The sequence below is a fragment of the Sphingobium sp. ba1 genome, from assembly GCF_000743655.1.
Taxonomy (GTDB): Bacteria; Pseudomonadota; Alphaproteobacteria; order Sphingomonadales; family Sphingomonadaceae; genus Sphingobium.
The window spans coordinates 2,045,764-2,094,853 of the sequence record NZ_JPPQ01000069.1 but is presented as its reverse complement, the minus strand read 5'-3'; the positions used below and the strand labels follow the sequence as shown (position 1 = coordinate 2,094,853).

The 49,090-nt window shown below is 64.0% G+C and carries 52 protein-coding genes, 1 tRNA gene and 1 pseudogene; 22 read left to right on the top strand and 32 right to left on the bottom strand.

Annotated features, from left to right (window positions below; translation table 11 throughout):
* Positions 1-10: 10 nt before the first annotated feature.
* The 3 genes from IL54_RS13225 to pabB form a co-directional block, all read right to left on the bottom strand.
* On the bottom strand, positions 11-1,213 hold the full coding sequence (locus IL54_RS13225) for a pyridoxal phosphate-dependent aminotransferase (protein WP_037476285.1): 1,203 nt from the start codon (positions 1,211-1,213) through the stop codon (positions 11-13).
* 186 nt (positions 1,214-1,399) lie between these two features.
* Entirely contained in the window at positions 1,400-2,023 is a 624-nt protein-coding gene (locus tag IL54_RS13220; protein ID WP_037476283.1) for an aminotransferase class IV, read from the bottom strand.
* 47 nt (positions 2,024-2,070) lie between these two features.
* A complete protein-coding gene (gene pabB / locus IL54_RS13215; protein WP_037476281.1) occupies positions 2,071-3,246 on the bottom strand; it encodes an aminodeoxychorismate synthase component I in 1,176 nt (391 codons plus the stop codon).
* 94 nt (positions 3,247-3,340) lie between these two features.
* Between pabB and IL54_RS13210 the strand changes: the two genes are divergently transcribed.
* Positions 3,341-3,736 carry a DUF983 domain-containing protein gene (locus tag IL54_RS13210; protein WP_037476277.1) on the top strand — a complete coding sequence of 132 codons (396 nt, stop codon included), beginning with the start codon at positions 3,341-3,343 and terminating at the stop codon, positions 3,734-3,736.
* A gap of 87 nt (positions 3,737-3,823) precedes the next feature.
* On the opposite strand, the gene IL54_RS13205 is transcribed toward IL54_RS13210, so the two are convergent.
* Positions 3,824-4,261: an acyl-CoA thioesterase gene (locus tag IL54_RS13205; protein ID WP_037476275.1), complete on the bottom strand. Its 438-nt coding sequence runs from the start codon at positions 4,259-4,261 to the stop codon at positions 3,824-3,826.
* A gap of 258 nt (positions 4,262-4,519) precedes the next feature.
* On the opposite strand from IL54_RS13205, the gene IL54_RS13200 reads away from it, so the two are divergent.
* The 3 genes from IL54_RS13200 (at position 4,520) to IL54_RS13190 (ending at position 9,754) form a co-directional block, all read left to right on the top strand.
* The gene (locus IL54_RS13200) at positions 4,520-6,826 is read left to right on the top strand and encodes a TonB-dependent receptor (RefSeq protein ID WP_037476274.1); all 2,307 of its coding nucleotides are present in this window, start codon (positions 4,520-4,522) and stop codon (positions 6,824-6,826) included.
* A gap of 271 nt (positions 6,827-7,097) precedes the next feature.
* Positions 7,098-8,441: an alkaline phosphatase family protein gene (locus tag IL54_RS13195; RefSeq protein WP_443211318.1), complete on the top strand. Its 1,344-nt coding sequence runs from the start codon at positions 7,098-7,100 to the stop codon at positions 8,439-8,441.
* Between the two features lie 86 nt (positions 8,442-8,527).
* A complete protein-coding gene (locus IL54_RS13190) occupies positions 8,528-9,754 on the top strand; it encodes a YceI family protein (protein ID WP_037476268.1) in 1,227 nt (408 codons plus the stop codon).
* A 120-nt stretch (positions 9,755-9,874) separates the two neighbouring features.
* On the opposite strand, the gene IL54_RS13185 is transcribed toward IL54_RS13190, so the two are convergent.
* Positions 9,875-10,537: an OmpW/AlkL family protein gene (locus IL54_RS13185; protein ID WP_037476267.1), complete on the bottom strand. Its 663-nt coding sequence runs from the start codon at positions 10,535-10,537 to the stop codon at positions 9,875-9,877.
* A gap of 126 nt (positions 10,538-10,663) precedes the next feature.
* On the opposite strand from IL54_RS13185, the gene hemN reads away from it, so the two are divergent.
* The 5 genes from hemN (at position 10,664) to IL54_RS13160 (ending at position 14,808) form a co-directional block, all read left to right on the top strand.
* The gene (gene hemN, locus IL54_RS13180; protein ID WP_037478640.1) at positions 10,664-11,971 is read left to right on the top strand and encodes an oxygen-independent coproporphyrinogen III oxidase; all 1,308 of its coding nucleotides are present in this window, start codon (positions 10,664-10,666) and stop codon (positions 11,969-11,971) included.
* Positions 11,961-12,176, top strand: coding sequence for a hypothetical protein (locus IL54_RS13175; RefSeq protein WP_037476261.1), 216 nt, complete (start codon positions 11,961-11,963; stop codon positions 12,174-12,176). The genes hemN and IL54_RS13175 overlap by 11 nt, the downstream gene beginning before the upstream one ends.
* Positions 12,177-12,276: 100 nt before the next feature.
* On the top strand, positions 12,277-12,639 hold the full coding sequence (locus tag IL54_RS13170) for a Rap1a/Tai family immunity protein (RefSeq protein WP_037476260.1): 363 nt from the start codon (positions 12,277-12,279) through the stop codon (positions 12,637-12,639).
* A 127-nt stretch (positions 12,640-12,766) separates the two neighbouring features.
* The gene (locus IL54_RS13165; protein WP_037476258.1) at positions 12,767-14,137 is read left to right on the top strand and encodes a class II 3-deoxy-7-phosphoheptulonate synthase; all 1,371 of its coding nucleotides are present in this window, start codon (positions 12,767-12,769) and stop codon (positions 14,135-14,137) included.
* Between the two features lie 422 nt (positions 14,138-14,559).
* Complete coding sequence (locus tag IL54_RS13160; protein WP_037478638.1) at positions 14,560-14,808, top strand: hypothetical protein; 249 nt, start codon at positions 14,560-14,562, stop codon at positions 14,806-14,808.
* A 97-nt stretch (positions 14,809-14,905) separates the two neighbouring features.
* Here the strand turns inward: IL54_RS13160 and IL54_RS13155 are convergent.
* Together IL54_RS13155 and IL54_RS13150 are read right to left on the bottom strand one after the other, a co-directional pair.
* Positions 14,906-16,344, bottom strand: a pseudogene (locus IL54_RS13155) (IS1182 family transposase).
* A 363-nt stretch (positions 16,345-16,707) separates the two neighbouring features.
* Positions 16,708-17,493, bottom strand: coding sequence for a TerC family protein (locus IL54_RS13150; RefSeq protein ID WP_076605509.1), 786 nt, complete (start codon positions 17,491-17,493; stop codon positions 16,708-16,710).
* 142 nt (positions 17,494-17,635) lie between these two features.
* Between IL54_RS13150 and IL54_RS13145 the strand changes: the two genes are divergently transcribed.
* The 3 genes from IL54_RS13145 to IL54_RS13135 all read left to right on the top strand — a co-directional run bounded on the left by IL54_RS13145 (position 17,636) and on the right by IL54_RS13135 (position 21,900).
* The gene (locus tag IL54_RS13145; RefSeq protein WP_156106211.1) at positions 17,636-18,562 is read left to right on the top strand and encodes a hypothetical protein; all 927 of its coding nucleotides are present in this window, start codon (positions 17,636-17,638) and stop codon (positions 18,560-18,562) included.
* A 106-nt stretch (positions 18,563-18,668) separates the two neighbouring features.
* On the top strand, positions 18,669-19,685 hold the full coding sequence (locus IL54_RS13140; protein ID WP_037476253.1) for a class 1 fructose-bisphosphatase: 1,017 nt from the start codon (positions 18,669-18,671) through the stop codon (positions 19,683-19,685).
* Positions 19,686-20,058: 373 nt separating this feature from the next.
* Positions 20,059-21,900 carry an acyltransferase family protein gene (locus IL54_RS13135; protein ID WP_037478636.1) on the top strand — a complete coding sequence of 614 codons (1,842 nt, stop codon included), beginning with the start codon at positions 20,059-20,061 and terminating at the stop codon, positions 21,898-21,900.
* On the opposite strand, the gene IL54_RS13130 is transcribed toward IL54_RS13135, so the two are convergent.
* The gene (locus IL54_RS13130; protein ID WP_037476252.1) at positions 21,901-22,794 is read right to left on the bottom strand and encodes an N-formylglutamate amidohydrolase; all 894 of its coding nucleotides are present in this window, start codon (positions 22,792-22,794) and stop codon (positions 21,901-21,903) included. It lies immediately after the preceding gene.
* Positions 22,795-22,917: 123 nt separating this feature from the next.
* Here IL54_RS13130 and cpdR point away from each other — a divergent pair, with 123 nt between their 5' ends.
* Positions 22,918-23,295: a cell cycle two-component system response regulator CpdR gene (gene cpdR, locus IL54_RS13125; RefSeq protein WP_037476250.1), complete on the top strand. Its 378-nt coding sequence runs from the start codon at positions 22,918-22,920 to the stop codon at positions 23,293-23,295.
* Positions 23,296-23,299: 4 nt separating this feature from the next.
* Here the strand turns inward: cpdR and IL54_RS13120 are convergent, their stop codons facing one another.
* Positions 23,300-24,631, bottom strand: a complete 1,332-nt coding sequence (locus IL54_RS13120) for a dicarboxylate/amino acid:cation symporter (protein ID WP_037476248.1) — start codon at positions 24,629-24,631, stop codon at positions 23,300-23,302.
* Positions 24,632-24,759: 128 nt separating this feature from the next.
* On the opposite strand from IL54_RS13120, the gene IL54_RS13115 reads away from it, so the two are divergent.
* Together IL54_RS13115 and IL54_RS13110 are read left to right on the top strand one after the other, a co-directional pair.
* A tRNA-Val gene (locus IL54_RS13115) sits at positions 24,760-24,834 on the top strand.
* 102 nt (positions 24,835-24,936) lie between these two features.
* Positions 24,937-25,560 carry a 5'-methylthioadenosine/S-adenosylhomocysteine nucleosidase gene (locus tag IL54_RS13110; RefSeq protein ID WP_037476246.1) on the top strand — a complete coding sequence of 208 codons (624 nt, stop codon included), beginning with the start codon at positions 24,937-24,939 and terminating at the stop codon, positions 25,558-25,560.
* On the opposite strand, the gene IL54_RS13105 is transcribed toward IL54_RS13110, so the two are convergent.
* The 4 genes from IL54_RS13105 to petA form a co-directional block, all read right to left on the bottom strand.
* The gene (locus tag IL54_RS13105) at positions 25,557-26,093 is read right to left on the bottom strand and encodes an adenine phosphoribosyltransferase (protein ID WP_037476244.1); all 537 of its coding nucleotides are present in this window, start codon (positions 26,091-26,093) and stop codon (positions 25,557-25,559) included. The two genes, IL54_RS13110 and IL54_RS13105, sit on opposite strands and share 4 nt — an antisense overlap.
* A gap of 82 nt (positions 26,094-26,175) precedes the next feature.
* Positions 26,176-27,024: a cytochrome c1 gene (locus tag IL54_RS13100; protein WP_037476242.1), complete on the bottom strand. Its 849-nt coding sequence runs from the start codon at positions 27,022-27,024 to the stop codon at positions 26,176-26,178.
* Between the two features lie 14 nt (positions 27,025-27,038).
* A complete protein-coding gene (locus tag IL54_RS13095) occupies positions 27,039-28,331 on the bottom strand; it encodes a cytochrome b (protein ID WP_037476240.1) in 1,293 nt (430 codons plus the stop codon).
* Between the two features lie 11 nt (positions 28,332-28,342).
* Entirely contained in the window at positions 28,343-28,909 is a 567-nt protein-coding gene (petA, locus tag IL54_RS13090; protein ID WP_037476238.1) for a ubiquinol-cytochrome c reductase iron-sulfur subunit, read from the bottom strand.
* A 208-nt stretch (positions 28,910-29,117) separates the two neighbouring features.
* Here petA and IL54_RS13085 point away from each other — a divergent pair, with 208 nt between their 5' ends.
* The 3 genes from IL54_RS13085 to IL54_RS13075 are packed head-to-tail and all read left to right on the top strand — an operon-like array spanning position 29,118 to position 31,064.
* Positions 29,118-29,576, top strand: coding sequence for a tRNA (cytidine(34)-2'-O)-methyltransferase (locus IL54_RS13085; protein WP_037478635.1), 459 nt, complete (start codon positions 29,118-29,120; stop codon positions 29,574-29,576).
* Positions 29,573-30,460, top strand: coding sequence for an oxygen-dependent coproporphyrinogen oxidase (gene hemF, locus IL54_RS13080; protein WP_037476237.1), 888 nt, complete (start codon positions 29,573-29,575; stop codon positions 30,458-30,460). Before IL54_RS13085 ends, hemF begins: the two co-directional genes overlap by 4 nt.
* Before the next feature lie 4 nt (positions 30,461-30,464).
* Complete coding sequence (locus IL54_RS13075) at positions 30,465-31,064, top strand: GNAT family N-acetyltransferase (protein WP_037476236.1); 600 nt, start codon at positions 30,465-30,467, stop codon at positions 31,062-31,064.
* Here IL54_RS13075 and IL54_RS13070 read toward each other — a convergent pair.
* Positions 31,046-31,840, bottom strand: coding sequence for a glycerophosphoryl diester phosphodiesterase membrane domain-containing protein (locus tag IL54_RS13070; RefSeq protein WP_037476235.1), 795 nt, complete (start codon positions 31,838-31,840; stop codon positions 31,046-31,048). The two genes, IL54_RS13075 and IL54_RS13070, sit on opposite strands and share 19 nt — an antisense overlap.
* 77 nt (positions 31,841-31,917) lie before the next feature.
* Here IL54_RS13070 and lipB point away from each other — a divergent pair, with 77 nt between their 5' ends.
* The 3 genes from lipB (at position 31,918) to IL54_RS13055 (ending at position 33,721) form a co-directional block, all read left to right on the top strand.
* Positions 31,918-32,613 carry a lipoyl(octanoyl) transferase LipB gene (lipB, locus tag IL54_RS13065; RefSeq protein ID WP_037476234.1) on the top strand — a complete coding sequence of 232 codons (696 nt, stop codon included), beginning with the start codon at positions 31,918-31,920 and terminating at the stop codon, positions 32,611-32,613.
* 59 nt (positions 32,614-32,672) lie between these two features.
* On the top strand, positions 32,673-32,942 hold the full coding sequence (locus IL54_RS13060; protein WP_037478633.1) for a hypothetical protein: 270 nt from the start codon (positions 32,673-32,675) through the stop codon (positions 32,940-32,942).
* Between the two features lie 95 nt (positions 32,943-33,037).
* Positions 33,038-33,721 (top strand): hypothetical protein, encoded by a 684-nt coding sequence (locus IL54_RS13055; RefSeq protein WP_037476233.1) that lies wholly within the window; start codon positions 33,038-33,040, stop codon positions 33,719-33,721.
* A gap of 6 nt (positions 33,722-33,727) precedes the next feature.
* On the opposite strand, the gene queE is transcribed toward IL54_RS13055, so the two are convergent.
* From queE to IL54_RS24660, 18 genes are all read right to left on the bottom strand, one after another.
* Complete coding sequence (queE, locus tag IL54_RS13050; RefSeq protein ID WP_037476232.1) at positions 33,728-34,375, bottom strand: 7-carboxy-7-deazaguanine synthase; 648 nt, start codon at positions 34,373-34,375, stop codon at positions 33,728-33,730.
* Positions 34,376-34,386: 11 nt separating this feature from the next.
* Positions 34,387-35,079, bottom strand: a complete 693-nt coding sequence (gene queC, locus IL54_RS13045) for a 7-cyano-7-deazaguanine synthase QueC (protein WP_037476229.1) — start codon at positions 35,077-35,079, stop codon at positions 34,387-34,389.
* A gap of 49 nt (positions 35,080-35,128) precedes the next feature.
* Positions 35,129-35,533 (bottom strand): DUF3617 domain-containing protein, encoded by a 405-nt coding sequence (locus IL54_RS13040; protein ID WP_037476227.1) that lies wholly within the window; start codon positions 35,531-35,533, stop codon positions 35,129-35,131.
* A gap of 141 nt (positions 35,534-35,674) precedes the next feature.
* Positions 35,675-36,628 carry an Hsp33 family molecular chaperone HslO gene (hslO, locus tag IL54_RS13035; protein ID WP_052027693.1) on the bottom strand — a complete coding sequence of 318 codons (954 nt, stop codon included), beginning with the start codon at positions 36,626-36,628 and terminating at the stop codon, positions 35,675-35,677.
* A gap of 46 nt (positions 36,629-36,674) precedes the next feature.
* Positions 36,675-37,604, bottom strand: coding sequence for an ornithine carbamoyltransferase (gene argF / locus IL54_RS13030; protein WP_037476225.1), 930 nt, complete (start codon positions 37,602-37,604; stop codon positions 36,675-36,677).
* A 104-nt stretch (positions 37,605-37,708) separates the two neighbouring features.
* On the bottom strand, positions 37,709-38,905 hold the full coding sequence (locus tag IL54_RS13025; RefSeq protein ID WP_037476223.1) for an aspartate aminotransferase family protein: 1,197 nt from the start codon (positions 38,903-38,905) through the stop codon (positions 37,709-37,711).
* A gap of 156 nt (positions 38,906-39,061) precedes the next feature.
* Positions 39,062-39,457, bottom strand: coding sequence for a flagellar export chaperone FliS (locus tag IL54_RS13020; RefSeq protein WP_037476222.1), 396 nt, complete (start codon positions 39,455-39,457; stop codon positions 39,062-39,064).
* 17 nt (positions 39,458-39,474) lie between these two features.
* Positions 39,475-40,878, bottom strand: a complete 1,404-nt coding sequence (gene fliD, locus IL54_RS13015) for a flagellar filament capping protein FliD (RefSeq protein ID WP_037476221.1) — start codon at positions 40,876-40,878, stop codon at positions 39,475-39,477.
* A gap of 71 nt (positions 40,879-40,949) precedes the next feature.
* Positions 40,950-41,402 (bottom strand): hypothetical protein, encoded by a 453-nt coding sequence (locus tag IL54_RS13010; protein ID WP_037476220.1) that lies wholly within the window; start codon positions 41,400-41,402, stop codon positions 40,950-40,952.
* Between the two features lie 77 nt (positions 41,403-41,479).
* Positions 41,480-42,616: a flagellar type III secretion system protein FlhB gene (gene flhB, locus IL54_RS13005; RefSeq protein WP_037476219.1), complete on the bottom strand. Its 1,137-nt coding sequence runs from the start codon at positions 42,614-42,616 to the stop codon at positions 41,480-41,482.
* A gap of 2 nt (positions 42,617-42,618) precedes the next feature.
* Positions 42,619-43,401, bottom strand: a complete 783-nt coding sequence (gene fliR, locus IL54_RS13000) for a flagellar biosynthetic protein FliR (protein ID WP_037476218.1) — start codon at positions 43,399-43,401, stop codon at positions 42,619-42,621.
* Complete coding sequence (gene fliQ, locus IL54_RS12995; RefSeq protein WP_037476216.1) at positions 43,398-43,670, bottom strand: flagellar biosynthesis protein FliQ; 273 nt, start codon at positions 43,668-43,670, stop codon at positions 43,398-43,400. Before fliQ ends, fliR begins: the two co-directional genes overlap by 4 nt.
* 106 nt (positions 43,671-43,776) lie before the next feature.
* A complete protein-coding gene (fliP, locus tag IL54_RS12990) occupies positions 43,777-44,538 on the bottom strand; it encodes a flagellar type III secretion system pore protein FliP (protein WP_037476215.1) in 762 nt (253 codons plus the stop codon).
* A 94-nt stretch (positions 44,539-44,632) separates the two neighbouring features.
* The gene (locus tag IL54_RS12985) at positions 44,633-44,896 is read right to left on the bottom strand and encodes a FliO/MopB family protein (protein ID WP_037476212.1); all 264 of its coding nucleotides are present in this window, start codon (positions 44,894-44,896) and stop codon (positions 44,633-44,635) included.
* An 88-nt stretch (positions 44,897-44,984) separates the two neighbouring features.
* The gene (fliN, locus tag IL54_RS12980) at positions 44,985-45,320 is read right to left on the bottom strand and encodes a flagellar motor switch protein FliN (RefSeq protein ID WP_037476210.1); all 336 of its coding nucleotides are present in this window, start codon (positions 45,318-45,320) and stop codon (positions 44,985-44,987) included.
* A complete protein-coding gene (locus IL54_RS12975; protein ID WP_037476208.1) occupies positions 45,317-46,201 on the bottom strand; it encodes a flagellar motor switch protein FliM in 885 nt (294 codons plus the stop codon). The genes fliN and IL54_RS12975 overlap by 4 nt, the downstream gene beginning before the upstream one ends.
* 51 nt (positions 46,202-46,252) lie before the next feature.
* Positions 46,253-46,873 carry a flagellar basal body-associated FliL family protein gene (locus IL54_RS12970; RefSeq protein WP_037476206.1) on the bottom strand — a complete coding sequence of 207 codons (621 nt, stop codon included), beginning with the start codon at positions 46,871-46,873 and terminating at the stop codon, positions 46,253-46,255.
* A gap of 28 nt (positions 46,874-46,901) precedes the next feature.
* Positions 46,902-47,795, bottom strand: coding sequence for a flagellar hook-length control protein FliK (locus tag IL54_RS24660; protein WP_052027692.1), 894 nt, complete (start codon positions 47,793-47,795; stop codon positions 46,902-46,904).
* Positions 47,796-48,363: 568 nt separating this feature from the next.
* Between IL54_RS24660 and IL54_RS24655 the strand changes: the two genes are divergently transcribed.
* The gene (locus IL54_RS24655; protein WP_162182230.1) at positions 48,364-48,501 is read left to right on the top strand and encodes a hypothetical protein; all 138 of its coding nucleotides are present in this window, start codon (positions 48,364-48,366) and stop codon (positions 48,499-48,501) included.
* The last annotated feature ends 589 nt before the right edge of the window (positions 48,502-49,090 follow it).

The following is a 49,090-nucleotide window of genomic DNA, read 5'->3' as shown; positions in this document are numbered from 1 at the left end:
GCGCCTTCCCTTATTTCAGCGCGGCGCAGGCTTCCTGAATCCGCGTGCAGGCCTTTTTCAGCACATCTTCCGATGTCGCATAGCTGATGCGGAAGGCGGGCGAGAGGCCGAAGGCGGCACCGTGGACGGCCGCAACCTTCGCTTCGTCCAGAAAATAAGCGATCAGCGCTTCATCATTGTCGATGCGCACGCCCTTGGGCGTCATCTTGCCGATCACCCCGCTAGCATCAGGATAGACGTAGAAAGCACCTTCGGGCGTGGGGCAATCGAGGCCCGGCGCATCGTTCAGCATCGCCACCACCATGTCGCGGCGCTTCTTGAACACGGCGTTGCGGTCCTCCAGAAAATCCTGCGGGCCGGTCAGCGCGGCAACAGCGGCGGCCTGACTGATCGAACAGGGGTTGCTGGTCGATTGCGACTGCAACTTGCCCATCGCCTTGATGATCCATTCGGGACCACCGGCAAAGCCGATACGCCAGCCGGTCATCGAGAAGGCCTTGGAGCAGCCATTCACGGTCAGCGTGCGGTCGTACAGTTCCGGGCAGACCTGTGCGATCGTCGCGAACGGCGTCGATGCGTACCAGACATGCTCATACATATCGTCGGTCATGACCAGCACATGGGGATGGCGCAGCAGCACGTCGGCCAGCGCCTTCAATTCCTCCGCCGAATAGGCCGCGCCGCTGGGGTTGGACGGCGAATTGAGCATCACCCATTTGGTGCGCGGGGTGATCGCGGCGTCCAGCTGTGCGGCGGTGATCTTGTAGCCCTGGCTCGCCGGGCCTTCGATGAAGACGGGCGTGCCGCCCGCGAAATTCACGATGTCGGGATAGCTGACCCAATAGGGTGCCGGGATGATAACCTCATCGCCCGCATCCACCGTCGCCAGCAGCGCATTGAATAGCGTATGCTTGCCGCCGGAGTTCACCGTGACCTGGCTGCGCTTGTAGACCAGCCCATTGTCGCGCTTGAACTTGAACATCACCGCTTCCTTGACGTCGGCGGTGCCGTCCACGTCGGTATAGCGGGTCTGGTTGTTGCGGATCGCGGCAATGCCCGCTTCCTTGACGAAATCGGGCGTATCAAAGTCCGGCTCGCCCGCCGACAGGCCAATGACATCCACGCCTTCGGCTTTGAGCGCGTTCACGCGGGCGCTCATGGCGAGCGTGGCGGACGGCTGGATACGGCCCAAGGCGGCGGAAGTCTGGCTCATGGCAACAATCTTTCTTCAAAGCGACGTCCAGGCGCTCGGCACAGCCTGCCATCCTGGAAATCGCGACAAAAAATAGTAGAATCCCCTCATCCGCCCATAGGACGGATGCCGCGTCCCTTAGTGCGCAACGGGCAAAGGGGCAACCGGCCAGATGGCGGACAATGGCTATTCGGCAGGAAAGCTCGGCTATGGTGCCAGCGTCGCCGCGACCATGCCGCGCGCGGCATTGCCGATGAAAAAGCCCCGCTCCAGATCGGACACGCGCAGGTCGCCCTCGACCGCCTCGCCCATGTCGATCAGGCTTTGACGCAATATGCCCGGCAGCAAGCCGCGCGCCAGCGGCGGCGTCACCAGCTTGTCGCCGCGCTCCACGAACAACGAGGAAAAACAGCCCTCGGTCAGATAGCCTTTCGCGTCGATCAGCGCGACCTCATAGGTGCCGCCGCGCATGAGCGCATCGCGATACAGGCTGCGGTCGGTGGTTTTGTGCAACAGGCGCAAATCGTCGGCGGGCGCATGGCGCGGCACCACCTTGACCGGGACGATCGCCTGGGGCCAGCCAATATGATCGCGCACCTCGATCGCCACCGCGCCGCTGCGCGATGCCATCAACCGTACCCGGCTGCGATCGCGCAGGCGGAAGGTCGCGGCCTGCAATTCGTTGCGGACGGCATGGCGATCGAAGGCGAAGCCGAACGCATCCGCGCTCGCCTTGAGCCGCGTCAGATGCAGTTCCAGCAACCTGATCCCGTCGAGCGGGTCGAAGGCCATGGTTTCAATAAGGTCGAAGCGTCGATCAGCCAGTGACATTGCCGTTATTCCAAGCCCTTGCCGGTGCGAGAGTCAAGCTGGAGACATCAAGCCGGGGCAAGAAAGCGCCCCTTGGCCAGGCATTCGGCCCATTCCGAATCCACCTGCGAATCCGCGACGACGCCCGAACCAAGGCCCAGCCGACCGACGCTGCTGCCTTCCGCGACGCATAAGGTGCGGATCGACACATTGAAGGCCGCGTCGCCCTCCGGGTCGATCCAGCCCATTGTGCCGGTATAGACGCCGCGCGGATGGGGTTCGACCGCATCGATGATCTCCATCGCCCGGACCTTCGGTGCGCCGGTGATCGAACCGCAGGGAAAGAGGATGCGCAGCACATCGACCGGCGACAGGCCGGGCAGAATGCGCGCGCGCACGGTCGACACCAGTTGATGCACGGTCGGGAAGCTCTCGACCTTGAACAGATCCGGTACGATCACGCTGCCCGCGCGCGACACCCGCGACAGGTCGTTGCGCAGCAGGTCGACGATCATCAGATTTTCGGCCCGCTGCTTGGGATCGGCGGCAAGCCAGCGCGCAAGGTCCGCATCCCGCTGCGGATCGGCATCACGCACCGCCGTCCCCTTCATCGGCCGGGCGGTCAGTTGCCCTCGCACCTGGGTAAAGAACAGCTCCGGCGAAAAGGATAGCAGCGCATGGTCGCCGGTGCGGATCACCCCGCCATAGCCCGCCGCCGCGCGCGGCCGAACGGCGGCATAGAGCGCCATCGGATCGCCGGTCAGCGGCACATAGCAGGGGAAGGTCAGGTTCGCCTGATAGATGTCGCCCGCGCAGATATAATCCTGCACCGCGTCGAACGCGACGCGATAGTCCGCCGCCTCCACCATCGGCCGCAACGGCCCGACCTGCGCGCCGGTCGGATCGGGCAGCATTGCGGGCAGCGTGCCGGGCGGGATCAGCCGCACCCCTTCGAACAGGCCGAACCACAAGAGCGGCGACCCATCGGATCGCTGGTCGTGGCGACGGCCGATCGGCGCCAGTCGCTCCTCCAGCGCCAGCCCGGCTTCATAGCTCATATAGCCAGCGACATGCAGCCCGGCCTCGCGCGCGTCGGCGATACGATCGAGCGCTGGCTGCACCTCCTCCATCCGGTGGGCGGCGATGACCGACACGGGATCGCGATAGAGCCGCGCAGGCGCGGCGTGGCGCGGGCGGGCATCATCGAACAGGGCAAAGATTTCGGTCGGGCCGGGAAGACGCATGGGCGTGTCTTAACAGGCTTTGCGCGCGGCGAAAGGCCGATCCAAGGTGCAGTGTCCTTGCAGCAGCGCAACGAACGGCCTACCCCATGCGGCCATGACCGATCCCCTCCCCGATCCCGCCCCCGACGCCGTGGCGGCGCGCCCGTTCGGACCAGCGCTCGCTTTGGCGCTGCGGGGCCGCTGCCCGGCCTGTGGCGAGGGCCGTCTGTTCGCGCATTTCCTTAAACCCGTGCCCGCCTGCGCCCAATGCGGCCAGCGTTGGGATCTGCATCAGGCGGATGATTTCCCGTCCTACATCGTCATCCTGTTGCTCGGCCATATATTGGTGCCGCTGATGATCGAAGTGAACAGCGCCTTCGCCATTCCGCTGGGGTGGCAGGCGGCGATCTGGCCGACCTTGGCCTTCCTGCTGGCGGTGGCGATGATCCAGCCGGTCAAGGGCGGCGTCATCGCCTTCCAATGGACGCGACGCATGGCCGGGTTCCGGTAAAGGTCACCGGTTTTAGGGGCCGCCCCCCTCCGTTCGTTTCGAGCGAAGTCGAGAAACGCTCGAACCAAACGAGGATCGGGAATCCAATCAGTCCGGCTGGCGCAGGAAATTCCGCTCCATCGCCTCGCGCAGCGTTTCGTCGATCTCGCGCCGCCCTTCCGCGCCATGGGTGACGACCGTGGTATCGCAGGTCGCGACGCACACGCCCTTCTGGAATCCCGCCGAACTGATCGTCCAGCTAGTCCGGCCGATATGGCCGATCGCGCAATGGACTTCGAACGGATAGGGGAAATGCGATTCCTCGATGAAGTTCAGCTGCACCGCCGCGACCAGCCAGCGCACGCCCTGTTCTTGCGGATGGCGGCCCAGATGGTGATGGAACCGGATGCGCGCGGTTTCAAAGATGCCCGATATCGCCACATTGTTGATGTGGCCCATCGTATCGAGATCCTGAAAGCGGGTGTCGATGCTGGTGACGAAGCGATAGGCTACTGGAGTGAACCGCCAGGATTCGGGTTTGGCCATGTCCTGATTTCCCTCTAACAATGTTGCACTTGCCATAGCCCTGCTGGCCCATGATGCAATCGCACCCGCGAAATTGGGCGCAGTGCGACCTTTATGACACAATGAAAGTCCCGCTTTTGCGTGGGTCGCCCGAAGCATCGCAAAAACGTCATCGTTACGTCACCGTTATGTCAATGCCCGCTCATTGCGGTGCAACATGTCGCGCCTACGGCCCCCGACCAAGCCGGCTACCGGTTTTTCCAAGGGGGAAATTTTCACATGCGTCCTGCCACAGCCTTGCTGCTCGCCTCCACCATGTTGGCCAGCACACCCGCCTTCGCCCAGACGGCCTCGCTCGCCGTCCCCGCCGCTGCGGCGGCCGTGGAAGGCGAAGAGATCATCGTCTTTGGTCGCGGCGAAACCCGCCAGGTGCAGGAAATCAAGGCCCGCGACATCATCGTGCTGACACCCGGCACCAACCCGCTCAAGGCAATCGAAAAGCTGCCCAGCGTCAACTTCCAATCCGCCGACCCGTTCGGCAATTATGAATGGTCGCAGCGCATCACCATCCGCAGCTTCAACCAGAATCAGCTCGGCTTCACCTTCGACGGCATTCCGCTCGGCGATATGAGCTATGGCAACCATAACGGCCTGCACATCACCCGCGCGATCAGCAGCGAAAATATCGGCAGCGTGCGCGTGGCGCAGGGCGCGGGTTCGCTGGGCACGCAGGCAACCGGCAACCTTGGCGGCACTGTCGAAACCTTCTCGATGGACCCGGCCGACAGCCTGGGCGCACAGGGCAATTTCACCTATGGCAGCAACGACACGATGCGCGCCTTCGGCCGCATCAACTTGGGCAGCGCCGACGGCATTCGCGGCTATGTGTCCTATGGCTATGGCTCGACCGACAAATATAAGGGCACTGGCGTCCAGGACCAGCATATGGGCAATGCCAAGGTCATCATTCCCATCGGCGAAGCCAAGATCGACGGTTGGCTGAGCTATTCGGATCGCCGCGAACAGGATTATCAGGACATGTCGATGGGCATGATCCGCCGCCTCGGCTGGGACTGGGACAATACCTTCCCCGATTACACCCGCGCGATCGACTATGCCGACCGGCTGAACGACGTTGACCTCATCAGCAACAGCGGCGGATCGCCCTTCCCCGACGGTCGCTTCGACTATAGCGGCGCCAACGTCGCCACCGGCCAGACCTATCCCGGCAACGTCACCAGCGCCGACGATGCCTATTATGACGCGGCTGGCCTGCGCAAGGACTGGTTGGGCGCAATCGGCTTCACCACCCCGCTCGGCGAGCGGGCCAATCTGAAGCTCAAGGGCTATTATCACAATAATAGCGGCATGGGCCTGTGGGGCACGCCTTATGTCGCCAGCCCCAATGGCGTGCCGATGTCGATGCGCACGACCGAATATGACATGGACCGCATCGGCGCATTCGGCAGCGTCGATTTCGTCATCGGTGCGCAAAATCTGAGCGTCGGTGCATGGTATGAAAATAACAAGTTCAACCAGGCCCGCCGCTTCTATGCCTTTGCCAGCCGCGCCGAACCGGGCCTGTCGTTCCGCGACTATCCCGAAAATCCCTTCTTCACCCAGTGGGAATTCGACTTCACCACCGACACTTTCCAATATCATGTCCAGGACAAGATCGACCTTGGCATGGTGACGATCAACCTCGGCTGGAAGGGCTTCAAGGTCACCAACGAAGCCGAAGCCATCGTGCAGGCAACCTTCCCGCAAGGCAAGATCAGCGCCGAAGACTGGTTCCAGCCCACGGCCGGTTTCGTCGTCGAACTCAGCCCCGAAGCCGAAGTGTTCGGCGGCTTCAGCCAGTCGACCCGCGCCTTTGCCAGCGCCACCACGACCGGCCCCTTCTCGACCAACCAGGTTGGCTTCGACGCGATCAAGGATGATCTGAAACCCGAAGAGTCCGACACCTATGAACTCGGCCTGCGCTACAACACGCCGATGTTCAACGGTACGCTGGGTGCTTATCTCGTCAACTTCCGCAACCGCCTGCTCGCGGTGCAGGTCGGATCGGCGATCCAGGGCAACCCGTCGGCGCTGCAAAATGTCGGCGGCGTCCGCGCCATCGGCGTCGAAGCGGCGGGCGATCTGAAACTGGGCGGCGGCTTTGGTCTCTACGCCAGCTACAGCTACACCGACGCCACCTATCGCGACGATGTCGTGAACGGCAACGGCGTGGTGGTCGCGGCGATCGAAGGCAAGACCGTGGTCGACAGCCCCAAACATATGGCGCGCGGCGAACTCAACTATGACGACGACAAGCGCTTCTTCCGCGTCGGCCTCAACTATATGTCGCGTCGCTTCTACAGCTACACCAACGACGCCTCGGTCCCCGGCCGTCTGATCGTCGACGCCTCGCTCGGCTATCGCTTCACCGACAAGATCGAGGTGCAGCTCAACGCCACCAACCTGTTCGACAAACGCTATGTCGGCACCATCGGGTCGGGCGGCTTCGGCAATAGCGGCGACGCCCAGACCCTGCTGGTCGGCGCCCCCCAGCAATTCTTCGCCACGGTGAAGGCCGGGTTCTGACGTAATATGATCCTCCCCTTTAAGGGGAGGTGGCTGGCCGCAGGCCAGACGGAGGGGTGTCACCCTATCGATAGGGTGACACCCCTCCGTCATCGCTACGCGCTGACACCTCCCCTGCCAGGGGAGGACGACCCGGCAGCCCGAAATCTTGACCGATTTCAACTCCGGACAAAAATGTCCGTTCGTTTCGAGCGAAGTCGAGAAACATATGCGACACGTTATCCGCTTCTCGACACGCTCGAAGCGAACGGCAGCTGGGACAATGATCATGATCAAAGCCGCGCTTCTCCTCGCCACCGCCCTTGCCGCCTGCCTTCCCGGCACGGCGCTGGCGGAGCCGGTGCTGCTGATCTCGATCGACGGGCTGCGGCCCGGCGACGTGATCGAGGCACAGAAGCGCGGCCTTGCCATTCCCAATCTGCGCCGCTTCCTGACCGATGGAGCCCATGCCTCCGGCGTCACCGGGGTCGCGCCGACGCTGACCTATCCCAGCCACACGACGCTGATGACCGGCGTGTCACCCGCGAAACATGGCATCGTCGCCAATAACAGTTTCGACCCCATCGGCATCAACCAGGGCGGCTGGTACTGGTATGCCCCCGACATCAAGGTGCCGACCCTGTGGGAAGCCGCGACCAAGGCGGGCCTGTCCACCGGCAATGTCCACTGGCCGGTCAGCGTCGCGCCCAAGGGCATGACCTGGAACCTACCGCAAATCTGGCACACCGGCCATGGCGACGACGCCAAATTGCTCGACGCGCTGGCGACGCCGGGGCTGTCGGCCGAACTGGCCGCCAAAGTCGGCCAGCCCTATGCGATGGGCATCGACGAAAGCCTGAGCGGCGACCAGCTCCGGGGCAAATTCGCCACCGCGCTCATCGCCACGCACAAGCCGCAATTTCTGACCGTCTATTTCGCCGCGCTCGATCATGAGGAACATGCGAGTGGCCCCGAAAGCCCGGCCGCCAAAGCCGTGCTGGAAAAGATCGACGCCATCGTCGGCGATCTGGTGGCGGCCGAGATGCAGGCCCATCCCGACGCGGTGGTCGCGGTCGTCAGCGACCATGGCTTTGAAGCGACCCACACCGCGATCAACCTCTATCGCCCCTTCATCGACGCCGGACTGATCACGATCGGCCCCGATGGCAAGGTCGCCTCTTGGCTCGCCATGCCCTGGATTTCCGGCGGATCGGCCGCGATCATGCTGGCACGGCCCGACGATGCGGCACTGGCGACGCGGGTGAAAGCGTTGCTCGACAAGCTCGCCGCCAATCCCGCCAATGGGATCGCGCAGGTAGCGGACAAGGCGCAGACCGTCGCGATCGGCGGCAATCCGCAAGCGACCTTCATGCTCAACCTCGCCCCCGGCTTCGTCACCGACATCTATCGCGGCCCGACCGCACCGGTGCGCGCGCATAGCTCGGTCAAGGGCATGCACGGCTATTTTCCCGGCCCCGCCAACCTTCAGGCGAGCTTCCTGCTGATGGGCAAGGGCGTGCCACGCGGCAAGAATCTGGGCACCATCGACATGCGCGCCATCGCACCGACGCTGGCCACCATCATGGGCGCGTCGCTACCCGACGCGGACAAGCCCGCGATCGACCTCCAGCCATAAGGCAACGCAGCGTTTCGCGGCGCGGCAATGGACTTCGTTGCACAGCCGACATAGCTTTGCCCCGGTTCATCGATCCGGGGGTTCCCATGCCGCGCTACAGCCTTGCCGCCATCATCCTGCACTGGGCGATCGCCGCCCTGCTCGCCTTTCAGATCAGCGTCGGCTGGGCGCTGGAGGATTTGGGCGCGCGCGGCTTTGCGCTCTATCAACTGCACAAGTCGGTCGGCATCGCCATCCTCACGCTGACGCTGCTGCGGATCGGCATATGCTATTGGAAACCGCGCCCGGCAAAACTGGAGGGCGGCTGGCAGGGTGCTTTGGCTTCGACCGTGCATGCCGGCCTCTACGCCTTCATGTTGGGCGCGCCGCTGACCGGCTGGGCACTCGTCTCGACCGCCAAGGTCAAGGTGCCGACCCTGATCTTCGGGGTCATCCCCCTGCCCCATCTGCCGCTGCCCGCTTCTGCGCATGGCCTGGCCGAGGGTGGCCATGGCCTGATGGCCTGGCTCGGCATCACGCTCGTCCTGCTCCATGTCGCGGGCGCGCTGCGCCACCATCTGCTGATGCGCGATGGCCTCATCTGGCGGATGATCCCGAACCGCTCGACCGCGCTGCTGGTCGGACTGCCCGCGCTGATCCTGCTCGGCTTTGCGCTGGGCCGGGTGATCCTGCCAGCGACTGCCCCCGTCGAGGCAGCGGCGGCACCCTCGGCCCCCGTGGCGCAACCCGAAGAACTGGTGCCCGTGGCCAATGTAACCGAGCCGGACAATAGCGCCGTCGCCAATGAAACGGTAGCGCAGGAAGAAGAACCCATGGGCCCGCCCCCGGCCTGGACCGTGCAGCCCGGCGGCCGCATCGGCTTTGCCGTCGGCAATGACGGCCAGACGATCAGCGGCAGCTTCGCCAAATGGACCGCCGCGATCGTCATGGACCTCGACCATCCCGAAACCGCCGACATCCGCGTATCGATCGACATGGCCAGCGCCAGCGTCGGCGACGCCTATCAGGACGGGATGCTGCCTGGCGACGAATTTTTCGCCGTCGCCGCCCATCCGACCGCTACCTTCACCGCCAAGGGCGCGGAGAAAACGGGAGCGAACGCCTATCGCGCCAGCGGCACGCTCAGCCTCAAGGGCGTGAGCAAGCCCCAGACCATCCGCTTCACCCTGTCCGGCGAAGGCGCGACCCGCAAGGTCACCGGCACCGCCACCATTGCCCGCGCCGCCTTCGACGTTGGCAATGGCGACAGCAGCGGCAGCCTGGCTCCGAACGTAGCGGTCACCTTCGCCTTCACCGCGAAGCGGAAGCCATAAACCACCCTCCTCCGTTCGCCCTGAGCCTGTCGAAGGGGGCCTTCCTTCTTGAAAGAAAGTGCAGGGCTTCGACAGGCTCAGCCCGATCGGCCCTATGGTGGGAGCGCAGGTTAACAAAGATCAGAACCGCATCCCGACACCCACGCCGAACACCCAGGGGTCCAGGCTCACCTTCACCCGCTGCACGCCTGCCGCCGCCGTGGTCAGGCGTGCCTTCGTGTCGATGTCGATATATTTGACGTCGAAGTTCAGGAACAATTTTTCGTTCAGGTCGATATCGACGCCTGCCTGCCCGGCCCAGCCGACGCTGTCGGACAGATGCACCTTGGTCTTGCCGACCGCGCCTTCCAATGCGCTGGACGCATCATTGTTGAAGAACAACGTATAGTTGACGCCCGCGCCGACATAGGGACGGATATTGCTGCCCGGTGCGAAATGATATTGCACCGTCAGCGTCGGCGGCAGCGCATTGGTCGCCGCCAGCTTGCCCAGCGATCCGGTCGTCCCGGTCTTGCCGCTCACCGTATGGCGGCTGGTCGCGGCGATCAGTTCGAAACCGATATTATCTGTCGCCATATAGGTGATGTCGATTTCCGGCGTGATCGTATTGTTCACCTTCACCTTTTCGCCCGGAAAGCCGGGCAGCACGCTGCCGCTCTTCTCGTTGGGCGCGACCATGATGCCGCGCAGGCGGACAAGCACGTCGCCCTGCGCGGCCTGCGCCGGGGCGGCCATGGCAGCGGCGGCGCAGGCCGTGCCGAGCAGAATGGTCTTGATGGTCATGATAAATCTCCCTGTCTGGTGGGGAGCGCTCTGCCGCATCCGGCACGGCGCGGCATTGACGGTGCGCAAGCTGCAATTTGATCTGGCGCAATGCAGCCGCGACGACTTGCTGCGATCACCCAGCCCATGTGGACCTATCATCCTGACCTGCTCGCCCGGCCAGTGCCGCGCTACACCAGCTATCCCACCGCCGCCCAGTTCAGCGATAGGGTCGGCGCGGCGGAGATGGGCCAGCGGCTGGACGCGCTCGCGCCCGACACGCCGATCTCGCTCTATGTCCACATCCCCTATTGCCACGACATCTGCTGGTATTGCGGCTGCAACACCGGCGCGGCGAACAAGGCGCAACGGCTGACCGCCTATGTCGAGGCGCTGGAGCGCGAAGTCGCGCTGATCGCCGCCCGCCTGAACGGACGCGGCCGGGTGACCCGCATCGCCTTTGGCGGGGGCAGCCCCAATAGTCTGCCGCTCGTCGATTTCATCCGGCTGATGCAGCAATTATTACGCTGTTTCGACGCCCATCATGCCGAGCTTTCGGTCGAACTGGACCCGCGCCGCCTCGACGCGGACTGGATTGATGCGATGGCGGCCATGGGGGTCGATCGCGTCAATCTGGGCGTTCAGACCTTCAGCCCGCATGTCCAGACGCGCATCGGTCGCATCCAGCCGCTCGACATGGTCGAACGCGCGGTGGAGCGGCTGGACAAGGCAGGCGTCGCCACGGGCTTTGACCTCATGTATGGCCTGCCCGGCCAGAGCATGGACGACCTATCCGCCACGCTCGACGCCACCATCCGCCTCGCGCCTGCGCGCATCGCCCTGTTCGGCTATGCCCATATGCCGCGCCTGCTGCCGCGTCAGCGCCGGATCGACGCCAGCGATCTGCCCGATGTGGCCCAGCGGTTCGCGATGGCCGCCATGGGCCATGATGCGCTGACACGGGCAGGCTATCGCGCGATCGGCTTCGACCATTTCGCTTTGCCTGACGACAGCATGGCGCTCTCCGCCGCCAAAGGCCGCCTGCGCCGCAATTTTCAGGGCTTCACCGATGATCCCGCGCAAATATTGATCGGCATGGGGGCCAGTGCGATCAGCCAATTCCCCGACCTGATCGTCCAGAATGCAAAGCAGGCCGGCCCTTGGCGCACGGCGATCGAAGCGGGGCAGCTCGCCACCACGCGCGGCCTCGTCCGCACCGCCGAAGACCAGCGCCGCGGCCGCATCATCGAAGCCTTGCTCTGCCAGGGCGAAGTGCATCTGGACGCCGGCGATCCCCGCCCCGACCTCGACCGCTTCGAACAGCGCGGACTGGTCGAACGGAGCGGAAACCGCCTGCTGCTGCCCCCCGAAGCCCTGCCCTATGCCCGCAGCATCGCCGCCTGCTTCGACGCCTATCTGGAGCCCGTCGAAACGCGGTTCAGTCATGCGGTCTAGCGCGGCGCTCGCCAGCACGCTGGCCTGCCTGTTCCTCAATGCCCCGCTGGCCAGCGCGGATGCCAGCTCCGCCTGGTATTGCGGCGCAGGCCTTGCGGGCCAATGGGTGCCGCCCTGGCTGCCCCAGCCCGGCCCCAGCCGCCACGACATCGCCTGTCACCTCATGACCGGATGCCGCCGCCAGGACCAGCGCGAAGAGGCCTGAGCCGGATAGTGGCTAAGCCGCGCCCGGTCGTCTGGACAGGCCCGGAAGGCTGCGCCATGGTCGCCCCCAACGCCCCTCACCCACAGGATGCCCCGCCATCATGCGCGCGCCCTTCCTTGCCCTGCCATTTGCCCTGCTCGCCGCGTCCCCCGCACCGGCGGCCCAACCCGGCGGCGGCGCATTCATGTTCGAAAGCGGCACCAGCCTGCTTGCCAAATGCCGCAACAAGGTCCCCGAATATGGCCTCGCCTGCACCGCCTATATCGTCGGCGTGGTCGATGGCATCCGCAAGGATCTGTTCATCGGACGCGGTCGGCAAGTCTGCTGGCCCGACAAGATGAGCGCGGACGACGCCCGCCGCACCGTAGTCGCCTATCTCGAACGCTGGCCCGACCAGCGACGCAGCCCAGCCTCCGTGCTGGTCAGCGTTGCGCTAAACGACCGCTATCCTTGCCAAAAATAGCCGATCGATCACACTGATCGAAAGGATCATTGCGCGGCGCGCCCGTGCGGCTGCTATAAACTTGCCTTGAAGGGCGCGGCGGCGTAGGTGCGGCCCCTGTTTTTTTGGTTCATGTAGGAGACTCGTCGTGGCGGCGAAATGGACGCCGGATAGCTGGCGCGCGCACAAGGGCATTCAGATGCCCGCCTATCGTAATGCGGAGGCTCTGGCCGCCGTGGAGGCACAGCTTGGCCAGTTTCCGCCGCTCGTCTTTGCAGGCGAAGCCCGCAACCTGAAGGCGGATCTCGCCAAGGTCGCAGCCGGCGAATCCTTCCTGCTGCAGGGCGGCGATTGCGCGGAAAGTTTCGCGGAATTCCACCCGAACAATATCCGCGACACGTTCCGCGTGCTGCTGCAGATGGCGGTCGTCCTGACCTTCGCGTCGAAACTGCCGGTGGTGAAGGTCGGCCGCATGGCGGGCCAGTTCGCCAAGCCGCGTTCGGCCGATACCGAAGTGATCGATGGCGTCGAACTGCCCAGCTATCGCGGCGACAATGTCAACGACATCGCCTTCACCGCGCAGGGCCGCGAGCCGGACCCGCAGCGGATGGTGCAGGCCTATAACCAGTCGGCGGCCACGCTCAACCTGCTGCGTGCCTTCTCGACCGGCGGCTATGCCAGCCTGGATCGCGTCCACGGCTGGATGCTCGATTTCATGGGCCGCTCGCCCTGGGCCGCGAAGTTCGAACAGATGGCCGACCAGATCGGCCAGGCGCTCGACTTCATGCGCGCCTGCGGCCTGTCGGCGGAAACCGTACCCCAGCTTGGCGGGACCAGCTTCTACACCAGCCATGAAGCGCTGCTGCTGCCGTTCGAACAGGCACTGACGCGGCAGGATTCGCTGACCGGCGACTGGTATGACACGTCCGCCCATATGCTGTGGATCGGCGACCGCACCCGGTTCGAAGGGTCGGCTCATGTCGAATATCTGCGCGGCATCGGCAACCCCATTGGCCTGAAATGCGGTCCCAGCCTGGAGCCGGACGCGCTGCTGCGCCTGCTCGACACGCTGAACCCCGCGCGCGAAGCCGGACGGATCACGCTCATCACCCGCTATGGCCATGACAAGATCGAGGCGGGCCTGCCCAAGCTGGTCCGCGCCGTGCTGCGCGAAGGCCATCCGGTCATCTGGTCCTGCGACCCGATGCACGGCAATGTCGTCAAGGCCGCCAACGGCTATAAGACGCGCCCGTTCGACCGCATCCTGGCCGAAGTGCGCGGCTTCTTCGCCGTCCACCGCGCCGAAGGCAGCTTCGGCGGCGGCATCCACGCCGAAATGACCGGTCAGAATGTCACCGAATGCACCGGCGGCGCCATCGCCATCACCGACGAAGGCCTGGCCGACCGCTACCACACCCATTGCGACCCGCGCCTCAACGCGGCGCAGAGCCTGGAGCTGGCTTTCCTGCTGGCCGAAATGCTCAACGAAGAACTGAAAGAACGCCGCGCAGCGGCGTGAAGGATAGCCGTTGTCTCTTCCCCACCCGCCTGCGGGAGGGGCAGCGAGACTTAGGCGCGCAGCGCCTTAGTCGCAGCGGGGTGGGCCAACGCACCCTCGCGCAAGCCCATCCCCTAACCCCCTCCCGCAAGCCGGGAGGGGGAACGCCCGCCACAAAAACGCACCTTCCAGGGACCATAGTTTCTGGCTGAGTTGGGTAGATTTCGGACACTCATCAACGCCGTCACCCCGGACTTGATCCGGGGTCTATGAGCCTCAGCATGTCAACGACTTGGCACCCGTGAGCTAATGGATGCCGGGTCAAGCCCGGCATGACGGAAAGGGGTGGTTTGCGGACGGGCGGCTTTTCCTGTTCGTCACTCTCATGCTACGTCGATGCAATGAAGCCGAACCACTACGCACAAGCCCACGCGTGGGATGCGATGATCCGCATTGCCGTCTTGGGCTTTTTATTCCTTAGCGCCTTTATGGCTGTTAGTTCAGCCATCGTTATCAGTGTGTTGTATCACTCTGAGGATGCTAATATTTTGCAAGGTGGGCTTCTCTTATTCGGCACGGCGGCATTCGGCGTGGCCTTGGGTTTCCGAAAGTCGGAGCGGCTGACGTGGAAACATTGGCTCATCATCTGTTTACTGGCAGCACCCGGAGCGCTTTACACGTTCGCCCACTAACGTCCGTAAATGGTCCAGCCTGTGTGAAAACGCTGCAGATGTAGCTGCTGGAAGGCGATGTCACGTAGATAGCGGGCAGATTCTGGCGCAATATCCTTCAGGTTGCGATGGCTTTGAGGATTGCCTTGCTACCCCCGATATTGAGGACCCTGGTCAGGTTGTAGGCCAGTACATGCAGCGCCATTTCGGTTGAGACCCTGGGCTTGGTCTTCATGAGGAAGTGTGTGTAGCCCATTCGCGCCTTGAGAGTGGCGAAGGGATGTTCAACCGTTTGCCTTCGTATCCGCATCGCATCAGGGTTCGCATCCAGCCTTTTCTGCATGGCTTCGATTACGTCCTCATGCTCCCACCGGGTGACGCGGCGTTCCTTGGAGGTCGTGCATTGGGCCTTGATGGGGCAACTAGGGCAAGAGCTGGTCCAGTATCGATTGAGCGTCATGCCCCTTTCCACTGTCTGGAACCGATTCTTCAACTGCTCACCGGCCGGGCAGCGATACGCGTCCTGCTCGGGCATGTAGACGAAGTCTTCCTTGCCGAACCGACCGGCCGTCTTTGCTCTTGAGGTCATAGGTTTAGGCATGGTCACCGTCACGCCGACCTGTTCGCTTGCCAGGATTTCCTCGCCTGAGAAGTAACCTCTATCAGCAACCACATCGAGCCGGTCTGTTTCCAGCACCGCTTTTGCCTTCATTGCCATACCGCTGATTTGGGCACGGTCGCTACCAATGTTCGTCACCTCGTGGGTGACGATCAGATGATGCTCTGTATCGACCGCGATCTGGACATTGTAGCCGACCATCCCGGTCCCCCGGCCGCTGGTCGCCATGGAGCGTGCATCCGGATCGGTCAGCGAGATTTGTTGGTCCGGTTGTGCCAGCATCTGAGCTTCCAACCCGTCAAGGCGCCGCATCTCTTGCTCAAGCCTGGCGACCTTCTCCTTGAGCCTTTCCGTTTTGGCGGCCAGTATCTCGGTCGGTTCCTGACGGTCGGCGGTATCGAGCTGCGAGAGATACCGTGCAACGCTCTCCTCGATCTGCTGCCGTCGGCGCTCCAGCTTGGCCTTGGTGAAGTTGCGATCGCGGTTGTTTACCGCCTTAAACTTACTGCCGTCTATGGCGACGCTCCCGCCGGCCAGAAGGCCCATCTGGCGGCACAGAAGGACGAAGCGGCTGCAAACCCCTTGGATCGCAGCGCCATTGTCACGACGGAAGTCCGCGATCGTCTTGTGATCTGGCACCAGCCGACCAACCAACCACATAAGTTCGACGTTGCGATCGGCCTCACGCTCCAGGCGACGGCTCGACTGCACCCGGTTCAGATATCCGTAAATGTACAGCTTGAGCAGCACCGAGGGAGATAGGATGGACGCCCCGTCGCCGCAGGCTCCACGCCGTCAAAGCCAAGCTCTCCAAGATCCAGCGCATCAACAAATGCATCGACCACGCGAACCGGATTATCCTCCCCGATCCAGTCATCTACACACGGTGGGAATAATGTCGTCTGGCTGCGATCAGCGCCAGCAATGAAGCGACCCATATGACCCTCCAAACCGTCAGAGCATCATACCATAATTGTCGCCTTTTCACACAGGCTGGGTCGCTTCAAGACCCCCCGGTCCTCCCCCATCCAACACCCTTCCAATGTAGGATAATCTCTGATCTATCCTGCCAGATGAAGCCCCCGCGCCGCCCTTCTACGTCTCCCACATCAGCCCGCCCCCCGTCGCCGCACTGCCGCGCAACCGTCGCGTCAGCGTCGCATCGCTGTCGCGTCGCTGTGACCCACCAGTTACCCAACCGGCGCGCCGCCGCGTCTTCGCAACCGCTTCTACATTACGATTGCCGCGAAAAACCCGACGACGGTGTGAACTTCGCCGCTGTGACCTTAGCAGGCGTGACCTTAGGCCCCGCCCTTCCGCTTCTGCGCGCGCCGCGCAAAGATGTTCAGGCACTCGACCAGCGTCGAGAAAGCCATCGCCGCATAGATATAGCCCTTGGGCACATGCACGCCAAAGCCATCGGCGATCAGCACCGCGCCGATCATCAGCAGGAAGCCGAGCGCCAGCATCACCACGGTCGGGTTCTTGGCTATGAAATTGGCGAGCGGGTCGGCCGCCAGCACCATCGCCGTCACCGCGACCAGCACCGCGATCACCATGATCGCCAGATTGTCGGTCATGCCAACCGCGGTCAGGATCGAATCGAGCGAGAAGATCATGTCGAGCAGGATGATCTGCACGATCGCGCTGCCGAATGTGATGGTGGCGACGCTTTTTTTGTCCAGCACATCGTCGCCGCCCGCCGGATCGACAGTGTGATGGATTTCCTTGGTCGCCTTCCAGATCAGGAACAGGCCGCCGACGATCAGGATCAGGTCGCGCCAGGAAAATTCGGTTTCAAAGGTCGGGGCGCCATATTCGTTCAGCGGACCGCTGATGCCCAGATCGAACACCGGCGCGGTCAGGCCGACGATCCAGGCGATCATCGACAGCAGCACCAACCGCATGCCGAGCGCCAGGCCGATGCCGATGCGCCGCGCCTTCTGGCGCTGCTCGACCGGCAGTTTGTTGGTCAGGATCGATATGAACACCAGGTTGTCGATGCCCAGCACCACTTCCATGACCACCAGCGCAATCAGCGCGGCAATGGCGGTGGGGTCGGTAAAAGCGGCAATCAGACTGTCCATGATGATCCTTCCACGCTGCCATTTGGCACGCCACCGGAACGGTCGATCGCGCGACCGGTTCCCATCAAGATGCACCGTCATCCGCTTGATCGTATGCAGGCACGAGCTTACAGGAGAGCCGGGCAATAAAGGGGGAAATATCGTGCGGCCAATCGTCGGGTTCACCATCATAGCGGCGGCCATGGCGGCCAGTACGCCGGTTGAGGCGGAGGTCTTTGCGATGACCGGCCATTTCCCGGCCCCCTATCGCGCCGTCAGCCTGCTGCGCAGCATCGGCGTCGATCGCATTGCCGGGCGCGACGGCACCGCGCTGGCGCTGGCGATCGAACAGAAATTAAGCCGCGCCGGGCCGGATGGACGCCCCTATTATGCCGTCATCGCCCTGTCGCGGCGCGGCCCCGACGCCGATGGCATCATCACCGGCCTTGCCGATGCCAGCGTGCGCGAAACCAATGTGAAGCGGCAGGTCGAAGTCTGTGCCGAGGGCACAGAGCAGAAATGCACGAAGAAGGAGAAGGTCGAGGCGCTGTGCCTGCAGGAAACGGTAACCTTCGCCCCGACCTTGCGGATCGCCCGCGTCACAGACGGCCAGATCCTCTATAGCGAAACCCGCACGCAAACCGACACCATCGTCACCTGCCCCCAGGACAAGTCCAAGCGCACCCCGCGCCAGAGCATCGATCGCATGGTCCGCACCGCTGCGGACCGGCTGGCCGACGACATCATCCCGCGCCACGAAAATTACCGCATCCGCCTGCGCGAAGAACGCGACGGGATGGACAAGGCCATGGCCCAGCGCTTCCGCGACAGCATCAAATCGTCGCAGCGCGATCCGGTCGCCGCCTGCGGCGAATGGGCGGCGATGGACGGCGACCGGCCGGGCCATCCCTCGCTCCTGTTCAACCTTGGCCTCTGCGCCGAACGCGATGGCGACTATGCCGGCGCGGAACGCCTCTATGCCCAAGCGGGACAGGCGGCGCGCGGTGGCGCTTTTGCCGAAGGGGTAGAACGGGTCCGCGCCCTTGCGGTGGGCCGCGCCGACGCTGCGGCGCGGGCGCGCGGCGAGTGACGCGGCGGCTGGACTTGACGGGGCGACTCCCGTAGCGAAGGCGCGTTCCGATTTTCAAGCGCCGCGGCGTCCTGTCGCGGCCCCTGCCCTTTACGAAAGGCGGCCCATGGCAAGAACCACCCTCACCCGTTTCCTGATCGAACAACAGCGCTTGGCCGAAGCCCTGCCCGCCGAATTGCGCCTGCTGATCGAAACCGTGGCGCGCGCGTGCAAGACGATCAGCCATGCCGTCAGCAAGGGCGCGCTGGGCGAAGTGCTGGGCAGCCTGGACAGCGAAAATGTGCAGGGCGAGGTCCAGAAGAAGCTGGACGTGATCGCCAATGAAATGCTGCTCGATGCCAATGAATGGGGCGGCCATCTCGCCGCCATGGCGTCGGAAGAGATGGAGACGATCCACCGCATCCCCAATCGCTATCCCAAGGGCGAATATCTGCTGCTGTTCGATCCGATCGACGGGTCCAGCAATATCGACGTCGACCTGTCGGTCGGCACGATCTTCTCCGTTCTCAAAGCGCCCGACGAATGCGCGGGTCGTGAAGTGACGGAGGAGGATTTCCTGCAGGATGGCCGGGCACAGGTCGCGGCGGGCTATGCCATTTACGGGCCGCAAACCTTGCTGGTGCTGAGCGTCGGCACCGGCGTCTATGAATTCACGCTCGACCGCGAAGTCGGCAGCTGGGTGATGACCGACGCCAATATGCAAATGCCGCAGGGCAAGTGCGAATTTGCCATCAACATGTCCAACCGCCGCCAATGGTCGCCCGCCGTGGCCCGCTATGTCGAAGAGCGCGTGATGGGTGGCGCAGGGCCATGCGGCCAGGATTACAATATGCGCTGGACCGCCTCCATGGTGGCGGACGTGCATCGCATCCTCAAGCGCGGCGGGATCTTCCTCTATCCTTATGATCACCGCAATCCGGGCAAGGCCAAGCTGCGGCTGATGTATGAAGCCAATCCCATGAGCTATCTGATCGAGCAGGCGGGCGGCGCGTCGAGCGACGGGTTCCAGCCGATCATGGACGTGCCCGCGACCAGCCTGCACCAGCGCGTCGGCGTCGTGTTGGGCGACCGCGCCGAAGTGGAAGCCGTGGTCGCTTATGGCCGCGAGATGGCAACCGCATAGAAGATAAGAAAATGGGGGAGAGCGCACTCAAGCGCTCGATCCCCCAACTATGCCCCGCCTGCCGGTCTTACCGGCGGCCCCTCTCCAGAAACATGTTATATGGCGCGGCAACAGCGAGGGATGCCTAGCCCAAGCCGCAGACAAAAAAAAGGCTGATCGTGAGACCAGCCTGAAAAGTTTAGGAGAGGATGCCTGAAAGGCACAGTCTTAGTGCCAGCCGGGCGTATTCTTCGCAAATGCGAAGGGTGAAGCTGCAATTGCGTAAACTGCAATCGTGTCCCGCGTCCTCGCCGCGAATCGGGTAAAGCAAATATCAGGGCTTTGGGCGTAGGCCCGCGCCATGCATGGAAAGGCAGAACAGATAGGCGCGCGCATGACCCGGCCCCACCGCCGCGACATTGACGGCCTGCGCGCGCTCGCTATCCTGCCGGTCTTGTTCTTCCACGCCCATGTGCCGGGCTTTTCGGGCGGCTATGTCGGCGTCGACATCTTCTTCGTGATTTCGGGCTATCTGATCACCGGCATCATCGCCCGCGACGTCGATGACGGCCGCTTCTCGCTGCTCCGCTTCTATGAGCGGCGCTTCCGGCGAATCATGCCCGCCCTCGCCCTGATGATCCTCGCCGTGCTGGGCCTGGCAGCCTGGCTCTATCTGCCCGGCGATCTGGAGGGCATACCCAAATCCGCGCTGGCCGCAACGCTGTTTGTCTCCAACCTGTGGTTCTTCACCGACACCGGCTATTTTGCCGGCGGTGCGGACGTGAAGCCCCTGCTCCAGACCTGGTCGCTGGCGGTGGAGGAGCAATATTATATCGGCTTCCCGATCCTGCTGATGCTGCTCGCCCGCTTCGGAACGCGCGCGCGTGCAGGCGTCGTGGCGGCCATCGGGATCGCATCGCTGACCCTGTGCATAGTCATGCAGCGAGACACGACGGGCTTCGCCTTCTACCTGCTCCCCACCCGCGCCTGGGAATTACTCGCGGGCGCGCTCCTGGCACTGGGGGTCGTTCCGGCAATCCGGGCGCGCTGGCTGCGCGAAGCCGTCGCTTGGGCTGGCCTGTTGGCGATCGGCAGTGCGGTCCTCCTCTATGACCGCAACACGCTATTCCCCGGCGTCGCGGCCCTGGCCCCCGTGCTGGGCGCAATGGCGCTGCTCCACAGCGCGCCGGGGACGAGCGCGGGTCGCATCCTCGCCCTGCCCCCGCTGGTCGGCATAGGCCTGATCTCCTACTCGCTCTATCTGTGGCACTGGCCGCTGATCGTCTTCACCGAATATGCGACCGACCTGCCGCTTTCGGGCGGAACCCAGCTCGCCGTCATCGCCGCATCGCTGGCTATCGCCTGCCTGTCCTGGCGCTTCGTCGAACAACCCTTCCGCGATTCGGCCCGCATGCCGCCCCGCACCATCTTCCGCTTCACCGGCGCGGCAATGGCGCTGCTCTGCGCGCTGTCGCTGGCCCTGCTGGCGATGGGACCATGGCCATCGCGATTTTCGTCCACCGTTCTGGCGCAGATCGCCGGGCGCAACGACATCAGCCCGGATCGCAAGCGCTGCCACGACAACTATATGCGTGGCGCCAAACCCTGCGTCCTGGGCGCGCCCGTCCGGCCCGACGCCATGCTGTGGGGCGACAGTCATGGCGTGGAACTGGCGCATGTGCTGGCGCAGGACGCGCGCGCACAGGGCCAATCGCTGATCGAGCGGACGACGTCGAGTTGCCCTCCCTTGTTGGGTTATGAGGCGAAGGATGCCCGTTGCGCCGCCGCCAACCGGGCCGCTTTCGACGCAATCCGCGCCGATCCGGGGCTACGCCGCATCTACCTCGCCGCCTTCTGGGCCAATGGTACATTTGACGATCCTGCTTTCGTGGCGAAACTCGACCGCACCATCGCCGCCATCCGGGCCGAAGGGCGGGAGGTCGTGCTGATCGGCGCAGTTCCGCCTCAACCCTTCGACGTGCCACGCCACCTCGCCCATCTGGCGCGCGCCGACATGCTCGGCAACGCACAGGGGATAGAGCGGGCGCAAGTAGAATCGCGCATCGTCAATCTCCGCGCACTCTTCTCGCGCTGGCAGGCGCAGGGTGTGACGCTGATCGACCCCGTAGCGCGGCTATGCGACGCGCGCGTTTGCGCCATCGAGCGGAACGGCCAGCCCCTCTACTTCGATTCGCACCATCTGAGCGTTGCCGGCGCGCGGGCTGTCATTGGCTGATCATTCCGCCGCCAGCGCATAGTCGGCACGCGGCAGTTCGACCGCCAACGCCTGGGCAATCGCCTGCACCAGCACGCGCATCCGCGCGACCCCCGGCCCCGGCCGGTCCAATGTCGCATCCAGGTAGAGCGTCCGGTCGATCTCGATCTGCAGCGCATGCAGATCGCGCTCCGGTCGCCCATGCCGTTCGATCAGATAATCGCCCGCATAGGGGCTATTGATCGCCACCAGCATGTCGTGCCCCGCCGCCACATCGGCTGCGAGCGTCGTCAAGCGGCTCGATGCGCTGCGCCCGAACCGGTCGCCCAGCACCAGCCCTGGCGCGGGACAGCCCGGCGCGGGCGGCGGCAGCGGGGGCATGGAATGCAGGTCGATCAGAATGGCATGGCCATGGGCATCCCGCGCCGCCGCCATCAATTGCGCGAGTGTCGCATGATAGGGCCGGTGGACCATATCGATCCGCCGCTGCACCTCCGCCCAGCTGATCGGTCCGCGCCACAATTCCGGCGCGCCGGGCAAACGACGCGGCAGCAGGCCAAGCCCGCCACGCAGTTTCGCGCTTGTTTGCAAGGCCACCATATGGGGCAGGTCGGAGAGCATCGCCGGATCGACCTCCCGGTCATGCCGGTTAAGGTCGATCAACGCACGCGGCGCGCGCGCCACCAGCACAGTGAAGCCCTGCGCTATCAGCGGATGCACCAACAGGTCGACCCAGCGATCCTCCAGCCGCCGCAGCATTTCCGGCCGGACGCGCGCCTGCGCCAGCAAGGCCGGCGGATAGAGCCGTCCGGCATGGGGGACGGACAGGATAAGCGGGCGATCGGGAATCGCGGGGCCATAAAGATCGAAGGCCGGGTCGCTGTGCGTCGGCGCGCGCGGCGGGCTGTCGTCCAATGGCGCTCCTTTCAACGATCCGGGCAAAAATCGTGGCTTGGCTGGATAATATTTACACCTTGTCGCATATATCACGGCTTCGCGCCACCCGTGGGGGTCGCGGAGGATATGAGAGTGGGGGCGATGGTTCGCATATTATTGGCCGAAGACGATGAGAGCATGCGCGTCTATCTGGCCCGCGCGCTGGAACGGTCGGGATATGAGGTCGTCGCGGTCTCGACGGGGACAGAGGCGGTGCCGCATATCCGCACCGACCGGTTCGACCTGTTGCTGACCGATATCGTCATGCCGGAAATGGACGGCATCGAACTGGCCCAGCATGCCGCATCAGTGGCACCGGACATGCGAATCATGTTCATCACCGGCTTTGCCGCCGTCACCTTGCGCGCGGGCAAGGCTGTGCCGCAGGCCAAGGTCTTGTCCAAGCCCTTCCACCTGCGCGACCTGGTGCTGGAGGTCGAGCGGATGTTCAGCAGCGAAAGCCTGACCGGACTGACGTGATCCTCTAGTCGGGGACGACTTCTTCCATGTCGGGCGTGGGATCGAGCGCGATCCCGGCCATCGCGGCATTGAACCGCTCGCGGTCCAATCCCTTTTCCCAGGCCGAGACGACCACGGTCGCCACGGCATTGCCGATGAAGTTGGTGAGACTGCGGCATTCGCTCATGAAGCGATCGACGCCCAAAATCAGCGTCATGCCCGCGACCGGCACCGTCGGCACGATCGACAGCGTGGCGGCCAATGTGATGAAGCCCGCCCCTGTCACCCCGGCCGCGCCCTTGGACGAGATCATCGCCACCAACAGCAGCAATATCTGCTGCTCCAGGCTGATATCGACATTGCAGGCCTGCGCGATGAACAGCGCTGCCAGCGTCATGTAGATATTGGTGCCGTCGAGATTGAAGCTGTAACCCGTAGGCACGACCAACCCGACCACGGACTTGCGGCACCCGGCCCGCTCCATTTTCTCGATGAGGCTGGGTAAGGCCGCCTCGGACGAGGATGTCCCAAGGACCAGGAGCAGTTCGGCCTTCAAATAGCGGATCAGATGAAGGATATTGAAACCCACCGCCCAGCAAACACCACCCAGCACGACCAGCACGAACAGCAGCGACGTCAGATAGAAGGTCGCGACCAGCCCGGCTAGGTTGGCGAGCGTCCCGACGCCATATTCGCCGATGGTGAAGGCCATTGCCCCGAACGCCCCGATCGGTGCGGCTTTCATCAGGATGGACACCAGCTTGAACACCGCATGGCTGGCGGATTCGAGCACGGTCATCAGCGGCGCGGCCTTGTCGCCGATCAGAGTTAGCGCGATCCCGAACAGGATCGCCACGAACAGCACCTGCAGGATATTGCCGTCCGCCACCGCCGACACCATGGTCGCCGGAATGATGTTTATCAGGAAGCCGGTCAGGCTGCTCTCATGCGCCTTGCTGGCATAGTCGGCGACTTGATTAGCATCGAGCGTCGCCGGATCGATGTTGAGCCCAGCGCCGGGTTGCACGACATTGGCAACGATTAGGCCCACGATCAGCGCCAGCGTCGAAAAGGTCAGGAAATAGCCAAAGGCCTTGGCAGCGACCCGGCCGATCGCACCCAGTTCCTTCATGCCCGCAATGCCAGTGACGATGGTCAGGAAAATGACCGGCGCGATGATCATCTTCACCAACTTGATGAAGGCCTCGCCCAAGGGCTTGAGCTGGACCCCGGCGTCAGGAAAGAAATGGCCGATCGTCACACCCAGCGCGATGGCGATCAGCACCTGGACATAAAGCTGCCGGTACCAGGGCAGGCGCGGCGTCGTCTGAATTGGCGAGGATGGCGATGGCAGCATAAGTTTTGGCGTCCCCCTGTTTGCGCCGCAGCATATGGGCCGCTCCTGCGCTGTCAAGAAGAATATCAGAGCCGGGCATTTTCCTGCTTGCACCATCCGATTCGCCCGGCTAAAGGCCCAACTCCCGTGGGCGTGTAGCTCAGTGGTAGAGCACTGTGTTGACATCGCAGGGGTCGCAAGTTCAATCCTTGCCACGCCCACCATGACAAAGCCCGTCACCTGTTTTCAGGTGGCGGGCTTTCTCTTTTGCGGTGTCGCTGCCGCCGGGCTATGGGCGTTGCGGCATGGGCAAGGGGCGAACAGAGATGGCAGGCTGCGAGATCGTTTCGGGCAAGCGCCTGCTGTTCGTGATGGCGGCGGAAGCGGAATATGGACCGCATTTGCGTAGCCGGTTCACCCCGCTGATGACGGGCGTGGGGCCGGTCGAAGCAGCGCTGGTGACCGGGATCGCCCTTCAGGATATGGCGCGTGAGAATACGCTTCCCGATCTGGTCGTCTGCCTCGGTTCGGCCGGATCGCGAATCTGCGGCTTGGGCGAAGTGGTGCAGGTCGCCAGTGTCTCCTGGCGTGACATGGATGCTTCGCGCTTGGGCTTTACCAAAGGCGTGACGCCCTTTGTCGATCATCCCGTTGATGTCCCGCTGGCAACGCCGCTCGCGATGCCCACTGTGCGGCTTTCGACCGGCGCGAATATCGTCGGGGGTGAGGAATATGCCGCGATCGACGCCGATATGGTCGATATGGAGACCTTTGCGGTGGCGCGGGCCTGCGCCCACTTCGCCGTGCCACTGATGGGCTTGCGCGGCATTTCCGATGGACCGGGCGAACTCGCCCATATCCACGGCTGGATGGAATTGCTGGAATTGCTGGACGAACGGCTCGCCGCAGCGGTGGACCTGCTGCCGGAGGCCCTGACCAAAGACCTTTAGTCGCCGTCGAACGCGATGATCGCCTGCGCGGCGATGCCGTCGGCTTCCAGCGCCGCCATCCCGCCAAGATCGGGCAGGTCGATCGCGAAAAGCGCCATCAACACGCTCGCCCCCTGCTCACGCAGCAATTGCGCAGCGGCGAGCGCGGTGCCGCCCGTGGCGATCAAATCATCGACCAAGAGAACGCGCGTGTCCGCTGGAACCTGTCCTTCATGCAGTTCCAGCCGATCCGTGCCATATTCCAACACATAGTCGATGCCGACCGTCTTGCCCGGCAGCTTGCCCGCCTTGCGCACCGGCACGAAGCCCTTGCCCAAGGCCAGCGCGAGCGCGGCACCCAGGATGAAGCCGCGCGCTTCGATGCCGACGATCAAGTCAGGATCGAGCGGCCGCGCGATCGACGCCATGCGCTCGACCAGTTCCGCCAGCCCTGCGCCATCCGCCAACAAGGTCGTGACATCACGAAACTGGATGCCGGGTTTGGGAAAATCGGGGATCGTGCGGACGAGGCCCGCCAGCGTGTCGATGCTCATGCCGTCTCCATAAGGAAAGAGGGCGCGGTTCCCAGATGAAACCGCGCCCTCTTCATAATCCTTGCTCTTGCGGACCGACCTGTCAGGCCGCCTTCTTCTTCTCCGCCCAGATATTCTGGTAGGACATATAGGCCAGACCCGTGGCGATCAGCAGGAAGATGATCGTCGCCAGACCCGCACGGCGGCGGTTTTCGAGCTTGGGCTCGGCAGTCCAGGTCAGGAAGGCCGAAACGTCCTTCGCCATCTGGTCCACCGTCGGCTTGGTGCCGTCGCTATAGGTCACCTGGCCTTCGGCCGTCAGCGGCGGCGCCATGGCGAGGTTCAAGTTCGCGAAATAGGGGTTGTAGTGCAGCCCTTCCGGCGTCTTGGAATCCGGGAACTCCTTGAGCAGCGCAGCGGGTTGCGCCTGATAGCCGGTCAGCAGCGAATAGACATAGGCGCTGCCATGATGGCGAGCCTTGGTCATCAGCGACAGGTCTGGCGGGATCGCATTGTTGTTCGCCGCAGCCGCCGCGACATTGTTCGCGAAGGGCTTGGGGAAATAGTCCGCCGGCATCGGCTCACGGGTCGATGCTTCGCCCGTTGCGGGATCGACCGAGGGAGCCTTGATCGCCCACTGCTTGGCGATCGCCTTCACTTCGGCTTCGTTATAGCCAAGCGCTTCGAGATCGCGGAACGCAACGAACTTCAGGCTGTGGCAGGCCGAGCAGACTTCCTTGTAAACCTGGAAGCCGCGCTGCAGCTGCTGCTTGTCATAATGGCCAAGTGGTCCGTCGAACGAGAAGGCCACATGCTTGGGAAGCTCGTGAAAGGCCTTTTCCACAGTGGGGACCGGGGGTTCGGAGACATAGGCCACCGCCCCCATGAGGAAGGAGACCAGCAGCCAGCCCGCGAAGAAGAGGCCGACGAGAAATGCGCCGATGCGTACCATGTTACGTCTACCCCTTATTCGGCCGGGACCGCGACGGTTGCGCCGTCGGTCTTGCCATATTTCGCCAGCACGGCCTCGGTGATCGAACCGGGCAACGGCAGCGGCTTTTCAAAGCGCGAGATCAGCGGAAGGATGATCAGGAAGTGCGCGAAATAATAGGCCGACGCGACCTGCGAGATCATCACGAAAGGCTCTTCAGCCGGCGCGCCGCCGCAATAGCCCAGGATCAACACGTCGAGGATCAGGATCCAGAAGAACTTGTTGAAGGTGGGCCGATACTTGCCCGACCGCACCGGCGAGGTGTCGAGCCAGGGCAGGAAGAAGAGCAGCAGGATCGATGCGAACATCGCCAACACGCCCAGCAGCTTGGCGGGGACGAAGAAGAAGTCCACGGTGAAGGCGCGCAGGATCGCGTAGAAGGGCCAGAAATACCATTCCGGCACGATATGCGCGGGCGTCGAGAGCGGGTTCGCCTCGATATAGTTGTCCGGGTGGCCCAGGAAGTTGGGTGCGAAGAACAGCAGGGTGCAGAAGGCGATCAGGAAGATGCCCGCGCCGAAGCCGTCCTTGGCCGTGTAATAGGGATGGAACGGCACAGTGTCCTGCGGCCCCTTCACTTCCACGCCGGTCGGGTTCGAGGAACCGGGAATATGCAGCGCCCAGATATGCAGGATGATGACCCCGGCAATCACGAACGGCAGCAGGAAGTGCAGCGAGAAGAAACGGTTGAGCGAGGCGTTGCCAGGGGCAAAGCCGCCCAGCAGCCAGGTCTGGATCGGTTCGCCGACGACCGGGATCGCGCCGAACAGGCCGGTGATCACCTTCGCGCCCCAATAGGACATCTGACCCCAGGGCAGCACATAGCCCATGAAAGCGGTCGCCATCATCAGCAGGAAGATGACGAGGCCAAGCAGCCATACCATCTCGCGAGGCGCCTTGTAGGAGCCGAAATAGAGGCCGCGGAAGATGTGGAGATAGACGACGATAAAGAAGAAGCTGGCCCCGTTGGCGTGGGCATAGCGCATCAGCCAGCCCGCATTGACGTCGCGCATCGTCTGTTCGACGGTGCTGAACGCCACCAGGTCATTGGCACCATAATGCATCGCCAGGACGACGCCGGTGATGATCTGGATCATCAAGGCGAGGCCGGCCAGGACGCCGAAGTTCCAGAAATAATTGAGATTGCGCGGAACGGGATAGCCCGCACCCACAGCGTTATAGGCAAGACGCGGAAGCGGCAGCTTCTCGTCGATCCACACCATCACCGGATTTTTCGGCGTATATTGCTCAGCCCAGGGAAAGCTCATCGTTTCTTACCTCAGCCTACGAGAATGGCGGTGTCGGAAGTGAAGCTGAACTTCGGCACTTCCAGGTTGGTCGGCGCGGGGCCTTTACGGATGCGCGCGGCGGTGTCGTAGGACGAACCATGGCAGGGGCAGAAATAGCCGCCATATTCGCCCTTATTCTCACCTTCGCCAGCGCCCAGCGGCACGCAGCCCAGATGCGTGCAGACACCCATGGTCACCAGCCACTGCTTCTTGCCATCGACCGTGCGCTCTTCGAGCGTCTGCGGATCGCGCAGCGTGGAAGGATCGACCTTGTCGGCTTCGGCGATTTCCTTTTCCGTCAGCTGGCGCACGAACAGCGGCTGGCTGCGGAATGTCGTCTTGATCGCCTGCCCCGGCTGGATCGCCGAGAGATCGACTTCCGTCGATGCCAGCGCCAGCACGTCCGCGCTGGGGTTCATCTGGTCGATCAGCGGCAGCACGACGGCAACCGCGCCGACCCCTGCAAAACTCACCGCAGCGATATTGATGAAGTCGCGACGGCGGACCCCATCTTCGCCGGGTAGACCCGTGCTGTCTGTATGTTCAACGCTGGCCATGCACCTCAACCCTTGCAAGAACGTCCCTGGTCCCGCCGCAATGCCGTGAACGGCCCTGTTTATCAAGGGTGATGGGTAACCATATGATATGGCCCCCGCCGTCCCCCCGGCGTGGTTCGCGGGCCTGATAACCCCAGTGCGCGCTCTTTGCCAACAGCAAAGTCACGCAAGCTATGACAATTTGCCGCAGTGCATTATGGGCTCCCTCATGCGTATCGCCCTTTATCAGCCCGAAATCGCCGGCAATGTCGGTGCCATCCTGCGTCTGGCGGCCTGTTTCGCGGTGCCCGTGGACATAATCATGCCGACCGGATTCGCCTTTTCCGATGCCCGCCTGAAACGCGCGGCGATGGACTATGGTGCAGCGGCGGAGGTCGTGCGGCACGCCAATTTCGACGCCTTCGATGCGGATCGGCGCGCCAACGGCCGCCGCCTGCTGCTGCTGAGCAGCCATGCCTCGCAGAGGTTGCCGGACGTTGCATTTCGCGGTGACGATGTGTTGCTGATGGGGTCCGAAAGCGCAGGCGTCCCCGATGCCGTGCGGGATATGGCCGATATCCGGGTGCGGATTCCCATGGCACCGGGCTTTCGATCCTTGAACATCGCCGTTTCCACGGGCATCGCCGTCGCCGAAGCCCTGCGCCAGACCGGAAAGTTCCCGCAATGACCCCCGCTCCCACACCTATCGTTCCCTTCACCCTCGATTCCCGCCAGCAGGCCGCCCGCGCCTGGTTCGAATCGCTCCGGGACCGGATCTGTGCCGCGTTCGAAGCGATCGAGCGGGAGGCAAGCAGCGACGCCAGTTTCGCCTACACCCCCTGGGACCGCGAGGCCGAGGATCAGGCACCGGGCGAAGGCGGCGGTGGCGTGCGCGGGGTGATGAAGGGCAAGGTTTTCGAGAAGGTCGGGGTCAATATCTCGACCGTGGGCGGCGAGTTCGCCCCCGGCTTTGCGCAGAGCATCCATGGCGCGGCAGAGAATCCAGCCTTTTTCGCCACCGGAATCAGCCTGGTCGCGCATATGGCCAATCCGCATGTGCCCGCCGTGCATATGAATACGCGCTATCTGGTGACGACCAAAAGCTGGTTCGGCGGCGGGGCAGACCTCAACCCTCCATTGCCGCGCGAAGAAGATACGGCCTATTTCCATGAAGTGCTCAAGGCCGCATGCGACGCGCATGACCCGGACCATTACCCCCGGTTCAAGGACTGGGCCGACGAGTATTTCTTCATCCCCCATCGCGGCGTCCATCGCGGGGTTGGCGGCATTTTCTATGATCATCTCGAATGTGCGGACGATGCAGCGTTCGACGCGAATTTCGCCTTCACCCGCGCCGTCGGCGACGCCTTTCTCGATGCCTATCCGCCCATCGTGCGGCGGCGCATGGACGAAGCCTGGACCGAAGCGGACTATGCCACGATGCTGGAATGGCGGGGCCGCTATGCCGAATTCAATCTGGTGCATGATCGCGGAACATTGTTCGGCCTCAAGACCGGCGGCAACATCGACGCCATCCTGATGAGCCTGCCGCCGATGGCGAGCTGGAGCTGACGCCATGGCGCTGATCGCGGTCGATCCGGGCATGGTGGCCGCGATCGTCACCCATTTGGAGATGCGCCAAAAGCCGCGCCCTGCGCCGATCCCGCCCTCGCCCCTGCGACTCGTGCGATGGAAGGTGCCAAAGCTCGACAGCTATCGCGCGCTGTTCCGCCGGGTGGGGGAGCCATGGCTTTGGTTTTCGCGGCTGATCATGCCGGACGAATCGCTCGCCGCGATCATCCATGACCCGGCGGTCGAGGTCTATGCCGTCACCGACCCGCGCGGGATCGAGGTCGGATTGCTCGAACTGGATTTCCGCTCGATGCCCGATTGCGAACTGGGCTTTTTCGGGCTGGTGCCGCAACTGAACGGCAAGGGTCACGGACAATGGCTGATGGCGCAGGCCAAGGCGCTCGCCTGGCGCAAGGGCGTCGAGCGTCTATGGGTCCACACCTGCACGCTCGACAGTCCGGCGGCGTTTGGCTTCTATATCAAGGCGGGGTTCGTCGCCTATAAGCGCGAAATCGAGACCTTCGCCGACCCACGCCTCGCCGGGATCTTACCGCGCGACGCAGCGCCCCATGTACCGCTGCTGGATCAGCCAGCGGTCGCCTGACGATAAAGGCGCGCGAGCATCACCAGCATATAGACCTGGATCACCGTGGAGACGATCGCCCCGGCAATCCCGCCAGTCAGCCGCGCGCCGTCAGGCCCTGCAAGCAAGCTGCCCAGCAAACCGAAAATAGACTGCGCCGCCGATGCGACGATGGCGGACAGCAAGGTCAGGATCAGGATGAAGGCCAGCAGCCGCCAGAAATGCCCGCGCGTGAGCGCCCAGGCACGGCGGAGCGATTCCTTGACGCCTGCGCCACTATCCAGAACGACCGGATTGAGCAGCATCAGCCGTACGCTGGCGAAAAGCGCTATGCCGACCATGACGAAGCCGAGCAAAAGCCCAAGCGAGGCACCAGCCGCTTTCGATGCCAGCGAGACGATCACCGCCACCAGGATGATCGTCATCAGCAGGCCGAACAAAGCCCCCAGCACCACCAGCGCGGTACCAAGCAGCACGGGCAGGCGGTTCAGACTGAGCCGAAGCGCCTCCCCCACCGAAATGCCGGGGCGCAGCGCGAGCGCAAACAGGCTGAGCGATCCGAACCAGATCAGGACAATGGCGATCATGAGGGCCACGCCATAGCTGGCCGGGACATCGGGCATCGTGTCCATCTTGGGCGCGAGCGACCATGCGGCCAATTCCGGTGGCGTCATTTCCTGAAGGATGAGGCCAGGCAGCGCCACGAACAGCAGCGCGACGGGAAACAGCAATGTGGCTTCGCGGGCGACGAAGGCCACCGCTTCCTGCCACGCCTTGCCGATCGACATTGTCGCCATATCTTGTAACGCCTGCCCTGTTCCCGGAAATATCGCGGAGACTTGATCGCTCGCAGTCTCCAAGTCAAGGAAGCGTCATGACGGCCCCCCTTCCCTTCCCCGACAGCGTCGAATGGCGCACCGAAACCGCGCCTGTCGATTATCCAACGGCGCTAGCCGAGATGGAGGCGCGCGCTGCCGCGATCTACGTCGGCGGGGCGCGCGAACGGGTGTGGCTGCTGGAACATGCGCCGCTCTACACCGCCGGAACCAGCGCAGACCCGGCAGAACTGATCGACGCGCGCTTCCCGGTCTATGATGCCGGACGCGGCGGCCGCTACACCTATCATGGGCCGGGGCAGCGGATCGGCTATCTCAACATCAACCTCGGCGAACGCGGCAAGGATGTCCGCAATTTCGTGCATCATCTCGAAGGCTGGATGATCGCGGCGCTTGGCGATCTTGACATAGCGGCGCGGCGGGCGGACGGGCGGATCGGCATCTGGACCGATGACCGCGACGGACGGGAGGCCAAGATCGGCGCGCTGGGCATCCGGGTGCGGCGCTGGGTGACGCTCCATGGTTTTGCCATCAATGTCGATCCTGACCTCAGCCATTTTACCGGCATCGTGCCATGCGGGATCAGCGATTATCCCGTGACCAGCATCGCCGCGCTGGGCGGCGACGCCTCCATGGTCGTGCTCGACGCCGCGCTCAAGGCGCATTTCCCTGCCTTTCTCAACCGCTTGTCGCGGTGCGGCACGGGACTTGAGCAATGCGAAGCCGGTCGCTAGGGTCACGCCTTTCGCCGGGCGGGGGATTGCCGGGCATCGATGATCGCAAGGAGACCCGGATGCGCCGCCACATACTTGCCTCCCTGACCCTGTCGCTGCTGCCGCTGGCCGCGTGCGGCGGCGCGGACAAGACCGAGACCAAGGTCGAGATGAAGGACATGGAAGTTGTCGATGGCACCACCAGCGACGCCATGACCGACCTGGACGGAGTGCAGAGCGAAGGCACGGCGATCGCCTCGCCCGGCAACGCGGCCGCCAATACCAGCAGCGCGGCACAACCCGCCGCCGAACCAGCCGGGGCGGAAGCGGAAGTCCTCTCCGACCAATAGGGCTGGCGCAATCATTCAGCCCTGATACAGTCGGCTTAGACACATATTCGGGCGATGCCCATTCATCGCACCCGTTCGTAAAAGGCCCTTATTGCATGACGTTCCGTACCGCGCTGACTGGCCTTGCCCTGGCCGTTGCGCCGATGCTGGCGCAACCCGCCGCCGCCCAATTTTTCTGGTCGCCACCTGACCTGTCCGCCCCGCCCCTGACCGATTCGGCCGCCGCTACCGCGCTTGGCCTGCCGGGGGCTACGGAGGCAGAGATTAAGGCCGGGCTGGTGTGGAACCTGCGCGCGGCGCTCAATGTCGCAGCGCTGCAATGCCAGTTCGAACCCACATTGCTCGCCATCGGCAACTATAACGCGATGATCGCGCATCATGACGCCGAACTGGATGCGGCGCAGGCCGGTATATTGAGCTATTTCCAGCGCACCGTGGGCAAGGGACGGCCGGGGCAGGCCGCGTCCGACCAATATGGTACGCGCATCTATTCGGGCTATTCGACCGTACAGGCGCAAAAGGGCTTTTGCCTGGCGACGGCCGAGGTCGGGCGCAAGGCGATCTTCGCCGATCGGGGCAAGTTGCATGAGGTAGCGCGCAGCGGTCTGGCTTCGATCAAAAAGTCGCTGGTTGCCGCGGGCGAGCAATATTATGGCACGCCGGGCTATGACTATGTGACCGCCCTGCCCTCCTTCGATCCCAAATGCTGGAAAAAGGGCGTGCTGCAACCCGTCTGCCATCAGGCGTGGAACGACAAGATCGGGGTTGCGAAACCTTAAAACGGATCAGCGCAGGCCCAGATATTTATGGGCCTGCACCGTCAAGCGCCAGCGCGGCCGATCCATGACCAGTGCGATACAGGCGCGGGCATTATCCTGGGCCTGGGGATCATCGAGCGGCTGGAGCAGATGATGGGTGAAGGCCCAAAGCTCCATCGCCGCGACATCGGCGACGCTGTGCCCGCCGCCCGGTTGCGGCCAGACGAGCTTCAACTCATCGCCTGACGTCTGCACGACCTCGCTCCCCGCCTTGGGGCTGATACAGACCCAATCGATAGCGGGATGGACGGGCAGCGTGCCATTGCTTTCGATCGCGATCGTGAATCCGCGCGCGTGGAGCGCCTCGACCAGCGCATCATCCACCTGCAACATCGGCTCGCCGCCGGTCAGAACGATATAGTGGCCCGCCTCGGCCGTGCCCCAAAAGGCAAGCGCGGCATCGGCCAGTGCATCGGCATCGGCGAACTTGCTGCCGCCATCGCCATCGGTGCCGACGAAATCCGTATCGCAAAAGCGGCAGATGGCGGTAGCCCGGTCCTGCTCGCGCCCGCTCCACAAATTGCATCCGGCAAAGCGCAGGAACACCGCGCGCCGCCCGGCCTGCACCCCTTCGCCCTGGAGCGTCAGGAACATTTCCTTGACCGCATAGCTCATCGTGCGCGCTTTCAGGGCCGCGCGGCGTAGAGGGTGGGATCGGGAAGGCCCGCTTCCTGATACCCCTTTGACCGCAGGCGGCAACTGTCGCACAGGCCGCAATGCTTGCCGTCCGGCGTCGGGTCATAGCAGGACCAACTGATCCCGGTGTCGAGCCCCAGCCGATCCGCCTCCCGCACGATGTCGGCCTTGCTCATATGCTGGAGCGGAGCGTTGATGCGGATCGGGTGGCCTTCCACCCCCGCCTTAGTCGCCAGCGCCGCCATCGTCTGGAAGGCGTCGATGAACTCAGGGCGGCAATCGGGATAGCCCGAATAATCCAGCGCGTTGACGCCGATGAAGATGTCACTGGCCCCGGCAACTTCGGCCAGCCCCAGGGTCAGCGACAGGAAGATGGTGTTGCGCGCCGGGACATAGGTGATGGGAATGTCGTCGCCGACCCCGCTTTTGGGCACGGCGATGTCGGCGGTCAGCGCCGAACCGCCGAACGCAGTCAGATCAAGCGGCAGGACGATGTGACGCATCGCGTTCAAGGACTTCGCGACGCGCGACGCAGCCTGCAGTTCCACGCGATGCCGCTGATTATAATCGATCGACAAGGCGAGCAGACGATAGCCCGCCTCGCGCGCCAATGCACCCGCGACCATCGAATCCAGTCCGCCCGAAAGCAGGACGACGGCGAATTTTCCTTGATTGGCAACCATGGTTTCGCGCTACTGCCCCAATCGCGCCAGCGCAAGCATGGCGCTGCGCTTAGCGGCAGGCGCCAATGCGGCGCCCCTCCGCCACGAAGACGAAGGGCGCGCCATCGGCCACACCTTGCGAGCTGATCTGTATCAGCCGCGCGGTTTCGACGCGCAGGTCGGTGCGGCCATTGCCCGCCGCCGCGCAATCATAGGTGATGCTGGCGGCCTGGGCTTCATCGCTCACCACGAAGCTGCGGCAGGAGGCGCGGGCATGGCGTATCTGCAGCAATTGGCGCACGTCCGATACGCACAGCTTGCGGGTCTCCGCGCCCTTGCCCCGGCCGCGCAATTCCCATTCGCCCGGTTCCAGCGTCTGGAGCGCCGCGAGTTTTGGCGCATCCGCCGCACCGGCCCAGCTTGCTGCCGTCATCGCTGCCGCTATTGCGAGCGTGCGCCAAACCGCCTTTCCCATGATCTATATTCCCATCAAGGGTCACGCGCCATCTGGGCCGCAACCATCCCTGTCCGCCATGCCGTAGGATTACGGCATTTTGATAGCGCGAACCGGCTGCGCTGCCCAAATTACAAATATCGTTAGCGTAACGACACCGCGTCAGGCGAAGCTGTCGACCCGAAGCGGGAAGAGCCGTGAGCAGAAGGCGCAATCGACGCCGATAATGCCCTGCTCGTCGGCCATTTCGGCGCGATCATCGGGCGAGAAGCGGCCGATGACGTCGCGGATATGCGACAGGTCGCAGCGACATCCCTTGGCCAGCGGCGTGGGATCGGTTGCGCGGACTTCCTCTTCCTCATGGAACAGCCGCCAGACGATGTCGCTCAAGGGGAGCGACGTGTCCGTCAGTTCCTCGTCCTTGAGCGTCACCGCGAGCGCCTGCACATGCTCCCATTCGGGGTGATCATGGCGGACGTGCAGCCGTTCGCGGCCGACTTCGCCTTCGGGCAGATGCTGAAGCAACAATCCGGCGGCATAGCAACCCTCGCCCGGTTCGTGCCGGGTAGCGATGCGGATGACGCTTGGGATCTGCTCGGACTGGAAGAAATAATGTTCGGCCGCCGCACCCAGCGATTCGCCGTCCAGCGGCACGATGCCCTGATAGCGCTCGCCGGTGACGGACTGGTCGAAGGTGATGGCGAGATAGCCCTTGCCAAAGAGGCCGAACAAGGTCGGGTCGGGGCCAAGTTCTGCGAGCCGGTCGGCATCGAATTTGGCATAGCCGCGCAGATCGCCATTCTTGTAATCGGCGACCAGCAGGCGGACGACGCCATGTTCGGTCTGCGCCTGCATCGTCAATTGCCCGTCGGCCTGCTTGAGCGTCGCGCCGAGCAGCGCCGCCAGCACCAGCGCCGACGCCAGCAGCCGCTCGATCGCCGGGGGATAGGCATGGGCGGCCAGCACCTCGTCCAGCACCGGGCCGAGCCGCACGAGACGACCGCGCGCATGGCGCGAGGCTATGGTGAAGCCGATGGCATGGTCGACATGGGGGGCGATAGTCACATCAAGGCTCCGGTGTTCCCGCAGGCGATGGCGCGGGGCGTAAGGCCGCATCGGACGATGCGGGCGAGCCGCCTAGATAGGAAGCCCGCCCGTAAACTCAACCAAGATGCCCCATGGCCCAGAGCAGTACCGATTTCTGGGCATGAATGCGGTTTTCCGCCTCGTCCCAGATCAGCGATTGCGGGCCGTCGATCACGTCGGCGGTCACTTCCTCGCCGCGATGGGCGGGTAGGCAGTGGAGGAATTTGGCCTGCGGCTTCGCGCCGGTCATCAGCGCGGGTGTCACTTGATAGGGCATCATCGCAGCCAGTTTTTCCTCGGCATGGGCCTGCCCCATCGAGATCCAGGTATCGGTGACGACGATGTCCGCGCCTGCGACCGCCTCTGCCGCATCGCGGGTCAGGCTGATGCGCGCACCCAGCGCCTGCGCCGCCGCCGCGAAAGATGCGCCGGGTTCATAGCCCTCCGGCACGGCAACGCGCACGTCGAACTTGAGCAGCCCCGCCGCTTCGATGATCGAGTGCAGCACATTATTGCCATCGCCCAGCCACGCCCATTGGCTGCCGGGCAAGGCCACGCCATGTTCGACCACGGTGAGCAGGTCGGCGACGATCTGGCAGGGGTGAGACAGGTCGGTCAGGCCGTTGATGACGGGGACGGTCGCATGATGCGCCATTTCCTCAATCTTGGCATGATCGTCAGTGCGGATCATGATGGCGTCGCACATGCGCGACAGGACGCGCGCCGTATCGGCGATCGTCTCACCACGGCCAAGCTGCGTCGTGGCCGAATCGAGGATCAGCGACGTGCCGCCCAACTGGCGGATCGCCATGTCGAAGGATACGCGGGTACGGGTCGAATTCTTCTCGAAGATCATCGCCAGTGTATGACCCGCGAGCGGTGCATCGGCATCGACGCGCCCCTTGGGCCAGGACGCTCGCGCAGCCTTCCGGTCGATGGCGTCAGCGATCATGGCGGCAATGGCATCGCCGCCTGCGTCGGAGAGATTCAGAAAATGCTTGGTCATGGTAAACACCCATCAGCCGTTCGGGCTGAGCCTGTCGAAGCCCTGCACTTTCCTAAAAGACAAGTGCAGCCCTTCGACAAGCTCAGGGCGAACGGAGGTCAGTCTTAAGCCGCCTTGGCTTCGACAAATGTCCGCGCACCGGCGGAGATTTTCTCGATGGCTTCGGCGATGTGGCTTTCCTCAATGACGAGGGGCGGCAGGATGCGCAGCACATTTTGCCCCGCCGACACGGTCAGCAGGCCATGATGGTCGCGCAGATGCCCCACGAAGCTGCGGGCGTCATGGCTGTCCTTGAGCTTTACGCCCAGCATCAGCCCCATGCCGCGCACATCCTCGAACATGTCGTCATGATTGGGGATGAGTTGTTCCAGCGCGGCGCGCAGACGTGCCCCCATCGCGGTGACATGGTCCAGAAACCCGTCGGTCAGCACTTCCTCGATCACCGTCAGGCCCACCGCCATGGCGAGCGGATTGCCGCCATAGGTGGTGCCGTGGGTGCCGAACACCATGCCCTTGGCCGCGTCCTCGGTGGCGAGGCAGGCACCCAGCGGGAAGCCCGCGCCAATGCCCTTGGCGACGGCCATGATATCCGGCGTGATGCCGAACTGTTCATGCGCGAAGAAGGTGCCGGTGCGGGCATAGCCGCACTGGACCTCGTCCAGAATCAGCAACAGGCCATGCTCGTCGCACGCCTTGCGCAAGCCGACCAGGAATTCCTTGGTCGCTGGCGTCACGCCGCCTTCGCCCTGCACCGGCTCCAGCAGGAAACCGGCCGTGTTGTCATCGATCTGCGCCAGCGCTGCGTCGAGATCATTGAACGGCACGACGGAAAAGCCGGGCAGCAACGGTTCGAATCCATCGCGCATCTTGGGCTGGCTGGTGGCCGAGATCGTCCCCAGCGTCCGCCCGTGAAAGGCATTGTCGAAGCTAATGATGTTATGCCGATGGGCGTTGCCATTGGCATAATGATAGCGACGCGCGGTCTTGATCGCGCACTCGACCGCTTCCGCACCCGAATTGGTGAAGAAGACGGTGTCGGCGAATGTGTTGTCGACCAGCTTCTGCGCCAGCTTCTCCCCCAGCGGCATGCCGTAGAGGTTCGACACATGCATCAGCGTCGCGGCCTGATCAGCGATCGTCTTGACCAGCTTGGGGTGACCATGGCCCAGCAGGTTGACCGCGATGCCGCTCGCGAAATCGAGATAGCGTTCGCCGCGTTCACCGATCAGATAGCAGCCTTCGCCTCGCACCGGACGGACATCGCACCGGGGGTAAACGGGCATGAGCGGCGTAATCGACATGAGCCTTCCCTTTCTGGCTTGATGCTGCGCGTCCTGGGCGCAGGAGATATAACGCAAAAAGGCGACCCCGCCGGGCCGCCCTCTGCGAGCATCGCCTATACAGGCGGCTTGGAAGGGGTGCAACCCCGCAACCGGGCCACTCCGATCGCGCTGGCCTTAGCCGATCTGGTTCCAGGCGTCGGCAATCTCGGCGATCATGGCGCGGGCCTGATCGACCGGTTCTGCCGTCCGTTCCTTGGCCCCCACCAGCAACAGGCGGCGCGCCTCGCGATAAATTTGCGCGAGGCCCAGCGCGACGTCGCCGCCCTTGTCATGGTCCAGGCTCGATTCGAGCGCGAAGAGGATCGACATGGCACGCGCCTGCTTGTCCGACACCTGCATCCGGTCGGCCTGCCGTTCGGCGAGCGCAGCAGCATCCAGCGCCAACAGCAGTTCGTCGAACAATATCCTGACCAACGCATGCGGCGTTGCCCCTTCGGTCCGGCTGCCCGAATGCACCGCTGCATAGCGGCGCGCGGCGCTGGCCCCTGCATAACCCTGATTGTAGAACATGGTCCCGTTCGTCCCCGTTAACTGTCGCTGTTGTTCCACATCTCGATCTGCTGTTCGAGATAGCTTTGCGTAGCTTTGAGCGCCGTCAGGCGCGTTTCCATCTTGGAATAGACGGTCGTGAGCTGCGCTTCGTAACTGGTCATCTGCGTGTCGAGCTTTTCGAGCTGTTCACTCAAGGATTTGGCCAGCGCCTCATATTTTACCTGCGCCTGCGCCAGCGCACCGTCCTTGACCTGCACCCGGTCGCGCACCGCATCCATCATCCCGGCGAGGCCTGGGTTGGTCGCGGTCGCGACCGCCGGATTGAGCATCTGGGTGATCGCCGACGGATCGGCGGCAATCGCCTTGTCGAGGACGTCAGTGTCGAGCTTGAGCGTGCCATCGCGATTGGTGGCGACGCCGATGTCCGACAAGGTGCGATAGGTGCCGCTGCTGGTCAGCGCGGTGGAGGTCATCTGCGACAATTGCCGCTTCATGTCGCGGATCGACGCTTCGCCGTTCAGGACACCGGACGAGGCGGAATCCGCGCCCGTGCTGGTCGATGTGTTGAGCGCCTTCATGAGCGTATTATAGGCATCGACGAATTCGACCATCAGATCGCGCATGGTCGTCGTCGGTTCGGTCGACGCCAGCGTGACCAGCGTGCCCGGCACAGCCTTGTTCAGGTCGATGCGCAGATGGGCGATCGCCGTGTCGATCGTGTTGCTGGCATAGCGCTGCTCCACGCCATCGAGGCTGATGATCGCATCCTTGGGCGTCGCCATCGACGCCATCGTCGCGCTGTCCGTGCCTTCCCAGGCGAATTTCGCCAAGTCCGTACCGCTGACCGAAGCCAGCGAAAAATCATTGGCCGCGCCGGTGGCGCCCTTCATCACCAGCCGCGTCCCCTGCGTATCGGTGATTACCGATGCGGTAACGCCCAGGCCCGCCTCGTTGATGGCGGCGGCAAGGCCGGAATAGCTGTTATTGGCGGCGGTGATGCTGATCGTCGCGCTCTGGCCGCCCACGGTCAGGGTCATTTCCCCCTCCCCCACGGCCGTTGCAGCGGTAGCGCCCACAACCGGGGTCGATGCCAGCGTGCGGGCCGAGGCAAGTTGCTTGACTTCTAGCTGGGCGGGCAGACCCATCGGCACGCCACCCGGCAGCAAGCCGACCGTAGCGATGCTGGGATCATTGGAGGCGGGCGTCCCGGCATAGCCGGTGCCTGCCAGCAGGCTGTTCAATGCATCGGCGAAGGTGTCGATCGAACTGGAGGCCGAGGCGAGCGCGGAGATGCGCGCGCTGTTCAGGCTCTGCCGGTTGGTGATGACCTCCTGCTTGGGATCACGCGTGGCAGCGACCAGGCTGGAAACCAGCGCCTTGGTGTCGATACCCGATCCGACGCCGAGCGCCGTGGTAATGCTGCTGCTGACCGATGCCATTGCGTCGTCCTTTCAGAGGAGAGAACGGCGCTAGCGCGAAGACCTTTAGGAATGATTTGCGAGGGAACTGATCAGTTGGCCGAAGCGACGATCTGATCGACGACGCCGCGCGAAACATGCGCCTGCGCGGCATGGCTGTAGGCGGCACGATCAACCATGCGACGCGCGATCACGGCGGCATGTTCGATCGCTTCCTTGCTGGCAGGGGGCAGCGGCACCAGGATGATCGGCCGGGCCAGCATCGCGTCGATGGACCGCGCCGCGCCATCGACCGACGTGCCGCTGTCCAGGTCGGCCAATATATCGGCGATGCGGGCGTGGATTTCGACATATTCGGCAGCGCTGGCGACATCCTCGTCCACGCTCGCCACATCGATCTGTGGCATCGACGCACGGGCGTCGCGGTCGGGCGATGGGGCGGATCGCCCTGCTGCAATCGGCTGAACGGCCTGCGCAGACGAGATGGCGCGTGGCGCGGTCCGATCGACCGGCGGCAACTCGATACGGGTAAAATAGTCGCTCATGACGCACATCCTAATGCGTCCCCATGAAGAGAATACGGACGAGCGCGGCTAAACTTTAATTCACCATTACGCTTTCGTCACGGCTTGCGACCATCGGCATCGAAGCGCAGATCGTCGGGTACGGTGATGAAGGGGCGGTCCATTTCGCTCGCCATGCGGTTTTCGACGCGGAAGACGAAGGCGAGGACGGTGGCGACCGCCATATAGAGGCCTTCATTGACGACCTGCCCGGCGCGCGAGGTGAAGTAGATGGCGCGGGCGAGGTCGGGATATTGCAGCACGGTGACGCCATTCTGTTCCGCCAGTTCGCGGATGGCGGCGGCGATCGCATCATTGCCGCGCGCGACCACGACCGGCGCGGCATCGACGCCAGGCTTGTAGCGCAGAGCGACCGCGAAATGGGTCGGGTTGGTGATGATGACGCTGGCTTCGGCCACCGCCTGGCGGGTCGATCCGTTCAGCACTTCGAACTGGCGGCGGCGGATCTGGCCCTTGAGTTCGGGCGAGCCTTCGCTTTCCTTATGCTCGTCCTTCACATCCTGTTTCGACATGCCCAGCCGCTTGGCGCGCTGCATGATCTGCGCCGGGACATCGATCCCCGCGATCAGGAACAGCCCGCCCGCCATGACGAGGCAGGTGAGGATGAACATATTGCCAAGATCGGCGATGGCGGGGCCGATGCCCATTTTCCCAAGGCCCGTAATTTCGGTCAGCCGGTCCCAGACCATCCAGATGCCGATCGCGCCGAGCAGGCCGATCTTGGCGATGGACTTCATCAGTTCGATCAGGCCCTGCGCGCCGAACATGCGCTTCAGGCCCGAAGCGGGGTTCATCTTCGACGCCTTGGGCGCGAAGGCGCCGGGGCGGAAGCCGAGCGACCCCAGCAAGGCCGGGGCAGCGATCGCGGCGAGGAAGGTCGCCAGCATCACACCTGCCACCGGCAGCGCGATGCCGGTCAGCAGGTCCAGCCCGCGTTGTGCCGGGGAGAAATCGGTAATGTCCTCGCGCCGGAAGCGCAGCGCCTCGACCAGCATGTCGGAGAGCGAGTCGATCAGCGATGGGCCAGTGACGGCGAGCCAGCCAATGCCTGCCATGACCACCATCGCCGTGCCCAGTTCGCGCGACTGGAGGATGTCGCCCTTCTTGGCGGCATCATCCAGCTTCTTCTGGGTCGGTTTCTCGGTCTTTTCACCGCCCTCATTGCCGCCCGCCATGGCTATTGCCCCTCCGCGATCATGCGGGCCTGCTCAAGGCCTGCCTTGATTGAGGCGGTCATGCCTTCGGCCATGATTGGGACGGCCATGGCAAGGAGGATGAGGCCCGCCATCATCGCGACCGGCATGCCGACGGCGAACAGGTTGAGCGAGGGGGCAGCGCGCGCCAGCATGCCCATGACGATCTGCACCAGCACCAGCGCAAAGGCGACCGGCAGGGCGACGGTGACACCCGCGCCCAGCAACGCGCCGCCAAATTCGATCATCCGCCAGATCGTGTCGTTGGACAGCATCGCCGCGCCCGGCGGGATCGCCTGATAGCTTTGCACCACGAAGCTGGCGAGCAGCAAATGCCCGTCCATGCCGAGCAGCAGGAAGGTCGCGAGGATGGAGAGGAAGGTGCCGAGCACCTGGGTCGACTGGCCCGACGAAGGATCGACCATCGCCGCGAAGTTGAGGCCCATCGCATTGCCGATCGTCTCCCCCGCGACGAAGGCGGCGGCATAGCCAATCTGGACGGCAAAGCCGAGCGCAAGGCCTGCCATCACTTCGCCCGCGACCATCATCACGCCTTCGAAACTGGCGACGCCATCCTGCGGCAGGGTGATGGTGACGCTGTTGAGCGCGGCGAGGCCGAGCGCGAGCGCGAGGATCAGGCGAAGCTGGAGCGGCACGGCGGGCGCGCCGAAGACGGGCGCGGCGATGAAGGCCGCGCCGGGGCGGATCATCGCGATCAGCCAGACCCACAGCTGCGCCTCCACCCCCGCGAAGCCGGGGGCTATCATTGCAGCAGGTCCGGAATGCGATCGAATATCTCGCGGGTGAAATCGGCGATCAGCACCATGATCGATCCGCCGAACAAGGCGAGCATGGCCCCAACCACCAGGATTTTGGGAATGAAGCTCAACGTCTGTTCATTGATCGAGGTCGCTGCCTGAACCATGCCGATGATCAGGCCCGCGATCAGCGCGGGCAGCAGTATGGGTGCCGCCGCGAGTGCGGTGATCCACAGCGCCTGTTGGGCGAGGCCCATGAAGAAATCGGCATTGTCCATCGGGACTAGATACCCCACCCCGTTCGCTTCGAGCGTGTCGAGAAGCGATTGCGCGAACGGTTCTCGACTTCGCTCGAACCGAACGGAAGCAGGTGACGATCCACGGTCATGTCGCGAACGATCCCGCCAGGCTGCCCATCGTGAGCGCCCAGCCATCGACCAGCACGAACAGCAACAGTTTGAACGGCATCGAGATGATGGTCGGGGACAGCATCATCATGCCGAGCGCCATCAGCGTGGAAGCCACGACCAGATCGATGATGAGGAAGGGCAGGAAGATCATGAAGCCGATCTGGAAGGCGGTCTTGAGTTCGCTGGTGACGAAGGCTGGGAGCAGGATGGTGAAAGGAATGTCGGCGGGCGTGCGGAAGGCGGGGGCTTCGGCGAGGTTGGCGAACAGTTTGAGGTCGCTCTCGCGGGTCTGCTTGGTCATGAAACCGTGCAGCACCTTGCCCGACCGGCCGACCGCTTCCTCGATCGTGATCTGGCCCTTGCCATAGGGATCGAAGGCGAGACCGTTAATCTGGTCGATCGCGGGACGCATCACGAACAGCGACAGGAAAAGCGCGAGGCCGACCAGCACCTGATTGGGTGGCGTCTGTTGCAGGCCCAGCGCCTGGCGCAGCAGCGACAGGACGATGATGATGCGGGTGAAGCTGGTCATCATCAGCACGAGCGACGGCAACACCGTCAGCAGGCTCATGAGGATCAGGATTTGCAAGCTGAGCGAGAGCGACCGGCCGTCGCCGGAAATCTGGCCCATGGCGCGGCCTAGCGCGCCGCCATTGTCGGCGGGGGCGGCAGGCGCCGCCTGCGCGAAGGCAGGGTTGCTGACAAAGAGCAACGCCAGCACAACCAACAACGTCATTCCCGCGAAGGCGGGAATCCATCTCCCAGCCTTGCATCTGGTGGCAAACGTCGGGAGATGGATCCCCGCCTTCGCGGGGATGACGGATACGGGGTTAGCGCAGGCGCGCATGGTCGCCTTCCGCGATCTTTTCGATCCGGCCGCGCGTGACCGACAGCAATATCTTCTTGCCCTCGAACTCGACCACCGCGAGCTTGCCAAACGCGCCCATCGGCAGGGCTTCGAGCAGCTTGAGCGAACGGTCGCCCTGCTGGCCCATCATGCCCGGTTGATATTTGCGCCACAGCCACAATGCGCCAAAGGCCATGCCACCGACCAGCGGCAGGAGGATCAGCAGTTTAACGAAATACCAGAACATGATGGAGCCGCCCGCGCTTCATGGTTAATTGGCCCAAGCGATCCGCAGTTTCGATCCGCAAGGCAAGCGCAAAATCGATGCGGTGCGATCAGCCGCGCCGTTCGATGCCTGCAAGCCGGGTTTCGGTCGCCGCGATGTCGACGATGCGGATGCCATAGCGGCCATTGACCGTCACCACCTCGCCCTTGGCGATCAGCGCGCCATTGACCATTATGTCGAGCAGATCGTCGGCCTGGCGATCCAGTTCCACGATACTGCCTTCGGCCAGGTCCATGACTTCGGCGAGCCGCAGCGAGGTCGATCCGACCTCCACCGACATGCGGACCGGAATGTCCGCCAGCAGCTTGAAATGACGATTATTCGTCATCCGGCTGACGGGATCTTCGGCGCGCTCCATCCGGGGGGCTTCGCTCATATCGCTCATTGGTCGGATCCTTGTACGAGTTTTTCAATCTGGAAGGCGGCGCGGCCATCCTGTTCGCCGATGCTGCCATGGGCGACGATGCGGTTGCCCACGATCAGCGGCAGCGAGCGGCCGATCGTGACGGGAATGACATCGCCGACCTTCAATTCCATGAGGTCGGAGACGGAAAGATGGGGCCGGGCCAGCACGGTGCGCGCGGGCAGGCGAATGTCGCGCATCCGCCGGACGATGCGCCCCTGCCATACGGGATCACATTGCTCGTCGTCGGTGGGCAGCTTCGATCCCATCAGCGCTTCGACCGCGCGCAGGGCGGACAGCGGAAAGACGAGATCGATCGGCCATTCCTGCTCACGGGTCAGGCTGACGGTGAAGCGCTGAACGACCATCTGATCGCCGGGCTGGGCGCTGGCGGTGAAGCCGACGCCGGTTTCGCGCATGACGAGGCTGGCATCGAGTGGCAGGACGTCGCTCCACGTCTCGACGACACGCGCGATGATGGCGTCCGCCAGGCGGACGATCAGCCGGTCTTCGGTCGGGGTAAATTCGCCCCGCGAGGGCAAGGGCCGGTTGCCAAGGCCGCCATAGAAGCAGTCGACTAACGTCGAGATCATGGCGGCGTGCATATGCAGCAACACCTGCCCCTTGAGCGGGAGCAAGCGATAGACGGACAGGCTGGCAAAGGCGGGCATGGCGGCCGACCAGACGCCCATATCCATCAGCTGCGTCTCATGCGCGGCGACATGGGGGCGCGTGCCCGATATCGGTTCGATGAGCGTGCGCATGCGCCGGGCGAGCTTGTCGCCCAGCCGGTCCAGCCCCGACAACATCACCGGTGCCTGTGAATCCCCCCGCCCGAAGGCGTAGGTTTGAACGTCGTCCATCTTTGTCCCCTGCCCTGCGGGCCGGGGGACTTCCCGGCCTTCTGGACAGGGCTATTGAATAACGAAATTGGTAAAATAAACGTTATCGACGCCGCCATAACCCGTTTTTTGCTTCAAAATATCGTTAATTATCACCTTGATCTTCGCCTGGAGGGCTTGCTTGCCCTTTGGCGTCGCCAGCATCTCTTCGGGTTGCTGGGCGAGCATCATCAGCACCTGGCTGCGGATCGCCATTTCGTGCGTCTTGATCGCGTCGATCACCCGCAGATCATAATAGGTCGATACCGCCAGCGAAATCTGGGCAAAGGCGTCGGTGTCCGTCATGTTGGACGTGAAGGGCGTCTGCAGCTGGAAATAGGTCGCCTGATAGGCGGTGGGGTTGGCGGGCGGCGGCAGGTCGATGCCCTTGCCATGCGCGCCGCCATGCGTTGCGGATGGGTCGCCATGGGGTGCGGCATGCGCCTTGGCGATATCCTCGGCGCTTTCGCCGGCCAGCACCAGAACGGGTTTGTTGGGATCTTCCTTTGGCCCTTCATCCTTCGGGTTGAAGAAACCGGCGGCATAGAGCCCGCCTGCCGCGCCCGCACCGCCGATCAGCATGGCGATGACGACCAGCAGGATCATCTTCATGCCCCCGCCCTTTTTCTTCTTCGCCTTCGGTTCGTCGCTCATTCTTCCTGTCCCCCAGGCTCAAGGCCGATCATGCGTAGCGCGCGCGAGCGGCATCGCGGGTGTTGTCGCCCGCCTCCGCATGGTTAAGAACGGCCGCGTCGTCGGCGGCTTTATGCGATTGCGCGATATTTTCGCGCGCCTGCCAGCGGCCTTGGCCCTGGCCCTGAAAGGCGGGCTGACCTGCCTGCTGCTGGTGCTGTTGGCCCGGCGCATTCTGTCCCGACGGATCAGGGCGAGTGGCGTCCGTGGCGGCGGGCGCACGCTCGATCTTCACCTCGCTGATCTTCACGGCGGCGAGGCCTGCATCGAGGCGCAAGCGGTCGCCATCCTGGCGCAGCGCCTGTTCGGCAAGGTCGGTGGCGACGGTCAGGGCGACGGTTGCGCCCTTGTCGCCCTGCTGGATGTCGACCTGGATCTGGCCGAGCGTGTCGGCATTGATCTGAAACCGGCCCTGCGCGCCATTGGCCGACAGACCCGCAATGTCGCGGGCCAGACTGTCGATCCACTGGCCCGACACCCCCATGTCCACCACTTGCGCGCCAAGGCTGGCGGAGAGGTCGGCGACGGGTGCCGTAGGCAGGACTGGGGCGAGTGCGACGGGTTGGAGCGTGATCGGCGTCGGCGCGGCTGCAGGGTCGGCACGCGGCATGATCGACAGCGGAGCCGCGGCCTCTCGATCGGTGTCCTGGCGCTGCACGGCTTCCGTCGGCTGCGTAGAGGTAGCACGGCCAGTCATATGATCGCGCACCAGTTGCAACAGCGATACTGCCTCGGCTTTGACGAGCGCTGGCGCCGGTGGCTGGGCATCGGGGGTCAGTGTCGGTAGCGGAGCGGCGGCAACGTCAGTGGGCGCGATGCTCTGCGGTGCGGTGGACGCGACGGGGCTGGCGACTGGGGCCGGGCCTGGATCGCTGACCTTCATCGTTGAACCGGGTGGCGCGGGAGGTGCCGGAACGGACTGCACCGCCTCTGGTGCGGCTGGTGCGGCTGGTGCGGCTGGTGCGGCTGGTGCGGCTGGTGCGGCTGGTGCGGCACTAACTTCCATTGGGGCGGTCGGTTGCGCGGGTGCGGGTGTCGCCGTCGTGATGCGCGCTGCTAGGGGTGCCGCGGCCTTGGTATCCATCGGCGAGGCTTCTGCGACGATAGGCGGCGCAGGGAGCGGAAGAGCCGACGTTGCGGCCACGCCGGTCGCGGCGGCCATCGGGTCGGGCAGCGGCATCGCGGCGGCGGACCGTTCAACCGCAGCGTCCTTAGGCAACGGGCGATCGGGGCGAGTAGCGGCTAGCGGTGCAGCTCCGTCCGGTCGCGCGGGATGAACGGCTTCGGTTTGCCTGACCGGTTCGGCCGATCGGATCGGGGCTTGAGGGGATGGCTGGACTGGCGTTGCGAGAGGGATTGCCGCGTTCTGCGCCGGTGCTGCCGCGTCGGAAACGGACAGCGAAGCGGACAAAGGTTCGGTCTTTTCAGGCCCGGCTGGCGCGTCCGACTCTATGTCCGTTTCGCTGCCCGTTTCGGTATCCGCCATCGGCGCGCGAACCGTGGTGGCGGATGCTTTTGCAGGCGCAGCGATCGCGACTTTGTCGGGTGCGGTAACCGGCTGGGTCACAGGCGTTGAAGGCACGGGTTGAGTGTCCGTTTCCTGCGGGATGGGCGCGCGACTCTCGCCCGTTTCCGGGGTCGGAGTCCGGTGCCGTGTTCGAATTGCAGGCGATGGGCGTGCAGGCGCGGCGTCAGGGCGCGCTGCGGCGGGCACTGCCTCAGGCTGCGGCGCGGCGGGCGCGTCTTGCGTTTCCTGGGGCCGGGTGTCCGTTGCTACCGGTGCCGGTGTGATGCGCGGATCTTTGGCGGGGGTGTCCGCCAAGGCTGCCGCCATCGGGCTGGAGGGCGCCATGGTCGGCGTAGCGGATTGCGGCTGGTCAGGCTGGTCAGGCGCGGATGGAGACTGTCCGCTCTGCTCAGGCCGGGGCGGTTGAACGGGCGTCGCCGCAAATGCAACGGCAAGCGCAGGGGTCGTAGCGTCTGGAACCGAAGGCGCGGCGCGGGGCGTGGCAGGCACGGCTTCTGCGGCTAAGACCGGTGTTCCTGGCACGGAGATGGGGGTGCTGGGCGTCGCAGACGCTGCTCCCGACGCTAGGCTCGGTCCGTTGGGCGCTGCAATTACGGCGCTTGGCGTCGTCGCTGCCGCGCTCGGCGGGGCGGTCGCCGCGTCGAGCAGTT

Bases quoted from the DNA above. Each gene is read 5' to 3' on its own strand.
- IL54_RS13140 (WP_037476253.1), top strand. From the start codon at position 18,669: ATGGCAAGAACCACCCTCACCCGTTTCCTGATCGAACAACAGCGCTTG.
- argF (WP_037476225.1), bottom strand. From the start codon at position 37,604: ATGACCAAGCATTTTCTGAATCTCTCCGACGCAGGCGGCGATGCCATT.
- IL54_RS13095 (WP_037476240.1), bottom strand. From the start codon at position 28,331: ATGAGCTTTCCCTGGGCTGAGCAATATACGCCGAAAAATCCGGTGATG.
- IL54_RS13135 (WP_037478636.1), top strand. From the start codon at position 20,059: ATGACCCGGCCCCACCGCCGCGACATTGACGGCCTGCGCGCGCTCGCT.
- fliQ (WP_037476216.1), bottom strand. From the start codon at position 43,670: ATGGACAATGCCGATTTCTTCATGGGCCTCGCCCAACAGGCGCTGTGG.
- IL54_RS13100 (WP_037476242.1), bottom strand. From the start codon at position 27,024: ATGGTACGCATCGGCGCATTTCTCGTCGGCCTCTTCTTCGCGGGCTGG.
- IL54_RS13175 (WP_037476261.1), top strand. From the start codon at position 11,961: ATGCGGTCTAGCGCGGCGCTCGCCAGCACGCTGGCCTGCCTGTTCCTC.
- hslO (WP_052027693.1), bottom strand. From the start codon at position 36,628: ATGCGGCCTTACGCCCCGCGCCATCGCCTGCGGGAACACCGGAGCCTT.
- IL54_RS12985 (WP_037476212.1), bottom strand. From the start codon at position 44,896: ATGTTCTGGTATTTCGTTAAACTGCTGATCCTCCTGCCGCTGGTCGGT.
- IL54_RS13170 (WP_037476260.1), top strand. From the start codon at position 12,277: ATGCGCGCGCCCTTCCTTGCCCTGCCATTTGCCCTGCTCGCCGCGTCC.
- petA (WP_037476238.1), bottom strand. From the start codon at position 28,909: ATGGCCAGCGTTGAACATACAGACAGCACGGGTCTACCCGGCGAAGAT.
- IL54_RS13110 (WP_037476246.1), top strand. From the start codon at position 24,937: ATGGCAGGCTGCGAGATCGTTTCGGGCAAGCGCCTGCTGTTCGTGATG.
- flhB (WP_037476219.1), bottom strand. From the start codon at position 42,616: ATGGCGGGCGGCAATGAGGGCGGTGAAAAGACCGAGAAACCGACCCAG.
- queC (WP_037476229.1), bottom strand. From the start codon at position 35,079: ATGGTTGCCAATCAAGGAAAATTCGCCGTCGTCCTGCTTTCGGGCGGA.
- IL54_RS13160 (WP_037478638.1), top strand. From the start codon at position 14,560: ATGATCCGCATTGCCGTCTTGGGCTTTTTATTCCTTAGCGCCTTTATG.
- pabB (WP_037476281.1), bottom strand. From the start codon at position 3,246: ATGCGTCTTCCCGGCCCGACCGAAATCTTTGCCCTGTTCGATGATGCC.
- IL54_RS12975 (WP_037476208.1), bottom strand. From the start codon at position 46,201: ATGGACGACGTTCAAACCTACGCCTTCGGGCGGGGGGATTCACAGGCA.
- IL54_RS24655 (WP_162182230.1), top strand. From the start codon at position 48,364: ATGTCCGTTTCGCTGCCCGTTTCGGTATCCGCCATCGGCGCGCGAACC.
- hemF (WP_037476237.1), top strand. From the start codon at position 29,573: ATGACCCCCGCTCCCACACCTATCGTTCCCTTCACCCTCGATTCCCGC.
- fliR (WP_037476218.1), bottom strand. From the start codon at position 43,401: ATGATAGCCCCCGGCTTCGCGGGGGTGGAGGCGCAGCTGTGGGTCTGG.
- IL54_RS13120 (WP_037476248.1), bottom strand. From the start codon at position 24,631: ATGCTGCCATCGCCATCCTCGCCAATTCAGACGACGCCGCGCCTGCCC.
- fliN (WP_037476210.1), bottom strand. From the start codon at position 45,320: ATGAGCGATATGAGCGAAGCCCCCCGGATGGAGCGCGCCGAAGATCCC.
- IL54_RS13055 (WP_037476233.1), top strand. From the start codon at position 33,038: ATGACGTTCCGTACCGCGCTGACTGGCCTTGCCCTGGCCGTTGCGCCG.
- IL54_RS13105 (WP_037476244.1), bottom strand. From the start codon at position 26,093: ATGAGCATCGACACGCTGGCGGGCCTCGTCCGCACGATCCCCGATTTT.
- queE (WP_037476232.1), bottom strand. From the start codon at position 34,375: ATGAGCTATGCGGTCAAGGAAATGTTCCTGACGCTCCAGGGCGAAGGG.
- cpdR (WP_037476250.1), top strand. From the start codon at position 22,918: ATGGTTCGCATATTATTGGCCGAAGACGATGAGAGCATGCGCGTCTAT.
- IL54_RS24660 (WP_052027692.1), bottom strand. From the start codon at position 47,795: ATGAAGGTCAGCGATCCAGGCCCGGCCCCAGTCGCCAGCCCCGTCGCG.
- IL54_RS13025 (WP_037476223.1), bottom strand. From the start codon at position 38,905: ATGTCGATTACGCCGCTCATGCCCGTTTACCCCCGGTGCGATGTCCGT.
- IL54_RS13060 (WP_037478633.1), top strand. From the start codon at position 32,673: ATGCGCCGCCACATACTTGCCTCCCTGACCCTGTCGCTGCTGCCGCTG.
- IL54_RS13185 (WP_037476267.1), bottom strand. From the start codon at position 10,537: ATGACCATCAAGACCATTCTGCTCGGCACGGCCTGCGCCGCCGCTGCC.
- IL54_RS13150 (WP_076605509.1), bottom strand. From the start codon at position 17,493: ATGGACAGTCTGATTGCCGCTTTTACCGACCCCACCGCCATTGCCGCG.
- IL54_RS13190 (WP_037476268.1), top strand. From the start codon at position 8,528: ATGCCGCGCTACAGCCTTGCCGCCATCATCCTGCACTGGGCGATCGCC.
- IL54_RS13070 (WP_037476235.1), bottom strand. From the start codon at position 31,840: ATGGCGACAATGTCGATCGGCAAGGCGTGGCAGGAAGCGGTGGCCTTC.
- IL54_RS12970 (WP_037476206.1), bottom strand. From the start codon at position 46,873: ATGAGCGACGAACCGAAGGCGAAGAAGAAAAAGGGCGGGGGCATGAAG.
- IL54_RS13220 (WP_037476283.1), bottom strand. From the start codon at position 2,023: ATGTCACTGGCTGATCGACGCTTCGACCTTATTGAAACCATGGCCTTC.
- hemN (WP_037478640.1), top strand. From the start codon at position 10,664: ATGTGGACCTATCATCCTGACCTGCTCGCCCGGCCAGTGCCGCGCTAC.
- fliP (WP_037476215.1), bottom strand. From the start codon at position 44,538: ATGACGTTGTTGGTTGTGCTGGCGTTGCTCTTTGTCAGCAACCCTGCC.
- IL54_RS13020 (WP_037476222.1), bottom strand. From the start codon at position 39,457: ATGTTCTACAATCAGGGTTATGCAGGGGCCAGCGCCGCGCGCCGCTAT.
- IL54_RS13010 (WP_037476220.1), bottom strand. From the start codon at position 41,402: ATGAGCGACTATTTTACCCGTATCGAGTTGCCGCCGGTCGATCGGACC.
- IL54_RS13205 (WP_037476275.1), bottom strand. From the start codon at position 4,261: ATGGCCAAACCCGAATCCTGGCGGTTCACTCCAGTAGCCTATCGCTTC.
- IL54_RS13085 (WP_037478635.1), top strand. From the start codon at position 29,118: ATGCGTATCGCCCTTTATCAGCCCGAAATCGCCGGCAATGTCGGTGCC.
- lipB (WP_037476234.1), top strand. From the start codon at position 31,918: ATGACGGCCCCCCTTCCCTTCCCCGACAGCGTCGAATGGCGCACCGAA.
- IL54_RS13225 (WP_037476285.1), bottom strand. From the start codon at position 1,213: ATGAGCCAGACTTCCGCCGCCTTGGGCCGTATCCAGCCGTCCGCCACG.
- IL54_RS13040 (WP_037476227.1), bottom strand. From the start codon at position 35,533: ATGGGAAAGGCGGTTTGGCGCACGCTCGCAATAGCGGCAGCGATGACG.
- IL54_RS13200 (WP_037476274.1), top strand. From the start codon at position 4,520: ATGCGTCCTGCCACAGCCTTGCTGCTCGCCTCCACCATGTTGGCCAGC.
- fliD (WP_037476221.1), bottom strand. From the start codon at position 40,878: ATGGCATCGGTCAGCAGCAGCATTACCACGGCGCTCGGCGTCGGATCG.
- IL54_RS13075 (WP_037476236.1), top strand. From the start codon at position 30,465: ATGGCGCTGATCGCGGTCGATCCGGGCATGGTGGCCGCGATCGTCACC.
- IL54_RS13210 (WP_037476277.1), top strand. From the start codon at position 3,341: ATGACCGATCCCCTCCCCGATCCCGCCCCCGACGCCGTGGCGGCGCGC.